Annotated in this window: 41 protein-coding genes (1 of these 41 running past the window's edge); 16 read left to right on the forward strand and 25 right to left on the reverse strand. The window is 65.7% G+C overall.

What is annotated here, in order from left to right; all coding sequences use genetic code 11:
* Both E1N52_RS24905 and E1N52_RS24910 read left to right on the forward strand, forming a co-directional pair.
* Positions 1-121, forward strand: the 3' end of a protein-coding gene (locus E1N52_RS24905; RefSeq protein WP_133185396.1) for a MaoC family dehydratase. Its footprint begins 329 nt before the window's first position; 121 of the gene's 450 nt are visible here — the last part of the coding sequence; its start codon lies beyond the left edge, outside the window; the stop codon is at positions 119-121.
* Positions 118-1050 carry an MBL fold metallo-hydrolase gene (locus tag E1N52_RS24910; protein ID WP_133185397.1) on the forward strand — a complete coding sequence of 311 codons (933 nt, stop codon included), beginning with the start codon at positions 118-120 and terminating at the stop codon, positions 1048-1050. The genes E1N52_RS24905 and E1N52_RS24910 overlap by 4 nt, the downstream gene beginning before the upstream one ends.
* A gap of 213 nt (positions 1051-1263) precedes the next feature.
* Here the strand turns inward: E1N52_RS24910 and E1N52_RS24915 are convergent, their stop codons facing one another.
* Positions 1264-2568 carry a DUF445 domain-containing protein gene (locus E1N52_RS24915; protein ID WP_133185399.1) on the reverse strand — a complete coding sequence of 435 codons (1305 nt, stop codon included), beginning with the start codon at positions 2566-2568 and terminating at the stop codon, positions 1264-1266.
* 101 nt (positions 2569-2669) lie between these two features.
* Positions 2670-3578, reverse strand: coding sequence for a DMT family transporter (locus E1N52_RS24920; RefSeq protein ID WP_133185401.1), 909 nt, complete (start codon positions 3576-3578; stop codon positions 2670-2672).
* 159 nt (positions 3579-3737) lie between these two features.
* Here E1N52_RS24920 and E1N52_RS24925 point away from each other — a divergent pair, with 159 nt between their 5' ends.
* Positions 3738-4211, forward strand: a complete 474-nt coding sequence (locus tag E1N52_RS24925) for an Lrp/AsnC family transcriptional regulator (protein WP_133185403.1) — start codon at positions 3738-3740, stop codon at positions 4209-4211.
* A 34-nt stretch (positions 4212-4245) separates the two neighbouring features.
* Here the strand turns inward: E1N52_RS24925 and E1N52_RS24930 are convergent, their stop codons facing one another.
* Entirely contained in the window at positions 4246-5139 is an 894-nt protein-coding gene (locus E1N52_RS24930; RefSeq protein ID WP_028201746.1) for an alpha/beta fold hydrolase, read from the reverse strand.
* A gap of 217 nt (positions 5140-5356) precedes the next feature.
* Between E1N52_RS24930 and E1N52_RS24935 the strand changes: the two genes are divergently transcribed.
* Positions 5357-6322 carry an NAD(P)H-dependent flavin oxidoreductase gene (locus tag E1N52_RS24935; protein ID WP_133185405.1) on the forward strand — a complete coding sequence of 322 codons (966 nt, stop codon included), beginning with the start codon at positions 5357-5359 and terminating at the stop codon, positions 6320-6322.
* Between the two features lie 19 nt (positions 6323-6341).
* Here the strand turns inward: E1N52_RS24935 and E1N52_RS24940 are convergent, their stop codons facing one another.
* From E1N52_RS24940 to E1N52_RS44180, 4 genes are all read right to left on the reverse strand, one after another.
* Complete coding sequence (locus E1N52_RS24940; RefSeq protein ID WP_133185407.1) at positions 6342-7316, reverse strand: LysR family transcriptional regulator; 975 nt, start codon at positions 7314-7316, stop codon at positions 6342-6344.
* A 184-nt stretch (positions 7317-7500) separates the two neighbouring features.
* Positions 7501-8598: a porin gene (locus E1N52_RS24945; RefSeq protein ID WP_133185409.1), complete on the reverse strand. Its 1098-nt coding sequence runs from the start codon at positions 8596-8598 to the stop codon at positions 7501-7503.
* A 544-nt stretch (positions 8599-9142) separates the two neighbouring features.
* Complete coding sequence (locus E1N52_RS24950; protein WP_133185411.1) at positions 9143-9610, reverse strand: peptide-binding protein; 468 nt, start codon at positions 9608-9610, stop codon at positions 9143-9145.
* A gap of 499 nt (positions 9611-10109) precedes the next feature.
* Positions 10110-10283, reverse strand: coding sequence for a hypothetical protein (locus E1N52_RS44180; protein ID WP_165979441.1), 174 nt, complete (start codon positions 10281-10283; stop codon positions 10110-10112).
* 13 nt (positions 10284-10296) lie between these two features.
* On the opposite strand from E1N52_RS44180, the gene E1N52_RS24955 reads away from it, so the two are divergent.
* On the forward strand, positions 10297-11343 hold the full coding sequence (locus E1N52_RS24955; RefSeq protein ID WP_133185413.1) for a bile acid:sodium symporter family protein: 1047 nt from the start codon (positions 10297-10299) through the stop codon (positions 11341-11343).
* Between the two features lie 232 nt (positions 11344-11575).
* Positions 11576-13426, forward strand: a complete 1851-nt coding sequence (locus E1N52_RS24960; RefSeq protein WP_133185415.1) for an EAL domain-containing protein — start codon at positions 11576-11578, stop codon at positions 13424-13426.
* Between the two features lie 98 nt (positions 13427-13524).
* Here E1N52_RS24960 and E1N52_RS24965 read toward each other — a convergent pair whose 3' ends face one another.
* Complete coding sequence (locus tag E1N52_RS24965) at positions 13525-13680, reverse strand: DUF3309 family protein (protein WP_133185416.1); 156 nt, start codon at positions 13678-13680, stop codon at positions 13525-13527.
* Between the two features lie 229 nt (positions 13681-13909).
* Here E1N52_RS24965 and E1N52_RS24970 point away from each other — a divergent pair, with 229 nt between their 5' ends.
* The 7 genes from E1N52_RS24970 (at position 13910) to E1N52_RS25000 (ending at position 23170) form a co-directional block, all read left to right on the forward strand.
* A complete protein-coding gene (locus E1N52_RS24970; RefSeq protein WP_133185418.1) occupies positions 13910-14965 on the forward strand; it encodes a LacI family DNA-binding transcriptional regulator in 1056 nt (351 codons plus the stop codon).
* 73 nt (positions 14966-15038) lie between these two features.
* Positions 15039-16373: an AGE family epimerase/isomerase gene (locus E1N52_RS24975; protein WP_246089207.1), complete on the forward strand. Its 1335-nt coding sequence runs from the start codon at positions 15039-15041 to the stop codon at positions 16371-16373.
* 16 nt (positions 16374-16389) lie between these two features.
* Complete coding sequence (locus E1N52_RS24980; protein ID WP_133185420.1) at positions 16390-17373, forward strand: carbohydrate kinase family protein; 984 nt, start codon at positions 16390-16392, stop codon at positions 17371-17373.
* 210 nt (positions 17374-17583) lie between these two features.
* Entirely contained in the window at positions 17584-17805 is a 222-nt protein-coding gene (locus tag E1N52_RS24985) for a hypothetical protein (RefSeq protein ID WP_028201740.1), read from the forward strand.
* 109 nt (positions 17806-17914) lie between these two features.
* On the forward strand, positions 17915-18160 hold the full coding sequence (locus tag E1N52_RS24990) for a hypothetical protein (RefSeq protein ID WP_133185421.1): 246 nt from the start codon (positions 17915-17917) through the stop codon (positions 18158-18160).
* 234 nt (positions 18161-18394) lie between these two features.
* Positions 18395-19333, forward strand: a complete 939-nt coding sequence (locus E1N52_RS24995) for an ion channel (protein WP_133185460.1) — start codon at positions 18395-18397, stop codon at positions 19331-19333.
* 213 nt (positions 19334-19546) lie between these two features.
* Positions 19547-23170 carry an indolepyruvate ferredoxin oxidoreductase family protein gene (locus E1N52_RS25000; RefSeq protein ID WP_133185423.1) on the forward strand — a complete coding sequence of 1208 codons (3624 nt, stop codon included), beginning with the start codon at positions 19547-19549 and terminating at the stop codon, positions 23168-23170.
* Positions 23171-23228: 58 nt separating this feature from the next.
* Here E1N52_RS25000 and E1N52_RS25005 read toward each other — a convergent pair whose 3' ends face one another.
* Positions 23229-23930 (reverse strand): copper homeostasis protein CutC, encoded by a 702-nt coding sequence (locus tag E1N52_RS25005; protein WP_133185425.1) that lies wholly within the window; start codon positions 23928-23930, stop codon positions 23229-23231.
* Between the two features lie 48 nt (positions 23931-23978).
* Positions 23979-25244: an EAL domain-containing protein gene (locus E1N52_RS25010; RefSeq protein ID WP_133185427.1), complete on the reverse strand. Its 1266-nt coding sequence runs from the start codon at positions 25242-25244 to the stop codon at positions 23979-23981.
* A 516-nt stretch (positions 25245-25760) separates the two neighbouring features.
* Between E1N52_RS25010 and E1N52_RS25015 the strand changes: the two genes are divergently transcribed.
* Positions 25761-27428, forward strand: coding sequence for a Na+/H+ antiporter (locus E1N52_RS25015; RefSeq protein WP_133185428.1), 1668 nt, complete (start codon positions 25761-25763; stop codon positions 27426-27428).
* An 87-nt stretch (positions 27429-27515) separates the two neighbouring features.
* Here the strand turns inward: E1N52_RS25015 and E1N52_RS25020 are convergent, their stop codons facing one another.
* From E1N52_RS25020 to E1N52_RS25045, 6 genes are all read right to left on the reverse strand, one after another.
* Positions 27516-28820: a solute carrier family 23 protein gene (locus E1N52_RS25020; RefSeq protein ID WP_133185430.1), complete on the reverse strand. Its 1305-nt coding sequence runs from the start codon at positions 28818-28820 to the stop codon at positions 27516-27518.
* A gap of 370 nt (positions 28821-29190) precedes the next feature.
* Positions 29191-29826 carry a DUF2239 family protein gene (locus E1N52_RS25025; RefSeq protein ID WP_133185432.1) on the reverse strand — a complete coding sequence of 212 codons (636 nt, stop codon included), beginning with the start codon at positions 29824-29826 and terminating at the stop codon, positions 29191-29193.
* A 90-nt stretch (positions 29827-29916) separates the two neighbouring features.
* Positions 29917-31431: a sensor domain-containing diguanylate cyclase gene (locus E1N52_RS25030; RefSeq protein ID WP_133185434.1), complete on the reverse strand. Its 1515-nt coding sequence runs from the start codon at positions 31429-31431 to the stop codon at positions 29917-29919.
* A gap of 330 nt (positions 31432-31761) precedes the next feature.
* Positions 31762-32541, reverse strand: coding sequence for an HvfC/BufC family peptide modification chaperone (locus E1N52_RS25035; RefSeq protein WP_246089208.1), 780 nt, complete (start codon positions 32539-32541; stop codon positions 31762-31764).
* Positions 32538-33386, reverse strand: coding sequence for an MNIO family bufferin maturase (bufB, locus tag E1N52_RS25040; protein ID WP_133185436.1), 849 nt, complete (start codon positions 33384-33386; stop codon positions 32538-32540). The genes E1N52_RS25035 and bufB overlap by 4 nt, the downstream gene beginning before the upstream one ends.
* A gap of 40 nt (positions 33387-33426) precedes the next feature.
* Complete coding sequence (locus E1N52_RS25045) at positions 33427-33681, reverse strand: BufA1 family periplasmic bufferin-type metallophore (RefSeq protein ID WP_133185438.1); 255 nt, start codon at positions 33679-33681, stop codon at positions 33427-33429.
* Positions 33682-33955: 274 nt separating this feature from the next.
* Here E1N52_RS25045 and E1N52_RS25050 point away from each other — a divergent pair, with 274 nt between their 5' ends.
* Positions 33956-34264: a DUF4148 domain-containing protein gene (locus E1N52_RS25050; RefSeq protein WP_133185440.1), complete on the forward strand. Its 309-nt coding sequence runs from the start codon at positions 33956-33958 to the stop codon at positions 34262-34264.
* Positions 34265-34539: 275 nt separating this feature from the next.
* On the opposite strand, the gene E1N52_RS25055 is transcribed toward E1N52_RS25050, so the two are convergent.
* Positions 34540-34833: a hypothetical protein gene (locus E1N52_RS25055; RefSeq protein WP_133185442.1), complete on the reverse strand. Its 294-nt coding sequence runs from the start codon at positions 34831-34833 to the stop codon at positions 34540-34542.
* 160 nt (positions 34834-34993) lie between these two features.
* Here E1N52_RS25055 and E1N52_RS25060 point away from each other — a divergent pair, with 160 nt between their 5' ends.
* Complete coding sequence (locus tag E1N52_RS25060; RefSeq protein WP_133185444.1) at positions 34994-35440, forward strand: SRPBCC family protein; 447 nt, start codon at positions 34994-34996, stop codon at positions 35438-35440.
* Between the two features lie 46 nt (positions 35441-35486).
* On the opposite strand, the gene ggt is transcribed toward E1N52_RS25060, so the two are convergent.
* The 8 genes from ggt to E1N52_RS25100 form a co-directional block, all read right to left on the reverse strand.
* A complete protein-coding gene (gene ggt, locus E1N52_RS25065) occupies positions 35487-37079 on the reverse strand; it encodes a gamma-glutamyltransferase (protein WP_133185445.1) in 1593 nt (530 codons plus the stop codon).
* Positions 37080-37148: 69 nt separating this feature from the next.
* Positions 37149-37949 carry an amino acid ABC transporter ATP-binding protein gene (locus E1N52_RS25070; protein WP_133185447.1) on the reverse strand — a complete coding sequence of 267 codons (801 nt, stop codon included), beginning with the start codon at positions 37947-37949 and terminating at the stop codon, positions 37149-37151.
* Between the two features lies 1 nt (position 37950).
* Positions 37951-38718: an amino acid ABC transporter permease gene (locus tag E1N52_RS25075; protein ID WP_042265588.1), complete on the reverse strand. Its 768-nt coding sequence runs from the start codon at positions 38716-38718 to the stop codon at positions 37951-37953.
* Between the two features lie 15 nt (positions 38719-38733).
* Positions 38734-39552, reverse strand: a complete 819-nt coding sequence (locus E1N52_RS25080) for an ABC transporter substrate-binding protein (protein WP_133185449.1) — start codon at positions 39550-39552, stop codon at positions 38734-38736.
* 54 nt (positions 39553-39606) lie between these two features.
* Positions 39607-40395: a GntR family transcriptional regulator gene (locus E1N52_RS25085; RefSeq protein ID WP_205965662.1), complete on the reverse strand. Its 789-nt coding sequence runs from the start codon at positions 40393-40395 to the stop codon at positions 39607-39609.
* Positions 40396-40493: 98 nt separating this feature from the next.
* Entirely contained in the window at positions 40494-40718 is a 225-nt protein-coding gene (locus E1N52_RS25090; protein WP_133185451.1) for a SymE family type I addiction module toxin, read from the reverse strand.
* A gap of 94 nt (positions 40719-40812) precedes the next feature.
* Entirely contained in the window at positions 40813-41166 is a 354-nt protein-coding gene (locus E1N52_RS25095; RefSeq protein ID WP_133185453.1) for a helix-turn-helix domain-containing protein, read from the reverse strand.
* A gap of 461 nt (positions 41167-41627) precedes the next feature.
* Positions 41628-41855, reverse strand: a 228-nt coding sequence (locus E1N52_RS25100; protein ID WP_133184843.1) for a transposase, incomplete at its 5' end; no start/stop codon positions are given.

The following is a 41855-nucleotide window of genomic DNA, read 5'->3' on the forward strand; positions in this document are numbered from 1 at the left end:
GAGCCTGAACGGCGATCTCGTGAAGCTCGCGGGCGAGGCCGTGAACCAGAAAGGCGAAACGCTCGTGGTGGGGCGCGCGACGATCCTCGTCATGCCCAAGCCCGAGCACGCACCGGCATGAGCGCCGCGCCCGCACTCCCCGAATCGATCCGCGTGTTCGAGCGCGGCTGGCTGTCGTCGAACAACGTGCTGCTCGTCGACGAGGCGCGCGCCGCACTCGTCGATACCGGCTACGCCACGCACGCCGAACAGACGCTTGCGCTCGTGCGCCACGCGCTGGGTCCGCGAGCACTCGACCTCATCGTCAACACGCACCTGCACTCCGACCATTGCGGCGGCAACGCGCGGCTGCAGGCGCAATGGCCCTGCGCGACGCTGATCCCCGCGGCCAGCGCGCCTGTCGTGCGCGACTGGGACGAAACGCGTTTGAGCTTTCTCGCCACCGGGCAGACCTGCGACCGATTCGCGTTCACAGGCACGCTCACGGCGGGCGAACGGCTCGCGCTGGGCGGCTTCGAATGGGAGGTGATCGGCGCTCCTGGGCACGACCCCGACTCCGTGATGCTCTACGCAGCCGAGCCGCGCCTGCTCATCAGTGCCGATGCGCTTTGGGAGAATGGCTTCGGCGTGATCTTTCCCGAGCTTGAAGGCGAAAGCGGATTCGCCGAGCAGCACGCGGTGCTGGAAGCCATCGCGAAGCTCGAAGTCAGCGTGGTCATTCCGGGCCACGGCAAGCCGTTCACGCACGTCGACGCGGCGCTGGAGCGCGCGTTCTCGCGCCTCGCCTGGCTGCGCGCCGACCCGGCCCGCAACGCGAAGAACGCGCTCAAGGTGCTGATCGTCTTCAAGCTGCTGGAAGTGCGCGCGATGACCTTGGACGCGCTACTGGCGATGCTGGAAAGCGCCGCGTCCCTGCGCGCCGCCGCGCAGCAACTCGCCCCACGCAGCGCGTGGCCGGGGCTGCTGCGCGAACTGGCTGGGGAACTGGCGAAGAACGGAGCACTGGTCATGAACGGCGAACGCCTCGAAGCGCCGGCGGCTGCGGTCTAACCGGGCTGCTGGCAAACAGCTCGAAAGGCGCAAAAAAAACGCTCGTCCGTTTTCCGGACGAGCGTTGGAATTAGCTCTGACGTGATCAAACTGTCGAGGGCATGATACTCGCGCCAGAATTCCCGAAGCATCAGTGATTTCCCTACAGATGACCTACGCCCGCAGACATGGCGTATCAGCGCACGCTGCGTTTATCTGGAATCCGAATCAATCTCAGTGCCCGAGCTTGAGCCGCACAAGTTCGAACAGATGCGAACACAGGTAAAGTCCGAGCCCGATCGCGCCGCCGATCACCGTGCCGTTCACGCGGATTTTCTGCAGATCCTTGCCGATTTTCAATTCGATGAGCCGCGCGGTCTCGCGCGTGTCCCAATTCTTCACGGTGTCGCGAATGTGGTGCGTAAGGTAGCGCGCAAAGTCAGGCGCCATGGCGCGCGCGGCGTCTTCGAGATGGCCGCTGAGTGAAGCGCGCAGGTCGGCGTCGGCGGCGAGCGTCTCGCCTAGCCACTGGCCCGTTGCGGCGACCTTCGCGTGCAGCGCCGAGTCTTCGCGCTCCAGATCGTCGCGCAGCCACGCACGCAGGCTGTCCCACAGCGCGCGCGTGTAATCGTTGAGCGCGCCGCCCTCGCTCAGGCTCGCCTTCAGTTCCTCGCCCTTGCGCAGGAACGCCGGATCGCTCTTCAGCTTCACGATCAGCTTTTCCACGACCTCGTCGAACTTCTGGCGCAGCTGGTGTTCGCGATCCTCGCTCACCTGCAACAGCAGCCGGTTCACGGCGCTTTCCACCACGCGCGCGCCGCTCTCGCCGATCCACTCACTGGGCAAAAACTTCTCGGTCGTCGGATAGTCGCTCTTGAGCCAATCGACGATGGCCGATGCGACGAAGGCGCGCGTGCCGTCGTCGCGCAACACAATGGCGAGCTGCTCGAGCATCTGGTCGAGCAACTCCTGGTGGCGGCCGTCCCGCGTGAGCGTGTCGAGAATCGCGCCAGCCGACTTCGAGAAGTCGACGCGCGCGAGCGCCGCGTGCAGGCTGTCGCGGATGAAGCCCTGGATGCGCGCGTCGTCGGTGAGGCCGAGCACGCCCGACATCATGCGCACCGCGTAGTCGCCCAGGCGCTGCGCATTTTGCGGTGCGGTGAGCCAGCTGGAAAGGCGCGCCACCGGATCGTGGCGCCGGATCAGCCCGACGAGCGAACCCACGTCGAGAAACTTGTCGCGCACGAATGCGGCGAGTTCGTCGGCGATGCGTTCCTTGTTGCGCGGAATCACGCCGGTATGCGCCGAAACGAATGGAATCGGAACGCGCCGGAACAGCGCGACGACCGCGAACCAGTCGGCGAGCCCGCCGACCATTGCCGCTTCGCTCACGGACTTGACGCCGTCCGTCACGACGCCTGGCGGAAAAAAGAGTGCCGTGCCGGCGAAGACGAGCGCCGCAGCCAGCAGAAACGCCAGCGCCTGGCGCTTGGCGCGCGTGAGTTCGGCTTCGTCCCGTGGGGCGTGCAAAGGCGTCATGAGGAGCAGGGAGTCGCGGGTTCGAATCGCGACATTATGCTGCCCGCACGCAAACCCCCGCACGCCGAAGCGCCCCGTCGGCGCTGTGCGCTCGCTATGCCTCAGGCCGAACGCGCGTGCCGTCGTTGCGGCACGATCCGCCAGCCGAGGTTCACGCCCGCCGCCGCGACGAGGATGAGCACGGCGCCCACCACCTGGATCCACGCGAGGCGCTGGCCGAACGCGAACCAGTCGACGAGGATCGCGACCACCGGGTAGATGAACGAGAGCGCGCCCGTCATCGCCGTGGGCAGCTTCTGGATCGCGCCGTAGAGCAGCACGTACATGATGCCCGTGTGCACGATGCCGAGCGTGACGAGCTGCGCCCAGTGCACCGGGGTGGCCGGCAGCGTGCCGTAGTGGATGAACGGTGCGAGCGCGAGCGCACCGAACGCGAGCTGCACGAGCGCGATCAGGTGGGGCGGCGTGCCCTTGAGATGCCGCGTGATGATCGACGAGATCGCGTAGAGAAACGCCGCGCCCGCCGCGTAGGCCACGCCCTGCAGATACTCGCCTGGCACCGCGAGCACGGCGGGTTGCACCTCGACCACGCACACGAGGCCGAGGAAAGCCACCGCCAGCCATGCGAGCGTCGAAGCGCTCACGCGCTCGCGCAAAATCAGCACGCCGAGACCGACCAGCATGAACGGCTGCGTGTTGTAGACGGCCGTGGCCATGGAGATCGAAGCGCGCGAATAGGCGGCGAACAGCAACACCCAGTTCGCGACGATGGCAGCGCCCCCCAGCACGGCGAGCGCGAGCGTGCGCAGCGGCAGGTGCTTGCGGCGCAGCAGGCCGAGCGCGGCGCACACGAGCGTGAGCGTCGCGCCGCCCAGCACGCAGCGCAAAAAGGCGATGTTGATCGGGGCCTGGCGCGAGGCGACCACGAGCCAGCCGATGGTGCCGGACATCAGCATCGCGACGACCATCTCGGCGGCGCCGCGGCGAATTTCAGGGGTGTTGGAAGACATGAGCTTGCATCCTCGTTGTAGCGGACGAAGGGCGCGCGGCCCTTCGCATCTGCAAGCCAGTTTATCGGCTGCAAGGCGAGGAATACATGGCTAAACTTAGGCGAGAGGCAACCCTTGCCTTCGATTGAAAGGCCAACCTGGCGGAGCACCCACGCAATCATGAACCGACGCCCGACCCCGACGCCCGCCGCGGCCCCGCTCGACGACATCGACCGCATGCTGCTCGCGGCACTGGCCGAGGACGCGCGCGCGAGCGTCGCCGAACTGGCCAAGCACGTGGGGCTTTCGGCGCCGAGCACGTCCGAACGGCTGCGCCGGCTCGAGGCGCAAGGCGTGATTGGCGGCTATACGGTGCAGATCGATCCGCGCGCGCTGGGCTACACGCTACAGGCCATCGTGCGCGTAAAGCCGCTGCCCGGACAATTGCACCTGGTGGAAGAGGTGCTGCGGCGCATTCCCGAATTCGTCGAGTGCGACAAGGTCACGGGCGACGACTGCTTCATCGCGCGGCTGTATCTGCATTCGATCGAGCAACTCGATGAAATTCTCGCGAAAGTCACCGAGCGCGCCGAAACCAGCACGGCCATCGTCAAGTCCACGCCGGTGCCGCGCCGCCTGCCGCCGCTGCGCTGAAGCCCCGGGCGCGGCGGCCCACAGCTACGGCCCGTCAGCGCTCCGTGGTCTCGAAGAACGCCAGCATCTCCTCGACCAGCGCCTCGCTCGCCTCCTCGGGAATGTAGTGGCCGCACGGTAGCGCGCGCCCGCTCACGTCGCGCGCCACCTTGCGCCATTCGGCGAGCGGGTCGAAGCAGCGCTCGATCACGCCTTCCGCGCCCCACAGCACGCGCAGCGGGCACGCCACCTTGTTGCCGCGCTCGAGATCGGCGCGGTCGTGCTCGAGGTCGATGGTTGCCGAGGCGCGGTAGTCCTCGCACATCGCGTGGACGGCGCCCGGCTGGCGCAGCGCCGCGCGGTAGGCGCCCAGCGCCTTCGGCGCGAAGGGAGCAAGACCCGCGTGACGGCTGCCCATGACACGCTCGATATAGACGTCGGGGTTCGCTTCGATCAGCGTTTCCGGCAACGGCTCAGGCTGGATCAGGAAGAACCAGTGGAAGTAGAGCGTGGCGAACTCGCGGTCGGTCTGCTCGTACATGGCGAGCGTGGGCGCGATGTCGAGCAGCATGAGCCGCTCGACGGCATCGGCGTGGTCGAGCGCCATGCGGTGGGCGACGCGCGCGCCGCGGTCGTGCGCGCACACGAGAAAACGCTCGTGGCCGAAGTGGCGCATGACTTCGACCTGATCGGCCGCCATCGCGCGTTTCGAATAGGCGGCGTGCGTGTCGTCGCTGGCCGGTTTCGAGGAGGCGCCGTAGCCGCGCAGATCCGTCGCGATGACGGTGAAGTGCTGCGCGAGCGAGGAGGCGCACCGGTGCCAGATCATGTGCGTCTGCGGATGGCCGTGCAGCAGCAATAGCGGCGGTCCGTCGCCGCCCTTCACGCCGCAGATGTCTACGCCGCCCGCAGTGCGAACGGTGAAAGGCTGGAATCCGTCGAAGGGCATGGGGCTAGTCTCTTGTGTTTGTTGGTCTGCGGACATTGTATGAGGCGAGTGCGACTCGAAAATGTGCTTTTGGACCCGCAGCGGTAGAAACCGAACACTCCCTCGAAAACCGCACGAGGGATCCGCACGCGGGATGCCCGATCGGCCCCACGCCTATAATCGAACGGCCGATTTCGCGCCCCCGCCATCAATCGAAGCGCCGCAAGGAGACCTCCCCATGGCACTGCCCGCCGTCCTGCAAAACCTCTCGCTGCCCGTCGTGGGCTCGCCGATGTTCATCGTCAGCTATCCGGAGCTGGTGCTCGCGCAGTGCAAGGCGGGCATCGTCGGCTCGTTTCCGGCGCTCAACGCGCGGCCCGCCGAGGAACTGGGCGTCTGGCTCACGCAGATCCGGGAGGAACTCACCGCGTACAAGAGCGCGAACCCCGAGGCCGTCATCGGGCCGATCGCCGTCAACCAGATCGTGCATCAGTCGAATGCGCGGCTCGAGCACGACGTGCGCGTCTGCGTCGAGCACCACGTGCCGATCTTCATCACTAGCCTGCGCGCGCCGCCGCGCGAACTGCTCGACGCCGTGCACAGCTACGGCGGCATCGTGCTGCACGACATCATCAACCTGCGCCACGCCGCCAAGGCGCTCGAAGCGGGCGTGGACGGCCTGATCCTCGTCGCCGCGGGCGCGGGCGGCCATGCGGGTACGACCTCGCCGTTCGCGCTCGTGGGCGAAGTGCGGCGCATCTTCGACGGCCCGATCGTGCTGTCGGGCGCGATCGCCAACGGCGGCTCGATCCTCGCCGCCCAGGCCATGGGCGCGGACCTCGCCTACATGGGCACGCGCTTCATCGCGACGAAAGAAGCGCACGCCGTGGACGACTACAAGCACGCCATTCTCGAAGCGAAGGCCGCGGACATCGTCTACACGAACCTCTTCACGGGCGTGCACGGCAACTACATCCGCGAGAGCATCGTGAACGCCGGACTCGATCCGGATGCGCTGCCCGAATCGGACAAATCGAAGATGGATTTCGGCGCGGGCACCTCGAAGGCGAAGGCCTGGAAAGACGTGTGGGGTGCGGGCCAGGCGGTGGGCCTGATGGACGACGTGCCCTCCGTGGCGGATCTCGTGGCGCGCCTGAAGCACGAGTACGAGGCGACGAAGGCGCGGCTCGGCGTGGGCCGCTGAGCGCGAGGCGCGCCCGGCTTCAGCTCCGGGCGGACGCAGTCCGTGCGGCGTCGGCATTGACCGCAGCCGCGCGGATCGCCTCGACGCCCGGCCAGAGTTCGCGCTCCGAAAAACGCGCGGCAAGGAAATCGACGAACGAGCGCACCTTCGCCGACAGATGGCGTCGGCTCGCGTACACGGCGTAGATCGGCAGCTCACGCGGCGGCAGTGCGTCGACGAGCAGCGGCACGAGGCGCCCTTCGGCGATATCGTCGCCCACCACCTCGGTGCCGAGCATCGACAGCCCGCCGCCTTGCAGCACCACCACGCGCAGCGCTTCCAGGTGATTGACGATGAGGTTGCCGCCCGGCTTCGGCTTCATGCCGCCCGCGCCCTCCGCGAACGGCGCGAGTTCCTGGGCCGAAGCCCCCGCGTACTGAACGAAGTTGTGCCGCGCGAGATCGGCCACGCTCTTCGGCGCGCCGTGGCGGCGCAGGTATTCGGGCGAGGCGCACAGCACGATGTGCGCGGTGGCGAGCGGCCGCGCGATCAGCGAAGAAGACTTGAGCCCCGAAGGCGCGGCGCGGATCGCCACGTCGAAGCCCTCGTCGATCAGCTCGACCACGCGGTCGGACAGCGTAATGTCGACGGTCACCTGGGGAAATCCGGCAGCGTAGTCGGCTACCGCGCCCATCACATGACGCAGCCCGAACGCCGTGAGCGACGACACGCGCAGGCGCCCCTGCGGCACCACACTCGCCGCGCCCACGGCCTGGCCGGCCTCGTCGAGTTCGGTAAGCGCCTGGGCCACGCGCTCGTAGTACTCGCGCCCCGCCTCCGTGGGCGCGACGCGGCGCGTGGTGCGATTCAAGAGCCGCGCGCCGAGCTGCTGCTCCAGATGCATCACATGCTTGCTCGCCATAGCGGCGGACATGTTCATCCGCTCGGCCGCCGCGACGAAGCTGCCCGCCTCCACCACCTGGCGGAACACTTTCATGCTGACGAGGGTATCCATTGCGCGGCCTTCAACTCGAACATAAATAAACGGGAATCAATCGACGATATTTTCCTCGTTTTATCAAATACGGGTGTTGAAACGCGCAGGCGTGCCCGATATGAAGCTGCCCAGAAAGCAAAAACCCCGCGCTGCATGCAGCGGGGGTTTTCGCGTCCAACTTCGAACTGACAGGCTGCGCCGCTTAGAACTTCGCGCGCATGCCCACGCCGTAGGTCTGGCCGCTCGACATGTTGTCGAAGTGGTCGTACATGTACGCGGCGTAGATGTCGGTGCGCTTGGAGAGCGGGTAGTCGTAGCCGATGGCCGCCGTCTGGCGCGTCTGGTTCAGGCCGCCGCCGTCGCGCGAGTACGCATACGACGCCATGACCGTGCCCGGGCCGGCCGGAACCGTCACGCCGCCCTGGGCGGTGTTGACGTGCCAGCTGCCCACCTGCTGCCAGTTTGCCGTGTACATGTACTGGCCGAAGAACTTCACGTACTTGAGGTCGTACGAGAGGCCGACCTGCGCCACGCCCTGGCTCTTCAGGCCGATGATGGTCGTGTCGCCGCTCACGATGCTGCCGATGTCACCCGGCGTGTTGTTGAAGTTCACGTACTGGTAGACAGCCGTAGCCGCGAACGGGCCGTGGAAGTACAGGCCCTGCACGCTCCACTTCTTCGAGCCGTTCTGGCCGGCCTGGTTGCCGAACGCGTACATGGCCGAACCCGAGAGGCCGTTGAAGTTAGGCGTCGAGTACTGCACGGCGTTGTTCCAGCCCGAGTCGCCCACCACGCCCTGGTCGGTCGTGTAGGTCGGGAACGTCGAGAGGCCGAGGTACACGTGGTACACCATCGGCGAGAAGGTGTACGAATCGATGAACGGGTTGAAGAGAATCGTCGAGACGAACAGTTGCGTCGTCAGGCGCCCCGCCGTCACCGTGCCGTACGGCGATTCGAGGCCGACGTACGCATTGCGCGCGAAGAACGTGTCACCCGCGAAGCGGCCGTACTGACCGTTTTGCGCGCGAAAGAAGCTTTCCAGTGTGAAGATCGCCTTGTAACCGCCGCCCAGATCTTCCGATCCCTTCATGCCCCAGTACGACGTGGACATGCCCCCGCCGCCCACGTTCCAGGCGGTCTGGCCGCCCGGGAATTTCGTCGCCCCGACCCACTCGTCGACTTGGCCGTAGAGCTGGACGCTCGACTGCGCAAACGCCGACGACGACGCGGCGGCAAGAACAGCGGCGAGCGCGCTCGCCTTCAGGGTAGTGCGCAGCGCGCGGCTGACCGTTGTATTCATGGGTTCTCCAGTCTTTGTCAAAAAAGGGTGTCGGGCGGCTAAGGCGCTCGCGCAAAGCTTTGTTTTTTCGTCGTTCGCAGGCGTGGCCGTTCTGGGCGGATCCATCTTTGCGGACCATTTTTATGGTCAAAAATAACCGGTGTTATTGCCGGTATATCGGGCGGATTAGTTTGCCGCCGATAGAACCCGATTTGCCGCTGTCGACTCTGCTTTGCGCTGCGCTGCGTCACGGTTAATCGCAGCCTGCCGGGCCGCGCCCAGTGGGGCGCTCCCGCACGCACGGGGCTGCGAATGACGCGCCGCCGAAACGAAAGCGAGATTTGAGACGAAAGGGTTCTGTATGACGAGAGATTTCCAAAAAAGTGTGGTATCCACGCGTCAGTTTTCACTGCGTGGACAATCGCATCTCGTTTTGGACGTGTTTTGGCCGCGCTAGCAGGTCAATGCCTGAAGCGAATCCGGAGGTAATTGCGGAGGCGAATCAAATGAAGAAAGCGGGAGAAATCGCGGGGGGAGGCAAGCGAAAGCGGCCGCGAGGCAGCGCTCAATTACGGTAAGGCGAAGGCATGGGCGGACGCGGAACCTCGCCGCCGTTGCGCGGGAACGGCCGGAAAGTACCGCCGCGCTCCTCGTTGTAGCGCGCGACGTCTTCGCGGATCGAGCCCGCGCGCACCGGCGAGTCGGCCGGCGGATGCGGCACCTGACGCGATTCCGTGCTCACGGGCGTGATGGGATTGCCGCGATAGCCACCGTAGCCGCCGAACGGCGTGCCGTAGCTGTAGTCGCGATGCGGGGCCTGCTGCTGGACCTGACCTTGCCACTGGTTCGGCGAACGGTTACCGCCGCGCTCGTACCGGCCGCCCTGGTCGGCCACGCGCATGGGCGAAGGGGCACCGGCGTAAGCGGCGGGGCCACGGCCACGTTCAGGGGCGCCGCGGTAGCCGCCGCCCCACGCCATGCCGCCGCCGCCGCGCGGCGCGGGCATCGAATGCATGGCGGGCATCGTGGGCATGGAAGGCGCGCGCGCGAAGCCGCCGCCCCCCCCGTGCCCTTGAAAACCGGGCTGAGCATGGGCGAGCGCAACGAAGGCCGCTAATCCGGCCCCCAAGACCCACTGTCCCAGTTTTGACAACCCTGCCTGCATTCTGACGTTTCACCTGCCCGACGTTCGCGCCTGGCATCCCCCACTCGGGCTATGGCGGGCCAGTCCCGGGACGCTCGCCGCGCGAGTGCGTAACGATTGCCGCCACAACGGTTCGGGCGTCCCTTTGACGGTAATTTATGGGCGTGCCGTATGGGTGTCGAGCCAAAAGATGTTATGCCGCCCGAAGGGTTGTAACACCATGTTACTGCTGGGTTTTCCGGCTTCGGGCAAGCCCTGGGAAGGCCGCCTGGCAAGGCTCTCCGGGCAGATGTAAGAAGGGTTCGTTTTATGCTTGAGTCACGTCTGAACATCTGAAGAATGCGCGGACTCCTGACGACTTTTGCGGCCCGGGAATGCCGCTCGCAGGTCAATGAGGAATCCGGCATAAGGCAGCATTGATGCCGTCGATACATGCGTAACCATCATTAATCGATGCTTCAAATGAATTTGCATTTTCAATCGCCTTGCGCCGACAATAGACGTCCCGATTCACCGTTGCACGCACATCGATCTGCGCGCAGCCAGGCGCCCAGGCGCGCATTTGAGATTGTCCGATGGCACGTCCGAAATTCCTGCCCGATAACTTCACCCTTTGCCTCGTCGGCACGGTGATCCTTGCGAGCCTGTTCCCGGTACACGGCCAGGCCGCCACCGGTTTCAACTGGCTGACCAATGTGGCCGTCGGCCTGTTGTTCTTCCTGCACGGCGCCAAGCTCTCGCGCGAGGCGATCGTCGCCGGTGCGACGCACTGGCGGCTGCACATCGTCGTGCTGCTCAGCACCTTCGTGCTGTTTCCGGCGCTGGGCCTGGCCCTCAAGCCCGTGCTTTCGCCGCTCGTCACGCCGGCGCTCTACGCGGGCGTGCTGTTCCTCTGCACGCTGCCTTCCACGGTGCAGTCGTCCATCGCGTTCACCTCGATTGCGCGCGGCAACGTGCCCGCCGCCGTCTGCAGCGCTTCGGCGTCGAGCCTGATCGGCATCTTCGTCACGCCCGCGCTCGTGAGCCTGATCGTCACGAACCAGAGCGCGAGCGGCGGCTCGGCGTGGCACACCGTGTGGAACATCGTGCTGCAACTGCTCGTGCCGTTCGTGGCGGGCCAGTTGCTGCGCCCCGTGATCGGCCGATGGATCGAGCGCAACAAGGGCGTGCTCAAGTTCGTCGATCAGGGCTCGATCCTGCTCGTGGTGTTCGGCGCGTTTTCCGAAGCCGTGAACGAAGGTCTCTGGCATCACATTCCGCTCACCGCGCTCGGCGGCCTGCTCGTGGTGAACGCCGTGCTGCTCGCGCTCGCGCTGGGCATCACGATGTTCACGAGCAAGAAGCTCGGCTTTTCGCGTGCCGACCAGATCACCATCATTTTCTGCGGCTCGAAAAAGAGCCTCGCGGCCGGCGTGCCGATGGCGAAGGTCATCTTTGCTTCGAACGCCGTGGGCGCGGTCGTGCTGCCGCTGATGCTGTTCCACCAGATCCAGCTCATGGTGTGCGCAGCCCTCGCCCAGCGCTGGGGCGCCCGCGACATGAGCGCCGAGCGCGCCGCCAGCGCGGGCGACGAATCGCGCGCCGGCGCAAGCGAGCGTACCGCCACCGCCGCGCGCCGCTAAGCGTCGTTCACTCCGTCATTCGGGGCGGCGAGAAATCGCCGCCCTGCTGTAGCAAACGCCGCGGCTCGCTCCCGGCGTGTCAGCCTCCCCCGCCAGACTCCCTCCCCCGCGTCCCGCGCGCATCTGCCACACGCCCAAAGATTGGGCTTGCCGGCACTGTCACCAAAATTTCATTTAATTCATCCGATCATATGCCGTTAAGTTCAACGTCTTCGCCCGTTCCGGCCTGTCCATGTCTGCTCCCGCGCCACTCCTGCACGCGACGCCTGGCGTCGGGGCGCTGATCGCCCAGCGCCAGCTGCGCGCCGTCTTCCAGCCCATCGTCGATTTCGAGGGTGGCGCGATCCTCGGCTACGAAGGCCTCATTCGGGGGCCGGCCGGCTCGCCGCTCGAAACGCCCGCCGCCCTCTTCGCGCGCGCCGGCGACGAACAATGCACCGCCTCGCTCGAACGCGCGGCCGCCCGTACCTGCATCGAAACGTTCGCCAGGCTCGACTGCCCCGGCAAGCTGTTCCTCAATTTCAGCGCCGACGCGCTGCGCCAGCTCACCGCCGACGGCGACGCCGCGCTCGCCCTCTTCGACGGCCCGATCGACCCCACGCGCGTCGTGATCGAGCTCACCGAGCAGAGCGCCATCCACGACTTGCGCAATTTTTCGCCCGTTGTCGAGACGCTGCGCGCGGCCGGCGCCCAGTTCGCGCTCGATGACTACGGCACGGCCAACGCCAGCCTCAACCTCTGGGTGCAGTTGCAGCCCGATGTCGTGAAGATCGACCGCTTCTTCATCCACGACATCGCCCACGACGCGCTCAAGTTCGAAGCCGTGCGCGCCATGCAGCATTTCGCGCAGGCGAGCGGCACACGGCTCGTAGCGGAAGGCATCGAGAACGCCGCCGATCTGATCGTGCTGCGCGACATGGGCATCGACTGCGGCCAGGGCTTTTTCTTCGGCCGCCCCAACGTGGAGCCGCTGCGCGTGCTCGCACGCGAAGCGCGCGAGGCGATTCGCGCGGGCCATATCGCCGTGTTCCCCGAGGCCACGCGCAGCGCCGCCACGCAGCCCGCGGGCGGCGGCGCGCCCGCCAGCAAGATGCTCGTGCGCGCGCCCGCGCTGCCGCGCCAGGCGACCAACAACGACGTGCTCGAACTGTTCAACGGTCAACCCGACCTTCACGCGGTGGCCGTGGTGGAAGACGAAGCGCCCGTCGCGCTCATCAACCGGCGCGCGTTCATGGACCGCTATGCGCTGCCGTATCACCGGGAGCTGTTCGGCAAGAAGGCCTGCCTGCAATTCGCCAACGCGCAGCCGGTGCTGATCGAGCAGTCGATGACGGTCGAGCAGATGGCGACGCTGCTCGTTAGCGACGACCAGCGCTATCTCGCCGATGGCTTCGTCATCACCGATAACGGCCGCTACGCCGGACTCGGCACCGGCGAGAGCCTCGTGCGCGCGGTGACGGAGGTGCGCATCCAGGCTGCGCGCTACGCGAATCCGCTCACCTTCCTGCCGGGCAATATCCCCATCAGCTCGCATATCGAGCGTCTGCTTTCGCACGACGCCGGCTTTCACGCGTGCTACGTCGACCTGAACCTGTTCAAGCCCTTCAACGACCAGTACGGGTATTGGCAAGGCGACGAGGTGCTGAAGTTCGCGGCGACCGTGCTCGCCGACGCCTGCGACCCCACGCGCGACTTTCTCGGCCACGTGGGCGGCGACGACTTCCTGATCCTGTTCCAGAGCGAGACGTGGCGCGAACGCGCGCGCCAGGCGATCGAAGCGTTCAACGAGGGCGCGCAGCGCTTCTACGCACCCGGCGACCGCCTCGCGGGTGGCATCCACGGCGAGGATCGCCACGGCAACGCCACCTTCTTCAGCTTCGTGACGATGGCGATAGGCTGCGTGCGCGTGGCACCTGGCGAGGGCGCGCAGCACAGCAGCGATGCCATCGCCTCGCTCGCGGCCCTCGCCAAGCGCCGCGCGAAACAGGAAGCGAGCGGGCTCGTTATGATCGACGGCAGCGCGAGCGCCAACCTCATCCCCATGCTCGGCTCGACATCAAGCGAAGCCGCTGGCGCGTCGTAACGGCCTGAACCTTCCCTGCGGCAGCCCAGAACATGAACGGGCCGGCCGCGCGGCTTCTGCCGCGCGCCGGCCCGTTTTGCTTTGCTGTTGCACTGTCGCTAGATCGTGCCCATCAAGACCAGCACGACCACCACGACGACGACGATGCCGAGCGTGCCCGAAGGCGCGTAGCCCCACGAGCGGCTATGCGGCCACGCAGGGAACGCGCCAATGAGCAGCAGGATCAGAATGACCAGAAGCAGGGTGCCGAGCATGATGCCTCCGAAAGTCGAATGTTGGCGTCCGCTTCTCCGCAACCGTCGTGCCCGCGCTCGTTTAGTTAAGTTTACTAAACATGAATGTTTGCGTTTATTTCATTGTTTACTGGTATTTACCTGGAATTCGAGACGTAGATTCGCGTTTTTCGAGCGGATTTTTACTATACAATCGCCGCACACCTGACCACACCCGGAACGCTCACCGCGCCACCGCCAGCCAGGAATCATGGGGACAACCATTCGTGACGTCGCGCAAGCCGCCAACGTGTCGATCGGCACGGTGTCGCGCGCGTTGAAAAATCAGCCGGGCCTGTCCGAGGCCACGCGCGAGCGCATCGTCGAAGTCGCGCGTGCGCTCGGCTATGACTGCGCGCAACTGCGTCCGCGCATTCGCCGGCTCACCTTTCTGCTCCACCGCCAGCACAACAACTTCGCGGCTAGCCCGTTCTTCTCGCACGTGCTGCACGGCGTGGAAGACGCCTGCCGCGAACACGGCATCGTGCCCGCGCTGCTCACCGCCGGCCCCGCCGACGACACCGCCCAGCAGTTGCGCCTGCACGCGCCCGACGCCATCGCCGTGGCGGGCTTCGTCGAACCGGAAATGCTCGCCGCGCTCGTCGCGCTGCAACGCCCGCTCGTGCTGATCGATCTGTGGGCGCCGGGACTGCGCTCCGTGAACATCGACAACGCGGCAGGCGCCGCCCTCGCCATGCAGCATCTGTTCGAGCTGGGACGGCGGCGCATTGCGTTCATCGGCGGCTCGCTCGCGCACTACAGCATCGCGCAGCGCGCGCTCGGCTACCGGCGCGCGTTCTTCGAAGCGGGCCTGCTGTTCGACCCGTCGCTCGAAACGACGATAGACGGCGGGCTCGATCCCGACACGGGCGCGTCGCTCGCCATGCAGCGTTTGATCGACACGGCGCGCGCCGCATCGCGCCCGCTGCCCGACGCTCTCTTCGCCTACAACGACGCCGCCGCGCTCGCGGCCATGCGCGTGTGCCTCGCCAATGGCCTGCGCGTGCCCGAGGACATCGCCATCATCGGTTTCGACGATATCGCGGGCGCCACACACGCCACGCCGCCGCTCTCGACGATCGCCGTCGACAAGGAGGCACTCGGACGGCGCGGCGTCGAGCTGCTGCTCGAAGAAACGCCTGTCGCAAGCGAAATCCGGCTGCCGGTACAGCTCGTCGCGCGCGCGAGCACCCTGGGTGCGGCGTCATCGAATCTCATCGCCGCGCACGCCATCCGTCACGCGGCAAGCACGCCACAGAGCGCCTGATGCGCTCTGCTGAAACACGCTGAACACACGTTGAAAACACGCTGAAGCCACGTCCAAGCCAGAAGAGAAAGCCATGACGATGACCGCCGACACCGCCTCCTCCGCCACCGCACAACCCGTCGCCGTACCGGGCGTCGCGAGCTTTCGCGACCGTGGCTTCCTGCTCGGCCACGTGCAGGACACGCTGCGCTTCTACGCGCCGAACGTGCTCGATCCCTCGGGCGGCTTCTTCCACTACTTCCGCGACGACGGCTCGATCTACAACGCGCACTCGCGGCACCTCGTGAGCAGCTGCCGCTACGTCTTCAACTATGCGATGGCGTATCGCGAGTTCGGCGATCCGCAGCACCTCGAATACGCGCGCCACGGCCTGCAGTTCCTGCGCGAGGGCCACTGGGACCCGCAACTGCAGGGCTACGACTGGGAGATCGACTGGCGCGACGGCAAGAAGCGTGTGCTCGACGCCACGCGCCACTGCTACGGCCTCGCGTTCGTGCTGCTCGCTTACGCGCATGCGGCGATGGCCGGCATCGAGGAAGCGCGCCCGATGATCGGCGCGACCTTCGATCTGATGGAACACCGCTTCTGGGACGGCGCGGCGGGCCTCTACGCCGACGAGGCGAGCGCCGACTGGATCGTCTCGGGCTATCGCGGCCAGAACGCCAACATGCACACGACCGAGGCGCTGCTCGCGGCCTACGAGGCGACGGGCCATCTCGTCTATCTCGACCGCGCCGAGCGCGTCGCCTCGAACATCACGCTGCGCCAGGCGAAGCTCTCGCAAGGGCTCGTGTGGGAGCACTATCACGCAGACTGGTCGGTGGACTGGCACTACAACGAGGAAGACAGCTCGAACATCTTCCGCCCGTGGGGCTTCCAGCCGGGCCATCAAACGGAGTGGGCGAAGCTGCTCCTGCTGCTCGAACGTCACCGGCCGCTGCCCTGGCTGCTGCCGCGCGCGATCGAACTGTTCGACGCCGCCATGGCGCACGCCTGGGACAACGATCACGGCGGCCTCTACTACGGCTTCGGCCCGGACGGCACCGTGTGCGATCACGACAAGTACTTCTGGGTGCAGGCGGAAACCTTCGCCACGGCGGCGCTGCTCGGCAAGCGCACCGGCAACGAGCGCTTCTGGGACTGGTACGACGAAATCTGGCGCTACAGCTGGGCGAATTTCGTCGATCATCGTTACGGTGCGTGGTACCGCATCCTCACTTGCGACAACCGCAAGTACAGTGACGAGAAGAGCCCCGCCGGCAAGACGGACTATCACACGATGGGCGCGTGCTACGAAGCGCTGAACGCGCTGCCCGGACGCGGCATGGCGCCGGTCGTGGGCCGCGAGGAAGCGACCGCCGCCGCTGGTGGCGCGAACGACATGACGGGCACGAGCGGCCAGAACTAAACAGAGGAACACGACGATGAGCACCTGCAGCACCGGCCCGGACTTTTCGTCCGGCTTCCCGGCCTTCATCTCGGCCGGCGACATCCTCACCGATCTCGTGCGCACCCCCGCGCCCGAAGGCACGCCGCACGCGTCGCACTCCGGCGCACCGGGCATGGACTCGCACTGGCGCGCGCATCCTGGCGGCGCGGGCTGGAACGTCGCGCGCGCAGTCGCGCGCCTCGGGCTGCCCACGGCGAGCGTGGGAGCGCTCGGCGTCGACAACTTCTCGGACGAGCTCTGGAACGCGAGCGTGGCCGCCGGTCTCGACATGCGCTTCATGCAGCGCGTGGAGCGCGCACCGCTGCTCGCGATCGTGCATCAGACGCATCCGCCCGCGTACTACTTCATCGGCGATAACAGCGCCGACCTCGCCTTCGATCCCGCGAAGCTGCCCGAAGGCTGGCGCGCGCACGCGAAGTGGGCGCACTTCGGCTGCATCAGCCTCGTGCGCCAGCCGCTCGGCGAAACGCTCGCCACGCTCGCCGCCGAGTTGCGCGCGGCCGGCGTGAAGATCAGCTTCGATCCGAACTACCGCAACCTCATGGCGCACGGCTACGAGCCGATCCTGCGCCGCATGGCCGCGCTCGCCGATCTCATCAAGGTCTCCGACGAAGACCTGCGCATGCTGTTCGCCGGCAAGAGCGAGGCCGAAGCCATCGAAGCCGTGCGCGCGCTCAATCCTGCCGCCACGCTGCTCGTCACGCGCGGTGCGCAGGCGGCCACGCTCTATGTGGGCAACGAGGTGATCGAGGCCGCGCCGCCGCGCGTCGAAGTGGCCGATACGGTGGGTGCCGGCGACGCGTCCATCGGCGGGCTGCTGTTCAGCCTCATGAGTGCGCCACAGCGCAACTGGCGCCAGCATCTCGCCTTCGCGCTCGCAGCGGGCGCGGCCGCGTGCCGCCGGCCCGGCGCGCATTCGCCGACGCTCGACGAAGTCGTCGCGCTGCTCGCCGACTGAAGGCGCACGCGGCGCGCAGTCTGGCGCACCGCCTGGACACCGCGCGGCGCTGACACGAAAGCGCCGCGCCGCCGTCATATCCGTGTCCCGCAGCCGCGCGGGCAACGTGCTAGCATGGAATCTCCCTCTTGCTGCGGGTCAGGCGCGACGCTTGCGCGTCCCGATCCACGCGGCCCTTCGAGGGGAGTTTCCTTCCACGAGGAGCACGTTATGGAAGACGTCAGCTACACCAAGGGGATCTACACGGCCGTCGCCTCAGTGCGGCCCATGAACGCCGGCCAGTACCAGGGCCTGGTCTCCCTGGCGCGCGACGACGGCGAGGAACTCGAAAACGCGGTGTATGAAGTCGAAGCCGCATCGGGCACGCCGGAAGAGGCTCTCGAAGAAGCCAAGGCGCTGGCACATCGCATTCTCGGCGAGCTCGAACTGTAAGCCGCCGCGGTGAGCCCAGTGCCCGCTCGTGGACTGCCGGCGCATTGAGACGGGGGTGCTCTGCATGGGACCAGAGTAAGCGCTAACTCTGGTCGACAGGAGGTTAGCCATGTCCGAACAGCTCTTTCTATACGGCGTCTACGCCATCCACGTGCATCCCCTCGAACTGCAGGGCGCTCGCTGGGACGCCGAGTATCAGATCACGCATCGCGACAAGGCCGTGCAGCCGTGGGTCACGGTCGGCGGCAACGCGGGCTTCGACGCGGCCACGCTAGCCGTGGACGCCGCACGCCGCCAGGCTATCGCCGATATCGAACACGGCGCGGGCATTCCGAAGCCGCACGGCTTTCCGTAAGCCTTTCGTTCGACGCGGTTCCTCCACTGCTCTCGTCGCGCCAGCCGTGCGCCGCGCCCTGCCGGCGTCCGTCGGCGTGTCCCCGCTTGTCCTGCCCCTGCGGCGTTGCTACGCTCTTCTTCTTACTTCAGATCCGCAGGGACCATCATGACGTCCGAAACGCCGGAACGCTTCGCAAACCAGGAAGCGGCCCAGCAAGCCGAATCGGCAACCGAGGCTTCGCCCGGCGTGGACATGGACGCCTGCAAGGCCGAAACGCCCGCGGGGCCCAAGAGCAAGGCCAGGCGCGGCACGCCGCGCAAGCTGATGATCGGCACGCGCGAGGTGCTCGTCTACGGGATGCCGCAAACCTGGGGCGACTTCTATCACACGGCGCTCACCATGCGCTGGCCCACGTTCTTTGCCTCGCTCGCGGCCCTCTTCCTGCTGATGAACGGCGTGTTCGCGTGCCTCTACCAGCTCGGCGCCGCGCCCATTGCCAACCAGTATCCGAAGGGCTTCCTCGGTGCGTTCTTCTTCAGCGTGGAGACGCTCGCCACCGTCGGCTACGGCGACATGCATCCGCAAACGCTCTACGCGCATATCGTCGCCACGTTCGAGATCTTCGTCGGCATGTCGGGCATCGCGTTGGCGACCGGCCTCGTGTTCGCGCGCTTTTCGCGCCCGCGCGCCAAGATCATGTTCGCGAGCCAGGTGGTGGTGCACCCCATCGAAGGCCGCATGACGCTGATGGCCCGCGCCGCCAACGCCCGCCAGAACGTGATCGCCGAAGCGGGCGCGAAGCTGCGGCTCATCCGCATCGAAACATCGTCGGACGGCTTCCGCGCGCGACGTATCCACGACCTCAAGCTCGTGCGCGACCAGCATCCGCTCTTCACGCTGGGCTGGAATCTCATGCACGTGATCGACGAGTCGAGCCCGCTCTACGGCGTCACGCCCGAGATGCTGGCCGAGCAGCACGGCACGCTGCATGTCGTGATCGAGGGCTCCGACGAATCGACCGCGCAGACCATGCAGGCGCGCTTTAGCTGGTCGGACCGCCAGATCCGCTGGGACTACCGCTACGTCGACCTGATGACCGACGCGGACGGCGTGAGCACGATGGACTACACGCACTTTCACGATGTCGTGCCGTTCGATCGGACGAAGCCCTACGCACCCCGGACAATCTGACGGATTAGCCCGAAGGCCGATCCGAACGGGCTCGCGCCGAGGCAGAGAAAATCTCTCTCCAAATTCGCCCGACGCGGGCAGGCTCTCGCGCGAATAGGCGGCAGCGCCGGAGAGTTAGCAAAAAATTTCCGTCATTGGCGAGAAAAAATAGAGTCTCTTTCGCCGCTCTTCCAGGAGAGCCACGCGAATGCAATAGAAATGGAGACTCCCCCAATGACCGCGCGCCCCGCGTTCGGCGATACGTCCTCGCCGCTTGATACGCCGCCCCTCGCTGATTACAAGCTCACCGACAACCTCACCGCCACGCGCGGCCGCATCTTCCTGACCGGCACCCAGGCGCTGATCCGCCTCGCGCTCATGCAGCGCGCGCTCGACCGCGCGAATGGCCTGAACACCGCGGGCTTCATCAGCGGCTATCGCGGCTCGCCGCTCGGCATGGTCGATCAGCAGGCGTGGAAGGCGAAGAAACTGCTCGAAGCCGCCGACGTGCGCTTCTTGCCCGCCATCAACGAGGAGTTGGGCGGCACCGCGGTGCTCGGCACGCAGCGCGTGGAAGCGGACCCGGAGCGCACCGTCGAAGGCGTGTTCGCGATGTGGTACGGCAAGGGTCCGGGCGTCGATCGCGCCGGCGACGCGCTCAAGCACGGCAACGCCTATGGCTCGTCGCCGCATGGCGGCGTGCTCGTGGTGGCCGGCGACGACCACGGCTGCGTGTCGTCGTCCATGCCGCATCAGAGCGACTTCGCGTTGATGGCGTGGCACATGCCTGTCGTGAATCCGTCGAACATCGCGGACATGCTCGAATTCGGCCTGTATGGCTGGGCCCTATCGCGCTACTCGGGCGCGTGGGTGGGCTACAAGGCGATTTCGGAAACGGTGGAGTCGGGCTCGACCGTCGATCTCGATGCCATCAAGACCGACTGGCAAGCACCGGAAGGTTTCACCCCGCCGCCGGGCGGACTGCACAACCGCTGGCCCGATCTGCCGAGTCTCGCCATCGAGCAGCGCCTCGCCGCCAAGCTCGACGCCGTGCGCCACTTCGCGCGCATGAACAGCATCGACAAGTGGATCGCGCCGAGCCCGCATGCGAACGTGGGCATCGTCACCTGCGGCAAGGCGCACCTGGACCTGATGGAAACGCTGCGCCGCCTCGATCTCACCGTCGACGACCTCGATCGCGCGGGCGTGCGCATCTACAAGGTGGGCCTGTCGTTCCCGCTGGAGATGTCGCGTATCGACGCATTCGTCTCGGGCCTCACCGACGTGCTCGTGATCGAAGAGAAGGGCCCGGTGATCGAGCAGCAGATCAAAGACTACCTCTACAACCGCAAGGAAGGCGCGCGCCCGACGGTGATCGGCAAGCATGCCGAGGACGGCACGCTGCTGCTCTCCGAGCTTGGCGAGCTGCGTCCCTCGCGCATCCTGCCCGTGTTCGCCGCATGGCTCGCGAAGCACCGCCCCGCGCTCGACCGCCGCGAGCGCGTGGTCGATCTCGTCGCGCCGCAAATCCTCTCGAATGCCGCCGACGCCGTGCGCCGCACGCCCTACTTCTGCTCGGGCTGCCCGCACAACACGTCGACGAAGGTACCCGAAGGCTCGATCGCGCAGGCCGGCATCGGCTGCCACTTCATGGCTTCGTGGATGGAGCGCGACACCACGGGCCTGATCCAGATGGGCGGCGAAGGCGTGGACTGGGCCGCACACTCGATGTTCACGAAGATGCCGCACGTGTTCCAGAATCTCGGTGACGGCACCTACTTTCACTCAGGCATCCTTGCGATTCGCCAGGCAGTTGCGGCGAAGACCAACATCACCTACAAGATTCTCTACAACGACGCCGTGGCGATGACGGGCGGCCAGCCCGTGGACGGCAGCATCTCCGTGCCGCAGATCGCACGCCAGGTGGAAGCCGAAGGCGTCTCGCGCTTCGTGGTGGTGAGCGACGAGACCGAGAAGTACGACGGCCATCACGGCCTGTTCCCGAAGGGCACGACGTTCCATCACCGCAGCGAACTCGATACGGTCCAGCGCGAACTGCGCGAAACGCCGGGCGTGACCGTGCTGATCTACGACCAGACCTGCGCCGCCGAAAAGCGCCGCCGCCGCAAGAAGGGTGAATTCCCCGACCCGGACAAGCGCCTCTTCATCAACGAGGAAGTGTGCGAAGGCTGCGGCGATTGCGGCGTGCAGTCGAATTGTCTTTCGGTCGAACCCGTGGAAACGGAGCTGGGCCGCAAGCGTCGCATCGACCAGTCGTCGTGCAACAAGGACTATTCGTGCGTGAACGGCTTCTGCCCGAGCTTCGTGACCATCGAGGGCGGCAAGCTCAAGAAGGCCGCGGGCGCGACGTTCGATCCGCAGGCGCTCGCCGCGCGCGTGAACGCGCTGCCTGTTCCGGCCACGCATCTCGACAACGCGCCCTACGACATCCTCGTGACAGGCGTGGGCGGCACCGGTGTCGTGACCGTGGGCGCGCTCATCAGCATGGCCGCGCATCTGGAAGGCAAGAGCGCTTCGGTGCTCGACTTCATGGGCTTTGCGCAGAAGGGCGGCTCGGTGCTCTCTTTCGTGCGCTTCGCGGCGACCGACGCGCTGCTCAACCAGGTGCGCATCGACACGCAGCAGGCCGACCTGCTGCTCGCCTGCGACATGGTGGTGGGCGCGAGCGCCGACGCGCTGCAAACCGTGCGGCACGACCGCACGCGCATCGTCGTGAACACGCATGAGATTCCGAACGCGTCGTTCGTGCAGAACCCCGAAGCGAACCTGCACGCCGATGCGCTGCTCGCGAAGATGCGGCATGCGGCGACGAATGGCGCAACATCAGCGCAAGATCCGCTCTCGGCATGCGACGCCCAGGCGCTCGCGCAGCGTTATCTCGGCGACACGATCGGCGCGAACATCGTGATGCTCGGCTTCGCGTGGCAGCTCGGCCTCGTGCCGGTTTCGCTCGCGGCGCTCACGCGCGCCATCGAGCTGAACAACGTGGCCGTGAAGGCAAACCTGTTCGCGTTCTCCATCGGCCGCATGGCCGCCGCCGATCCTGCCGCGCTCGAAGCGCTCGACACGCAACGTGCGGCCGCCGCGAAAGCCACGGCGCGCAAGCTTACGCAAACGCTCGACGAATTGATCGCCGACCGCGAAGCGCGTCTGCTCGCATATGGCGGCGCGAGCTACGTGAAGCGTTATCGCGCGCTGGTCGATACCGCACGCAACGCCGACAAGAGCGCAGAGAAAACGCTCGCACGCGCCGTCGCGACCACGTTCTATCGGCTGCTCGCCGTGAAGGACGAATACGAAGTCGCGCGCCTGCACGCCGATCCGGCTTTCCGCGCGGCGCTCGAAGCGCAGTTCGAGGGCACGGCAGGCAGCGACTTCACCGTGAAGTTCAACCTCGCGCCGCCGCTCATCGCGCGTGAAAAGAATGGCCAGCCCCCGCGCAAGATGCAGTTCGGCCAGTGGATGTGGAGTGCGTTCGGGCTGCTGAAGAAGGGCCGCAGCGTGCGCGGCACGTGGCTCGATCCGTTCGGCAAGACGCTGGAGCGCCGCATGGAGCGCGCACTCGCCGGCGACTACGAGGCAACGCTGCGCGGTGCGTTCGCAAGCCTCACCGCTGAAAACGCCGACGACATCGCCAAGCTCGCGAATCTGCATCAACGTGTGCGCGGCTATGGGCACGTGAAGCTTGCGAACCTCGCGGCGGTGAAACGCAGCGAGCGCGAACTGGCGGCGCGCCTTGCCATCGACGTGAAGACGAGCGCGGCGGTACAGGAAGCACTCGCGTCGTTCAAGGGCGCGGGCGCGTTGCGCGGCATTCCGGTGGTCGTAGCGAAGTAACGTGAAGTGAAGCTGGCAAGCGCGCGCCGTTCATCTGAATGGCGCGCACTTTTTTTGTTCAGGCGTCGAGCAGGTTCCGCGCGCGCCGCACCTTGATTTCATCGACGGGGGCGAGCCCCTTGCCGTCGACGCGCACACCCGAGCCAAAATGCACTGCGTGCACGCGCGTCGCGCTCACGAATTGCGCCACGCGGTCGAGCGTGAGTCCCGCGCCCGCGAGCACCGTGCAATGCGTGTGCGCCGCGCGCTGCACGAGCGTTTCGATTTGCGCCTGCGCGTCCAGCACCGAAGGCTTGCCGCCCGAGGTGAGGACGTTCGTCACGGCGTCGAAACCGAGCAGCACGTCGAACGCTTCCTGCAGATCGCGCGCTTCGTCGAACGCCCGATGAAACGTGAGCGGCATGCCGTCGGCGGCGTCGATCGCGCGCTGCAGTCCATCGCGATCCACTTCATGCGAAGGCGTGAGCATACCGATGACGACCGCATGCGCGCCCGCCAGCTTCGCGGCGCGCACGTCGCGCAGCATCACCGCGTAATCGTCCGAGTCGTAAATGAATGAGCGGCTGTGCGGCCGCACGATCACGTTCACGGGAATCGCCACCGCCGCGCACACGGCTTCGATCATGCCGATGCTCGGCGTGAGGCCGCCCTCGCCCATTGCGGTGACGAGTTCGAGACGATCCGCGCCGCCGCGCTCGGCGGCTTGCGCATCGGCGACGGTGGTCGCGATGACCTCCAGCACTACCCGTTCATGTTGCATGTTGGCGCGCCATGTCGTGAGGAACACGCCATGATCGCAGATGCACGCCTACTCGAACCAGTCGATGTCACCGCACAGCACGCACAGGCGTTCGCCCACCTGCACCGCCATCGAAAGCGTCAGGCACGGCAGCGCCTCGTTGATCGACAGATACGGTCCGGTCACGTGCACGCGCCCCGGCGTGACGAGTGCCGTGCGGAAATACGGCCTGCGCAGCCAGCTCGCGCCTTGCGCATCTTCCAGCGGCAAAAAGCGCGCATCGCGTTCAGCGCGGTCGACGCGCAGCACCACGTTGCGGCCCGCCTGCCTGCCGTTCGAATCGAGCAGATAGCAGCGCGCCGCGTGTGCGAGCGCGAGGAAGTTCCAGCACACCTCCTCCATCGGTTCGCCAGCCGAAAGCCGTTCGGCCGCGCGCTCGAACGCGCGCAGATAGGGCGCGAGGCGATTCGTCTCGCCGCGCTCGCGCGTTTCGGTCTGCTGACGAAAACGCTCGGTCGCCTCGGCGATCACGCCTTGCGCCTGGGCGGCGTCGGCGAGTCCGGGCGCCGGCCGTGCGAAGTAGAAGCCCTGCACGAAGTCCGCGTTGCACGCGAGCGCGAGCTGCGCCTCGTGTTCCGTCTCCACGCCTTCGATCAGCACGAGCTTGCCCGCGTCGTGCAGGAGCGCGACGAGCGCGGGCAGCGTTGCGGCCATGTCGGCGCGATGCTGCGCGTGCATGAGCATGATGCGGTCGAGCTTCACGATGTCGGGATTGAGCTGCCACACGCGGCCAATATCGACGTTGCCCGCGCCGAAGTCGTCGAGCGCCACGAGAAAGCCGCGCTCGCGAAACGTCGCGACGGCCTGCGCGAGGGCGTCGAGATCGGTCGCCTCGTCCTCCAGCACCTCCAGCACGATGCGCCGCGGCGCGATGTTCAGCCGCCGCAGGTTCGCGAGCAGCGCCGCCGAGTGGTACGCCTCGATCAGCGTACCCGGATGCACGTTGAGAAAGAGCCATTCGCGCTCCGCCCCGAGCAGCGCGAAGTTCTCCAGATGCAACCCCTGGGCGAGCCGGTCCACCAGCAGCGCTTCGCCCACGCGCGCGGCGTCGCCGAATACATCGAGCGGCGAAACCGGGCGGTCGAGTGGGTCGTGCGCGCGCAGCAGCCCTTCGTAGCCCACCGCTCGCATGTGCGAGAGGCTGAACACCGGCTGGAACACGCTCGTGAGCGTGAGGTCGCCATGGTGCGCGCTATAGCGCTGCAGCCCCGAAGTGACGCTGAGATCGAAGCCGTGAGGGGTCACGGCTGTTTTGTCCTGTTGCTCTGTGATCATGCCATCCTCTAGCGCGTAGGAAGGACGCTGCAGTCCGCACAGCCTTTGCACGGCCCGCGCTTGTCCTCCGTAGCCTGATTTTCATTGCGTCACAGGAGGGATCAAGCAAGGTCCGTGCTCGCTCGCACCGCGATCTGGCACGCATCAGGAAATGCGTTTACACCCATCGCGTGCGCTGCGATTGGGCACGCCATGCACCGCGCGAGACATCGCACGGCGCACCGATATCGTGCGCCTTTCCACGCGCTTTTGCTTTGGTGGTGGTGCATATACGCGGACAAATTGCCGCATTTTTGGCGAATATCGGGCTCGCCACGCGTTCGCCCTGCGCGCTTCGCGGCGGCTTACAGACGTGTCAGGCTAAACTGTCCCTCGACCGGCGCGCCCTCTCTAATGCGCGCCAGAACGCAGTGCCGCACCGCGCGTGAAGAGAGGCACCTGTCCCCTCTTCAACGCTTCCCCGCCTGGTCCCGTTTGGCCTTGTTTGGCCCTGTTTGGCCCCCGCTACGTTTTTCGATGGACATTCTCTTCACCGTTCTCATTCTGCTGCTCGCTGTTGCCGTGTCCGGCATCATCGCGCGCACCGTGCCAATCAAGCTGCCGTTGCCGCTCGTGCAGATCGGCATCGGCGCGCTGCTCACGTTTCCGCTCGTGAATCCGCACGTCACGTTCGATCCCGACATCTTCATGGCGCTGTTCATTCCGCCGCTGCTGTTCGCGGACGGCTGGCGCATGCCCAAACGCGAGTTCTTCATGCAGCGTCGCGCGATCCTCATGCTCGCGCTCGGCCTCGTGCTGCTGACGGTCGTCGCCGTGGGCTATTTCGTGCACTGGCTCGTGCCGCAGATCTCGCTGCCCGTGGCGTTCGCGCTCGCCGCCGTGCTCTCGCCCACCGACGCCGTCGCGCTCTCGGGCATCGCCGGCAAGGACCGCATTCCCGCGCAGCTCATGCACATCCTCGAAGGCGAAGCGCTGATGAACGACGCCTCGGGTCTCGTTGCGCTCAAGTTCGCCGTGGCGGCCGCGCTCACCGGCTACTTTTCGCTGCGCTCGGCGGCACTCAGCTTCGTCGTGATCGCGGCGGGCGGTCTGGCGCTCGGGGCGGCGATCGGCTGGCTCTTCAGCTTCGTGTCGGCGCGCTTTCTCAACATGACCGAAGAGGGCGACCCCGCACCCGGCGTCGTGCTCACCTTGCTGATTCCGTTCGCGGCGTATCTGTTCGCCGAGCACCTCGAGGTGTCGGGCGTGCTCGCTGCCGTTTCCGCCGGCATGACGATGAACTTCACGAGCGTCGCGCACAAAGGACCGGTGTCGACACGCGTGCGCGCCACGAGCACCTGGTCGATGATCGAATTCGTCTTCAACGGCATGGTGTTCACGCTGCTCGGCCTGCAGTTCCCTGGCATTCTCGGCAAGGCGCTGCTCGACGCGCACCACACGAGCAACGTACAGATGCTGCGTCTCATCGGCTATATCGCCGCCGTACTCGTGGCGCTCTACGCCATGCGCTTCGGCTGGGTGTGGCTGCTGCGCTGGGTGGCGAGCCGCGGCGCCGCGCGTCACGGCGTCGCGAACGCGGTGCCGGGCCTGCGCACCGTGGCGATCACCACGGTGGCGGGCGTACGGGGCGCGGTGACGCTCGCGGGCGTGCTCTCGCTGCCCGTGGCGCTCGCCAACGGCAGCCCGCTGCCCGGGCGAGACAGCGCCATTTTCATCGCGACGGGCGTGATCCTCGCCTCGCTGCTGGTGGCGATCGTGGGCCTGCCGCTGTTGCTGCGCGGCGTGCGGCGCGGCGCGCAGGGACCGCACGCAGCCGAGGAGCGCGCGGCGCGCATCCAGGCGGCGCAGGCGGGCATCCGCGCCGTCGATGCGGTGCACGAAAAGGTGAGCGAGGATCTCGACGAATCGCAGGCCGCCTACGCCGCCGACACGACCGCGCGCGTGATGGACGCCTACCGCCGCCGCCTCGCCTCGCTCGATGCCGACCGCGACCGCAGCGCGAACGCGCGCCGCTCGGACGCGCTGGAAATGGAAATGCGCCTCGCCGGCATGCGCGCCGAACGCGCGACGCTGCTCAAGCTGCGCAACCAGATGCAGATCAACGACGAAACGCTGGCGAAGCTGATGCGCGAAGTCGATCTTTCGGAAACGGCGATGACGACGCGCGGGCGCAATCGCAACTGAGCGCTTAGGCGCAGATGCGGTGAATCGGGAGAGGGGAAAACGCGGCGCCGAGGACCGGCGCCGCATGTCGCGATAAGGCGGTGAGCCTTAAACCGCCGCTTCCTGCGCCGGTTTGCGACGCAGCAGAGCGTAGAGGATGATCGCGCCAAACGTGGCGGTGCCGATGCCGCCCAGCCCGAAGCCGCCGAGCTTGAGCGAGAAGTCGCCCGCGCCGAGCACAAGCGTGACTGCGGCGACGATCAGATTGCGGTTGTCCGAGAAGTCCACCTTGTTGACGACCCAGATACGCGCGCCCGTCACAGCGATCAGACCGAACACGACGATCGAGACGCCGCCGAGCACCGGGCCCGGAATCGTCTGAATGACGGCGCCGAACTTCGGCGAGAAGCCGAGCACGAGCGCGATGACCGCGGCGATCACGAACACGAGCGTCGAGTAGATTTTCGTCACGGCCATCACGCCGATGTTTTCCGCGTAGGTCGTGACACCCGTGCCGCCCGCGAAGCCCGAGACGATCGTGGCGAGCCCGTCGCCGATGAACGCGCGGCCCACATAGCGGTCGAGGTTGTAGCCCGTCATCGCGGAAACCGCCTTGATGTGGCCAAGGTTCTCCGCCACCAGAATCACGGCGATCGGCACGAGCAGCGTCATGGCGTGCGGGTCGAACACCGGCGCGGTGAACTTCGGCATGCCGAACCAGGCGGCGTTCGCGACGATCGAGAAGTCGATCGGCTTGCCCAGGCCCATGCCGTTCGTGACGATCGCGTAGATCACGTAGGCGATCAGGAGGCCGACGAGAATCAGCAGGCGCTGCAGCATGCCGCGCGTGAACACGGCCACGCCGCCCACGCAGAGCACGGTGACGATGGCCATCCACGAGTCGAAGATCGAGCCGCTCACGCCCTTCACCGCGATGGGCGCGAGATTCAGCCCGATCACGCAGACGATCGCACCCGTCACCACCGGCGGCATGAGCGTTTCGATCCATTTGGTGCCGATGGCCGAGACGAGCAGGCCGATCAGCGTATAAGCCACGCCGCACGCGATGATGCCGCCGAGCGCGACCGGAATGTTGGGATTGGGTCCCTGCCCGCCGTAGCCCGTGACAGCGATCACGAGACCGATGAACGCGAAGCTCGAACCGAGATAGCTCGGCACGCGCCCGCCCACCACCACGAAGAACAGCAGCGTGCCGACACCCGACATGAAAATACACAGGTTCGGATCGAAGCCCATGAGCAGCGGCGCGAGCACGGTCGAGCCGAACATGGCGACGACGTGCTGCACGCCCATGGCGAACATCTGCGGCCAGGGCAGGCGCTCGTCGGGAGCCACGACGCTGCGGGTGTCACCCGTCTGCGCGCGCCAGCGGGGGAAATAGGAGTCGGACATGGGTTCCTCTTGTCGGCGTGATTTGCGGTCTGGTTGTGGTTTTGATTGTTGGCGCGCACGCATCGATGCAACGGCCGCCCTTGATGCAGGTCAGGCGGGAGTGTACGGAGCCGCAATCAGCGTGGCAAGCCGGATGTCGGGCATCCGAAACACTCCCGGCGGTCGTCGGGACGATCTGCGGAGCCAGTGCCGAATGGAGATTAAGACTCCTCCTATATTCGGGGCAGGATACCGAATATAGACTTGCCTTGCTGCGTGACCTCATGGCAGTCCATGCAGAGGTTGTAAGTGGCAAACTCTCCGACTTCCCCGCTCCTGCCCCCCGCTCGAGCGGTTTTTTTTGCCCGCGCAATATGAGCCACGCGCGCGTTCAGGCGAATGCGGATTGCGCCAGTTCCCGCGCGTAGTCGCGCACGTCTTCCGGCCAGGGCGCATTCGCCGCTTCGAAGCGGCTACGCTCGCCCGCGTACAGCGCGCGCAACGCCTCCTCGTAATTCGGCAGATTGCCGGCCAGTGCAGTCATGAAGCGGTGCGCGGCTTCCTGGGCCGCGCGCACGCGTTCGCGTGCCTCGCTCGCGTGGCGGGCGGCATCCACGAGACGGCGCAGCACCACTGAGGCGCCGCCGGGCTGCGCGCCGAGCCAGTCCCAGTGGCGCGGCAACAGCGTCACCTCGCGAGCCACTACGCCGAGCTTCGGGCGGCCGCGGCCGCGCGGGGCGTCTTCCGGTGCCGCTTCGTCGATTCCGTCCGGAGCGGCTGCATCCTGCTCGCTACTTTGCTGCGCAACGATGCGCGCCTCGACGTCCTTTTCCGTGCCGCGCAGATCGAATTCGACCGGGCGCGCGTCGCGGTCGTCGAAGACCAGCACCGTCGCGCCGTTTTCGTTCCCGTTTTCGTTCCCTTCGCGCTCGAGTTCCGCCTTGACCGCCAACGCCACCTGAAGCGGCGCGCCGCGCGCGATCACGCGTTTGCCCGCAAATGCCGTACAGCCGTTCGCCATCGTCATGGTTTTCTCCGTCCTGGTATCCAACGATGGGCGAATATTACCCGGGTAAATTTAGCGATGCAATATCATCCGGGTAAAATTTGATGGCAGTCAGCCGGAGCGGCCTTCGAGATCCGCGCCAGGCGCATCGTCGGTCGTGGCGGGCAGCCATGCCGCCACGCGGTTGCGGCCCGAGCGCTTCGCCGTGTAGAGCGCGGCGTCGGCGGCGTCGGTCAGCGCGCGCCAGTCGGCAAACGCGCTTTGGGTCGTGCAGGCCACGCCCACGCTCACCGTGAGCACACCGTTCGGGCTGTCGGCGTGCGGCAGCGCCAGCGCCTCGATCGCGGCGCGCACCTTCTCGGCCAACGCGAGCGCCTGGGCCTCGCCCGTGTCGGGCAGCACCAGCACGAATTCTTCGCCGCCATAGCGCGCCGCACAGTCCGCCGCGCGGCGTGCGTGTGCGCCGAGTGCGTGCGCGACGGCCGCGAGCGCGTCGTCGCCGGCGAGGTGGCCATAGCGGTCGTTGTAGAGCTTGAAGCGGTCCACATCGAGCAGCACGATCGCGAGCGGGCTGCCCGAGCGGCGTGCGCGCGCCCACTCGTGGTCCGCGCGGGTCTCGAAGGCGCGCCGGTTCGCGAGCGACGTGAGCGCGTCGGTGCCCGCCTGCACGCGCAACTCCGCCTCCACCGCGCCACGCTGGCGCAACTGGCGCGTGAACATCAACGCGAGCGCGATCAGCGAGATGTCGAGCACCGCCGTGAGCGTGCCGATGATCCAGGCGCGCACGCGCCATTCGCGATAGATGTCGTCCGCCGCGACAGCGACACTGAACACGAGCGGATAGCCCTCCACGCGCCGCAGCGCAAACCAGCGCCGCACGCGGTCCACCGGGCCGAGCGAGAAGAAGCCGTTAGCCTGCGATCGCTGGAAACGCTGGAAGAGCGCGGATTCCGCAACGCTTTTGCCGATCAGCTCGGGAACGTACGGGCGGCGCATGAGCAGCGTGCCGTCGGCGAGCGTGAGCGCCAGCGCGCCGTCCGTGCCGATGTCCACGCCGCTGAACAATTGGCGGAAATAATCGAGCCGCATCGTGCCGACCACCACGCCCGCGAACGAGCCGTCAGGGTTCGAGAGACGGCGGCTCAATCCGATGGTCGCGTTGGCCGGCCCGTCGCGTGGAATGAACGGGTGGCTCAGAAAGAGGCCTACGTGCGGCGAGTCGCGCTGCGCGATGAAATAGTCGCGGTCGGCCACATTGAGCGAGCGCGGCGGCACCGAGCGCGAATCGAACACCACGTCGCCCGCCGCGTTGGTAACGAAGATCGCGCCCAGATTCTTCGCCGTGGCCGAGCGGTCGAACAACACATTCTGGCGAATGTCGGGGGGCAGCGAGGCGAGACGCGGATCGTCGATGGCGTCGATGACGGCTTGCAGCGAAAGGTTGTAGACGTCGAAATTGCGCGCCGTGTCGCGCTCGAAAAGCAGCGCCATATTGGAGGCGGAAGCGCGGGCGCTCGCGAGCGCATCGTGCCGCATCTGCGCCATGACCCACGCGGCGATCAGCGTCAGTACTGCGGCCAGCGCAATGCCGATGGCAAGCACGGCGTTCGGTCGGCGGATCATCATCTCGGGCCTTCGGGGGCTGGCCTTGCAGTGGCGCCGGTTGCCGGGCGCCTGCTTGCGCCCGACCGTGGACGATGCCCGACGCCGCGCGCGCCGGGTTGCAAGCGAGTGTACAACGGCCGGCGGGCGCATGCTGTGCGTATGCATTCATCCTCGCATGCCGCGTGAGGCGTGGCTATGCGGGCAAGTCCGGTCGAGGGTCGCGTTTGGGGCACGGCTCGATTTTGCGCCCTATTCTCCTGAATAAAGTGCGTTTCGAGTGGCGTTCGCCGCGTTAATTTGGATTCCTCTGTTTTATCGCGCGACTACGTATGCGCTTGTCATGCTGCGTGGTCAGTCGTCGCGCACGCCGACGATTGCGCGCGCCTCGATCCACGCTCGCCACTGGCCGCCGAAGTCGAAAAGCGGGTCGATGTCGAAGGCTTGTGCAAGCGCGTCGTCGAGCGTGGCGCCGTCACGCAGCGCGACAAAGGCTGCGTGTGCGGCATGCGTGTGCACGAGCGCGGTGGGCCGCCATTGCGGCCGGACCACGAGTGCCCACGCCGGCACATCCACGCGCTCGGGCCATACGCCGCCCAGCTGATGAGCCCGCCAGATCGCCACGGCATCGAAGCGTAGAGCGAGCGCAGCGCAGGCGGGATGCACCGCGAGACGCGATTGCGCAAGACGCTCCGCGCCGAGCGCTTGCCATTGCTGCGCGTCGAGTGGCGTGGCGTTCGCTGCGTAACTGGCTGCGTGCAGCGCCCATTCGAGTCGCGCGACATCGCCGAAATACGCATAGCGTGCGTCGGTCTCGTAACGCTCGATGAATTCGGGCAGCTTCGCGCCGAAGCGGTTCAGATCGGCGTCGCGAGAAGGATGCGCACTCGCGTAGGCTAGCGCGAGTGCATCGAACCAGGCCTCGCCGGTCAGGGCCGCGAGCACCGGATACGCGTTCGCGAGTGCAAGCCGCCGTGCCGCACGCCCATTGCCGCGATACAGGCCCATGCGCTCGTGCAGCAGCGCGGCATCGGCGGGAAGCATCTCGCGGGCGAGCGACGCATCGACGCCGGGATCGTCCAGTGCGGCAGCGAAGGCTTGCTGCGCCGCTTCCAGCGTGTTGCGCACAGTCATGAGCGCAGCTCCGATGTGTGACGCGCATGCTTCGCGCAGTGTTCGCGCGCGAGACGCGCCTCGTCGAGCAACACCTCGAGCGCCGGCACCGCCGTGTCCCACTCAATGAGCGTGGGCGTCGCGCCGAATCGCTCGAGTGCAGCCTCATACAGCGACCAGACCACCGGCGCGACGCGCGAACCGTGATCGTCGATCACAGCGGCGGGCGTCGCGCGATGCCCCGCCAGATGGATCTCGCCGACGATCTCCGGCGGCAGTGCGGCCATGGCCGCCAGTGCATCCTCACCGTGGTTGCATTGATTCACGTACAGATTGTTCACGTCGAGCAGCACGCCGCAGCCCGTGCGCTGCGCGAGCGCGGCGAGGAATTCCGCCTCGCTCCAGGTATCGCCGCGAAATCGTACGTAGGTCGAAACATTTTCGATCAGCACGGTACGGCGCAGCGCGTCCTGCATCTGCGAAACCCGCGCGCTCAGGTGATCGAGCGAGGCTTGCGTGAGCGGCATCGGCAGCAGATCGTGCAGCGCGCCTTGCGCGCTCGCGCCCCAGCATAGATGCTCGGAGACGACAGCGGGATCGATGCGCGCCACCAGCCGCGCGAGCCTCGCGAGATGCGCCGTATCGAGCGGCGTGGCCGAGCCGAGCCCGAGCCCCACGCCGTGCAGGCTCACGGGCAAATCGCGGCGCACGGTTTCGAGCACGTGCAGGTCGTAACCGCCTTCGCCGAAATAGTTCTCGCTGTGGACCTCGATCCAGTCGACTGCAGGCGGCCCTGCCATGAAGGCCTCGTAGTGCGCGTGACGCAGGCCAATGCCCACGCCACTGAGTGCGACTGGCGCGCTCATCTTGCGCCCCCCGCGTTGCGCGCCACCTCAGCCGTGAGGCTCATTTTTCCGGCGTGCCGCCAAGCTTCTCGCATGTGCCCTTCGGCATGGTCTTGAAGTCGCCCTTGTCGTGATCGACCTTGGCCTGGCCCGCGCAGTCGTGCACGCCGGTCTTGCTCGAACAATCGTTCTGGCCGGCCTTGGCGACGCCGTAGCAATTCACCGTGTCGTCCGCGTGAGCCACGCCCGCGCCGGCTGTCGCCAGACCCGCGAGCGCGGCGGCGATCAGCGCCTGGCGGCCGAGAGAGTTCTTCATCGCGTTTCTCCTTGAACTTCGAAATGGGTTTCGCAGCAAGCGATCGGACTACGCGGCCGTCGCTGCGCGCGGCCCCGGGTGCCCTATTTTGCCTCACCAGGCCGCACCCAGCCCGGTCGAAGCGCCGAAGATCGACGGAATTATTGCAATTGCAGTAATGATGTTTGCTGGATAGCGGTATTTTTCTTTGAAGTGCACTGCAATAAAGTTCTATCAACGGTTCGAACAACATGATTGTTACGAAACGACAACATAATTTTCGGAGGTTGTTACCATGAAGAATCTGATTGCTGCTGCACTCGCCGTTACCGTCCTCGCCGCTCCGGCCCTGTCGTTCGCACAAGCCGAGCAAGCACCCGTGACGCGCGCTCAAGTTCGCGCCGAACTGGTTCAGCTGGAAAAGGCCGGCTACCGCCCGAATCTGTCGAGCCCGTACTATCCGGAAGACCTGCAGGCTGCCCAGGCGCGCGTCGCCCAGCAAAACGGCGCAGCAGAAGCCACGGCCTACGGCGCATCGACGAACGGCAGCGCCCAAGCCGGCACCCGCGCACCGAACATCAAGCCGACCTACTTCGGCCAGTAATCGCGGCTCACACGTAGTGCTGGCGCACTACGCGAGCAACGCCAGGCGGGCCCGCTCTCCCGATTGGGAGACAGCGGGCCCGCCGTTCATTTCTGCGCCGTGCGTGCAACGCGCGCGGCAGAAATAAGCGGCACGCCCACGAAAACCTCCGCCGCCGGAAATCCGGTGGCTTTGCCCGGACTGCGGTCCGGGCCTTTTTCCTCCTTCCCTCTCGCAATGCATGCGGCCCGCTTTATTAGCGCGGGCCGCGCGCGAAGGCGGCGCGTCCGCTGGGCCTAGAAGCCGTGGGTGACGAGCGAGAGCACAGAAAGATCGGGGTGCGTGCCGTCGATGATGCTGCGGCCCACGTGGACCGCCTCTTCGGTGGCGTCCTGCTCGCTGCGCCAGGTTTCGTCGCCATCCGCGTGATACGCGACTGTGTGGCCCGGCTTCGCGGGATTCGCGCCGGGATGGCAAACGTAGGCCGTGTACGTATAGCGGTTCGTGCCTTCGTCGGTTGGCGTGGCGCTGACATGAATCTCGAAGCCTTCGTAGTCGACCTGATGCATCGCAAGCGGTTGAGCGCTCATGGTGACCTCCGGGTGCCGCGGGTTAGCGGCTGCGGGCTATCCGGCCGATGGGTATGCGGCCAGGTGTTCGGTATTGATTCGGTATTGGGAAGTTTAGGCGATGGGTCCCGGGCGGGTGGCCTACTATTGCAGGGCGATCCACCACTCTGGGAGCTGAGATATGGCATCGAACACCGTCCGCCTGCATCGTGTGCTGCGCGCGCCGCCCGAGCGCATCTACCGCGCCTTTCTCGACGCGAGCGCAGTCGTGAAATGGCTGCCGCCCAACGGCTTCACCTGCACAGTTCATGAACTCGACGCGAAAGTCGGCGGCCGTTACCGGATGTCGTTCAAGAACTTCACCGCGGGCCACGGTCATTCGTTCGGCGGCGAATATCTCGAACTCGTGCCGAACGAGCGTTTGCGGTACACCGGTGTGTTCGAGGATCAGCACCTGCCCGGCACCATGCAGACGACGGTCGAGCTGCGCGCCGTGTTTTTCGGCGCGGAAATGACCGTCGTGCAGGAAGGCATACCGGAGATCATTCCAGTCGAAGCGTGTTATCTGGGCTGGCAGGAGTCGCTGGCGTTGCTCGCAAAGCTGGTCGAAGCGGAAATCAAGCAGTAAAGAAAAAGGGGCGCTCGCGCCCCTTTCTTTTCGACTGTGTGCTGCTTCAATACCCGAGCGCGCAGCCGTCCTTGCGATGATCGGACGCGCCGGTCAACACGCCCCGCTCCCAGTCGATGCGGATCGCCTGCGAACCGCCAATCGGCCCGGCGGCAGGCACGAGCTTGAAGCCGCGATCCGCGAGCACCGCGCGCGCGTTAGCGGGCAAGGTCGATTCGATTTCCACGGTGCCCGTGCCCGGGCGCGGAAAGACGCGCGGCAGATCCATCGCGGCCTGCATGTCGAGGCCGTAATGCAGCACCTTCGATAGGAAGTGCGCGTGCCCCATGGCCTGATAGTGGCCGCCCATCACGCCGAAACTCATCTGCACGCGGCCGTCGCGCGCGACCATCCCCGGAATGATGGTGTGCATCGGACGCTTGTGCGGCGCAATCGCGTTGGGATGCCCTGGCTCGACCGAGAAGCTCATGCCGCGGTTGTGCAGCATTACACCGGATTCCTTGCCCATCAGCCCGCTGCCAAATGGATAGAACAACGAATTGATGAAGCTCACGCAGTTGCGATCGCGATCGACGACGGTGATGTAGACCGTGTCGCGGTGCTCGACCTGGGTGAGCGCGGCAGCCGGGTCCAGGACGCCTTCGAGGTCGATGCGGCTTCGCAGGCCGTCCACGTAGTCGTCGGACAGCAGGCGCTCGAAATCGACGCGGCCATGGCGCGGGTCCCCTAGCACGGCGTCGCGTACTGCGTAGGCGAGCTTGGCCGCCTCGATCTCGCGATGCAGACGGTCGGGGTCGAGCGGACTGCCTTCAGCGTCGTATTTGTCGAGCAGGCGCAGCAACAGCAGCGCGATCACGCCCTGCCCCGCCGGCGGGCATTCGATCACGTCGTAGCCGCGGAATTTTGCGCGAATCGGCGTGACGTAATCGCCGCGGAATTCGGCGAAGTCTTCCAGCGTGTGCAGTCCGCCGTGCGCCTGAAGCTGCGCGACGAGATCGGCCGCGATGGCGCCGCAGTAGAACGCGTCCCGGCCCGATTCGGCGATGGCGCGCAGCGTGTTCGCGAGACGCGGTTGATGGTGCGTCGAGCCCGCGCGCGGCGCAGCGCCATCCACGAGCATGGTGGTGCGCGCTACGGCGTCGCGCGAGAGCGTTTCCACTTCTGCCGCCCAGTCGTGCGCGGTACGCGGCGCAACGGCGTAGCCTTCTTCGGCGAAACGGATTGCCGGAGCCAGTACGTCGCGCAGCGGCAGCTGGCCGTGATCGCGATGGAGCGTGGTCCATGCGTCCACCGCGCCCGGCACCGTGACGGCATGCGGCGAATGACGCGCGATGGTTTCCACGCCCATGGCGCGCAGACGCTCGGCACTCGCTGCCGCGGGGGCCCAGCCGGAACCGTCATAGGCGATCACGTCATCGGTACCGCCGCGCGAATAGAGCGCAAAACAGTCGCCGCCTACGCCCGTCGAGCCGGGTTCGACCACGCACTGCACCGCGCACGCGGCAATCGCGGCATCCATGGCGTTGCCGCCGGCGGCGAGAATCTGGACGGCGGCGAGCGTGGCGCTCGGGTGCGAAGTCGCAGCCATGCCGTTGCGAGCCATGACGAGCGAGCGGCCCGGCGTTTCGAAGTTACGCATCGAAGCGTTCTCCTATTTTGGTATCCTGATGATGTGTTAATTCACGTGACGCAGCATTGCGGCTCATGCCTACGCCGATGCAGGCATGGCAGTTCGCAGCGTGCGCTTCAAGAACGTCTGCGTGCGCGGATGCGATGGCGCGGTGAAAATGCGCTCGGGCGGCCCTTCTTCGATCAGCTCGCCCTGGTCGAGCACGACCACGCGATCGGCCACCTCGCGAGCGAAGCCCATTTCGTGCGTGACGACGACCATCGTCATGCCGTCTTCCGCAAGCTCCTTCATCACCTGCAGCACTTCGCCCACGGTTTCCGGATCGAGCGCGCTGGTGGGTTCGTCGAAGAGCAGCACCTTTGGCTGCATGGCAAGCGCGCGAGCGATGGCGATGCGCTGCTGCTGACCGCCGGAAAGCTGCGACGGATAGTGGTCGGCGCGATCTGCAAGACCCACGCGGGCGATCAGCGCCTTCGCCTGCTTGATCGCCTCTTCGCGCGGCATCTTCAGCACGTGGATGGGCGCCTCGATCACGTTCTCCAGCGCCGTCATGTGCGGAAACAGATTGAAGCGCTGGAACACCATGCCGATATCGCGGCGCTGCCGTGCGAGCTGGCGCGCGGAATCGCGCACCAGCGTGCCGTTCGGGCGCTCGACAAACCCAAGCAAATGGCCGTTCACGCGCACCCGCCCGCTGTCGTACGACTCGAGCAGATTGAGGCAGCGGATGAACGTGGTCTTGCCCGACCCCGACGAGCCGATCAGCACCACCACTTCCCCCTTCGCGACGCTCAACGAAATGCCGTTGAGGACCTTGGTCGAGCCGAACGACTTGTGAATGTCCGACGCCTCGATGACGATTTCGCGTGCTTCGTTCATGTCAACGCCCCCGCAGCAGTTTCATCGTTTGCGCGCCGAACAGACGCGTATTCGCAGCCGGCTTCGCCTCGCCGCGGCCGAAATGCGCTTCGAGCCGCCGCTGCACGAAACCCCAGAGCGTGGTGAGCGCGAGGAAGTAGATGCCGAGCACGAGATACAGCTCGAACACGCGGAAGTTCACCGAGGTGATCATCTGCGTGCTTAGGAGCAGTTCCGGCACGCCGATCACGCTCACGAGCGTGGTGTTCTTGAGCATCACGTTGAACTCGTTGCCGAGCGGCGGCACGATCACGCGGAAGGCTTGCGGCAGCACGACGCGGCGCATGAGCAGCACCGAAGTCATGCCAAGCGAGCGCGACGCTTCATACTGCCCACGATCCACCGAACTCAGTCCCGCGCGAATGATCTCCGCCTGATAGGCTGCCGAATTCATGCCGAGCGCAAGCACGGCTGCCTGAATATTGCCGGGCAGCGAGATGATGCCGAAGTCGAGATCGTGAAAGTGAAAGATGTTCGCCGCGGCAAACGCGGTGTACAGGAACACGATCTGCATGAGCAACGGCGTGCCGCGCATGACCCAGATGTAGCCGCGCGCGAGATACTGCACGGGCAAACTCGACGAAAGCCGCATGAGCGCGACGATCAGGCCGAGCGTGGCGCCGAACACGATCGCACAGGCGCTGATCGAGAACGTGAGCCACAATCCGTGCAGATACGCCGGGCTTGGGTCCAGCAGGAATTTCCGGAAGATTTCCCAACTGAAATTCATGGCGTCACCCCGCGCTCACAGGCGATCGTTTTCGAGCTTCCAGGTGGCGAGCATCTTGCCGTAGCGATCGCTCTTCACGAGATCGGCCACGGCCTTCGCCACGGCCGGCGAAAGCGGCTCACCCTTGCGCGCGCCAATGCCGGTTGCGATGCGATTGAAACCGGGCACCGCCTCATCGAACATATCGCCCGAGACCTGCTGGAAGTGCGCGGCGCTTTCCGACGTGGTGCCGTAGGCGTCGACCTGATTTATTCGGAAGGCCTGAAATGCATCGGCATCCGAACTATAGACAACGATATTCATGGGCGGCTTGCCCGCGGCCTTGAGCTTCTCGTTCTCCTTGTCGAGCAGCGTGCTGATGGTCGTGCCGTTGAGCACCGCGACCTTCATGCCAGAAAGGTCATCGAGCGAGCGCACGTGGCGCGGGTTGCCGCGCGGCACCATGATTGACTGGCTCGAATACATATAGTCGACGATGTCGATGATCTGGCGCCGCTCGGGCTTGTCGAAGAGCTGGCCGATCACGAGATCGCATTGCTTCGCCTGCAGCGCCGGAATCTGCCCGCTGAACGACATGACCTTCCACTCGACCTTGAGATTGCCGAGCTGCTTCGCGACGTCATGCGCCACGTCGACGGAGAAGCCGCGCGGCTGTTGATTTTCGTCGTAGGACGCGAGCGGCGGCGCGTCCATGCTCGAACAGTAAGTGAGTGTTCCACCTTTCACGAGCCCCAGATCGGCGGCCTGCGCCGCGGAAACGCCGGCAACCTGCGCGAGGAGCGCGAAGCCTGCGCAGGCGGCGAGACGAAGACGCTTGGACTGATTTGCTGACATCGAGAGGCTCCTGGCTGAGAGTGAGGATACGACGACAGTTAGGACGCCGACGCGTTACGCTCGTGACGCGGGCGATTCGAGGAACTTGATGATCTGGGGAACGGTTGATTCGAGGTGCTCGCGCAGCGCCTGCTCGGCTTGCGCGGGGTCGCGGGTGCGCAGCGCGTCGATGAGGTTCTGGTGGGCGTCGCGTGCGCGTTTGCGTCTGAAGGTGGCTTGCTCGATCCACAAACGCATGGGGCCTTCGATCAGCGTGTAGAGCGAGTGAATTTGCTGGTAGAGGCGCGTGCGGCCGCTAATTTCGCACAGGTATTCGTGGAACGCGCAGTGGCGTTGGACCCAGGTGTCTGTGTCGCCTACGCAGGCATCCATATCTTCCAGCAGGCGTTGGAGCTTGATGAGATGCGCTTCGGTGCAGCGTGGCGCGGCGACGCGCATGGCCAGGCATTCGAGCGCGATGCGCATGTCGAAGATGTCCTGGACTTCTTCCACGGTCAGGCCGCGGACGATGGCGCCGCGGTTGGGGCGCTGGATGATCAGGCCTTCGGTTTGAAGTCTTTTTAGTGCCGCGCGGATAGGCATGCGGCTCATTGAAAGCTCTTCTGCAACCGTCTCGGCGACGATGCGCTGGCCTGCGGCGTAGCGGCCTTCGATGATCGCTTCAAGAAGGAAGCGGTAGGCCTCTTCTTCGGCGGTTAAGGCTAGGCCGGCAGTGTTGCGGACGCTGGTGGCAGGCATTTTTGTGCGCTTGATCCGTTTTGTGCGGTGCGGGAGGATGCCATTGCGGTTGCTAAGTCGTTGGGGCAGATTACTCCAAGTGGATTTGTGGATCCAGTCTTTCAAAAAAGATTTTGGGGTGGTGCTGCAGAAGGCGTGAAGGCCACGAACCGTGTGGTTCGTGGCCTTCTTTGTTTGGTGCGGGCTTTGGTCTGACGGGCGGATCAGTATGGCGTGATCACTAGCCTCTTGTCTTCGACCGTGATTCGGACGCGCTGGCCTGGTTCAAAGCCTGCGACTTCGAGCCATCGGCCAGAAAGCTTGAGCCAGGGGTAAAGCGGCGGGTCATTTCTTGCCCGTGAGCTGGACTTGCGGTACCGCCAAGACTGCCGGATGGTTACGCGGCGCTCGGGATGTGCGTGCAATGCATTAAGATTGGCGTCAGCCATGGTCAACTCCTTGGTTGAGTTGGTTTTGGTTAGCGGGCCTTGAGTGCTAGTAACACTCATGGCCCGCGCTTCGTTTACTGCATTGAGACTCCTTCTACTTCCGCGCCTGTGCGAGCACGGTGTCCAACATTTGTGAGACGAACTGCTGTTTGGGCTTGGGTAGTTGTTCGATCGCGGCGATCTGACGTTGTAGGCGCGACATTGATCTGTACCCGGCCGCCGGCACGCCGAGCGGCTTGCCCAACAACTCATCGGCAGTGGACATCAACAGCTCCGCTAGCATGGGCAACATGGACGCCGGAACGCGTGAGCGCCCGCCTTCATAGTGAGCAAGCGTCTGCTGGGCGATGCCGAGTGCTTCGGCCAATTCGTGCTGGGTCAAACCGTGCGCTTTGCGCGCGCTGGCAATACGCTCCCCGAGTTCGCGGAAGAATTGCTCATCTTTCATGTTCGGGCCTCGTGGAAGAGCGTGCTACCCAACGCCGAATATATAAGGATGATTGGTTAGGTCATTCTATAGAGAATCGGAGTACGAAATACTCGATTTAGCTTATCTAAATTTCATTTTTATTTTTATTTGACTCAAGACAGATCTATGATGTGCGTCGAACCGAAGATCCGCTCTTGAATGAAAGCACACTGTGCGTACGGTTCCAGCGTAAGTCATCGAGCATCAACTTGTGCATAGCGTATCCGATATTTTTGCACTGCTTACAACAAGACGAGGTTCGTTGATGACCGAATCAAAATGATGCAGGTGCGGGCCAACTACGTTGATCTACTGAAAATTGCGGATGAAAGGAATAGTGAGGAAGTCGGAGACATCAGGGCCGCAACGATCGGAAGTGTCTGAATTTTTGTGTGCAAGGCAGATAAAAACCTGCCGTCTGGCAGGTCATCAATTGCATTCTACAAATGATTCCTGGTGAAGCGATCCTCGTAGAGGATCGCGAACTGGTTCATCGCGGCTTTCCAGTCATGTGCGGCACGGCTCCAGTCAGCCGTGATATTGCGCAAGGCCAGCCACAGCAGTTTGGTCGCGGCCTCGTCCGTGGGGAAGTGCCCACGCGTCTTGACGATCTTGCGTAGCTGGGCGTTCACGCTTTCAATGGCGTTGGTCGTGTAGATCACTTTGCG

It is taken from the genome of Paraburkholderia guartelaensis (genome assembly GCF_004353905.1).
Taxonomy (GTDB): Bacteria; Pseudomonadota; Gammaproteobacteria; order Burkholderiales; family Burkholderiaceae; genus Paraburkholderia; species Paraburkholderia guartelaensis.

Coding starts and splice junctions, on each gene's coding strand:
- E1N52_RS24995 (WP_133185460.1), top strand. CDS start 18,395: ATGGACGCCTGCAAGGCCGAAACGCCCGCGGGGCCCAAGAGCAAGGCC.
- bufB (WP_133185436.1), bottom strand. CDS start 33,386: ATGAGCGCGCCAGTCGCACTCAGTGGCGTGGGCATTGGCCTGCGTCAC.
- E1N52_RS25080 (WP_133185449.1), bottom strand. CDS start 39,552: ATGTCAGCAAATCAGTCCAAGCGTCTTCGTCTCGCCGCCTGCGCAGGC.
- E1N52_RS25050 (WP_133185440.1), top strand. CDS start 33,956: ATGAAGAATCTGATTGCTGCTGCACTCGCCGTTACCGTCCTCGCCGCT.
- E1N52_RS24930 (WP_028201746.1), bottom strand. CDS start 5,139: ATGCCCTTCGACGGATTCCAGCCTTTCACCGTTCGCACTGCGGGCGGC.
- E1N52_RS25010 (WP_133185427.1), bottom strand. CDS start 25,244: ATGATCACAGAGCAACAGGACAAAACAGCCGTGACCCCTCACGGCTTC.
- E1N52_RS24980 (WP_133185420.1), top strand. CDS start 16,390: ATGAGCACCTGCAGCACCGGCCCGGACTTTTCGTCCGGCTTCCCGGCC.
- E1N52_RS24965 (WP_133185416.1), bottom strand. CDS start 13,680: ATGCTCGGCACCCTGCTTCTGGTCATTCTGATCCTGCTGCTCATTGGC.
- E1N52_RS24935 (WP_133185405.1), top strand. CDS start 5,357: ATGGCACTGCCCGCCGTCCTGCAAAACCTCTCGCTGCCCGTCGTGGGC.
- E1N52_RS25030 (WP_133185434.1), bottom strand. CDS start 31,431: ATGATGATCCGCCGACCGAACGCCGTGCTTGCCATCGGCATTGCGCTG.
- E1N52_RS25090 (WP_133185451.1), bottom strand. CDS start 40,718: ATGGCTGACGCCAATCTTAATGCATTGCACGCACATCCCGAGCGCCGC.
- E1N52_RS25055 (WP_133185442.1), bottom strand. CDS start 34,833: ATGAGCGCTCAACCGCTTGCGATGCATCAGGTCGACTACGAAGGCTTC.
- E1N52_RS25095 (WP_133185453.1), bottom strand. CDS start 41,166: ATGAAAGATGAGCAATTCTTCCGCGAACTCGGGGAGCGTATTGCCAGC.
- E1N52_RS44180 (WP_165979441.1), bottom strand. CDS start 10,283: ATGCGCGCCTGGGCGCCTGGCTGCGCGCAGATCGATGTGCGTGCAACG.
- E1N52_RS24925 (WP_133185403.1), top strand. CDS start 3,738: ATGAACCGACGCCCGACCCCGACGCCCGCCGCGGCCCCGCTCGACGAC.
- E1N52_RS24985 (WP_028201740.1), top strand. CDS start 17,584: ATGGAAGACGTCAGCTACACCAAGGGGATCTACACGGCCGTCGCCTCA.
- E1N52_RS25025 (WP_133185432.1), bottom strand. CDS start 29,826: ATGACGATGGCGAACGGCTGTACGGCATTTGCGGGCAAACGCGTGATC.
- E1N52_RS25015 (WP_133185428.1), top strand. CDS start 25,761: ATGGACATTCTCTTCACCGTTCTCATTCTGCTGCTCGCTGTTGCCGTG.
- E1N52_RS25070 (WP_133185447.1), bottom strand. CDS start 37,949: ATGAACGAAGCACGCGAAATCGTCATCGAGGCGTCGGACATTCACAAG.
- E1N52_RS25045 (WP_133185438.1), bottom strand. CDS start 33,681: ATGAAGAACTCTCTCGGCCGCCAGGCGCTGATCGCCGCCGCGCTCGCG.
- E1N52_RS25020 (WP_133185430.1), bottom strand. CDS start 28,820: ATGTCCGACTCCTATTTCCCCCGCTGGCGCGCGCAGACGGGTGACACC.
- ggt (WP_133185445.1), bottom strand. CDS start 37,079: ATGCGTAACTTCGAAACGCCGGGCCGCTCGCTCGTCATGGCTCGCAAC.
- E1N52_RS24920 (WP_133185401.1), bottom strand. CDS start 3,578: ATGTCTTCCAACACCCCTGAAATTCGCCGCGGCGCCGCCGAGATGGTC.
- E1N52_RS24945 (WP_133185409.1), bottom strand. CDS start 8,598: ATGAATACAACGGTCAGCCGCGCGCTGCGCACTACCCTGAAGGCGAGC.
- E1N52_RS25060 (WP_133185444.1), top strand. CDS start 34,994: ATGGCATCGAACACCGTCCGCCTGCATCGTGTGCTGCGCGCGCCGCCC.
- E1N52_RS25005 (WP_133185425.1), bottom strand. CDS start 23,930: ATGCAACATGAACGGGTAGTGCTGGAGGTCATCGCGACCACCGTCGCC.
- E1N52_RS25000 (WP_133185423.1), top strand. CDS start 19,547: ATGACCGCGCGCCCCGCGTTCGGCGATACGTCCTCGCCGCTTGATACG.
- E1N52_RS24940 (WP_133185407.1), bottom strand. CDS start 7,316: ATGGATACCCTCGTCAGCATGAAAGTGTTCCGCCAGGTGGTGGAGGCG.
- E1N52_RS24910 (WP_133185397.1), top strand. CDS start 118: ATGAGCGCCGCGCCCGCACTCCCCGAATCGATCCGCGTGTTCGAGCGC.
- E1N52_RS24960 (WP_133185415.1), top strand. CDS start 11,576: ATGTCTGCTCCCGCGCCACTCCTGCACGCGACGCCTGGCGTCGGGGCG.
- E1N52_RS25035 (WP_246089208.1), bottom strand. CDS start 32,541: ATGACTGTGCGCAACACGCTGGAAGCGGCGCAGCAAGCCTTCGCTGCC.
- E1N52_RS24950 (WP_133185411.1), bottom strand. CDS start 9,610: ATGCCCACGATGCCCGCCATGCATTCGATGCCCGCGCCGCGCGGCGGC.
- E1N52_RS24915 (WP_133185399.1), bottom strand. CDS start 2,568: ATGACGCCTTTGCACGCCCCACGGGACGAAGCCGAACTCACGCGCGCC.
- E1N52_RS24990 (WP_133185421.1), top strand. CDS start 17,915: ATGTCCGAACAGCTCTTTCTATACGGCGTCTACGCCATCCACGTGCAT.
- E1N52_RS24970 (WP_133185418.1), top strand. CDS start 13,910: ATGGGGACAACCATTCGTGACGTCGCGCAAGCCGCCAACGTGTCGATC.
- E1N52_RS24975 (WP_246089207.1), top strand. CDS start 15,039: ATGACGATGACCGCCGACACCGCCTCCTCCGCCACCGCACAACCCGTC.
- E1N52_RS25075 (WP_042265588.1), bottom strand. CDS start 38,718: ATGAATTTCAGTTGGGAAATCTTCCGGAAATTCCTGCTGGACCCAAGC.
- E1N52_RS24955 (WP_133185413.1), top strand. CDS start 10,297: ATGGCACGTCCGAAATTCCTGCCCGATAACTTCACCCTTTGCCTCGTC.